This window comes from Bradyrhizobium sp. Arg237L, from assembly GCF_029990105.1.
GTDB lineage: Bacteria > Pseudomonadota > Alphaproteobacteria > Rhizobiales > Xanthobacteraceae > Bradyrhizobium.
The window spans coordinates 1-53,320 of record NZ_JAQMIL010000045.1 but is presented as its reverse complement, the minus strand read 5'-3'; the positions used below and the strand labels follow the sequence as shown (position 1 = coordinate 53,320).

At 63.2% G+C, this 53,320-nt stretch carries 58 protein-coding genes and 1 tRNA gene (1 of these 59 cut by a window edge); 29 read left to right on the top strand and 30 right to left on the bottom strand.

Features of this window, described 5'->3' with window-relative positions:
* On the bottom strand, positions 1-202 hold the 5' portion of the coding sequence (locus OZ411_RS25510) for a hypothetical protein (protein WP_282530167.1). The gene continues 17 nt to the left of window position 1, outside the view; the window shows 202 of its 219 coding nt (coding positions 1-202); its start codon is at positions 200-202; the stop codon falls past the left edge of the window.
* Between the two features lie 230 nt (positions 203-432).
* On the opposite strand from OZ411_RS25510, the gene OZ411_RS25505 reads away from it, so the two are divergent.
* The 3 genes from OZ411_RS25505 (at position 433) to OZ411_RS25495 (ending at position 1,511) form a co-directional block, all read left to right on the top strand.
* A tRNA-Pro gene (locus OZ411_RS25505) sits at positions 433-510 on the top strand.
* Positions 511-705: 195 nt separating this feature from the next.
* Positions 706-1,032 carry a helix-turn-helix transcriptional regulator gene (locus OZ411_RS25500; RefSeq protein ID WP_282530166.1) on the top strand — a complete coding sequence of 109 codons (327 nt, stop codon included), beginning with the start codon at positions 706-708 and terminating at the stop codon, positions 1,030-1,032.
* Complete coding sequence (locus tag OZ411_RS25495; RefSeq protein ID WP_282530165.1) at positions 1,029-1,511, top strand: permease prefix domain 2-containing transporter; 483 nt, start codon at positions 1,029-1,031, stop codon at positions 1,509-1,511. The genes OZ411_RS25500 and OZ411_RS25495 overlap by 4 nt, the downstream gene beginning before the upstream one ends.
* A 176-nt stretch (positions 1,512-1,687) precedes the next feature.
* On the opposite strand, the gene OZ411_RS25490 is transcribed toward OZ411_RS25495, so the two are convergent.
* Entirely contained in the window at positions 1,688-2,044 is a 357-nt protein-coding gene (locus OZ411_RS25490; protein WP_282530164.1) for a hypothetical protein, read from the bottom strand.
* Between the two features lie 912 nt (positions 2,045-2,956).
* Between OZ411_RS25490 and OZ411_RS25485 the strand changes: the two genes are divergently transcribed.
* Positions 2,957-3,400, top strand: coding sequence for a hypothetical protein (locus tag OZ411_RS25485; protein WP_282530163.1), 444 nt, complete (start codon positions 2,957-2,959; stop codon positions 3,398-3,400).
* 251 nt (positions 3,401-3,651) lie between these two features.
* The gene (locus OZ411_RS25480; protein WP_282530162.1) at positions 3,652-4,044 is read left to right on the top strand and encodes a YciI family protein; all 393 of its coding nucleotides are present in this window, start codon (positions 3,652-3,654) and stop codon (positions 4,042-4,044) included.
* A gap of 23 nt (positions 4,045-4,067) precedes the next feature.
* Here OZ411_RS25480 and OZ411_RS25475 read toward each other — a convergent pair whose 3' ends face one another.
* From OZ411_RS25475 to OZ411_RS25460, 4 genes are all read right to left on the bottom strand, one after another.
* Entirely contained in the window at positions 4,068-4,349 is a 282-nt protein-coding gene (locus tag OZ411_RS25475; RefSeq protein WP_282530161.1) for a hypothetical protein, read from the bottom strand.
* A gap of 230 nt (positions 4,350-4,579) precedes the next feature.
* Complete coding sequence (locus tag OZ411_RS25470; protein ID WP_282530160.1) at positions 4,580-4,879, bottom strand: hypothetical protein; 300 nt, start codon at positions 4,877-4,879, stop codon at positions 4,580-4,582.
* A gap of 1,305 nt (positions 4,880-6,184) precedes the next feature.
* On the bottom strand, positions 6,185-6,376 hold the full coding sequence (locus tag OZ411_RS25465) for a hypothetical protein (RefSeq protein ID WP_130582949.1): 192 nt from the start codon (positions 6,374-6,376) through the stop codon (positions 6,185-6,187).
* Between the two features lie 600 nt (positions 6,377-6,976).
* Positions 6,977-8,374, bottom strand: a complete 1,398-nt coding sequence (locus OZ411_RS25460) for a cytochrome P450 (protein WP_282530159.1) — start codon at positions 8,372-8,374, stop codon at positions 6,977-6,979.
* Between the two features lie 608 nt (positions 8,375-8,982).
* On the opposite strand from OZ411_RS25460, the gene OZ411_RS25455 reads away from it, so the two are divergent.
* Together OZ411_RS25455 and OZ411_RS25450 are read left to right on the top strand one after the other, a co-directional pair.
* Positions 8,983-9,156 carry a DUF3606 domain-containing protein gene (locus OZ411_RS25455; protein ID WP_130582945.1) on the top strand — a complete coding sequence of 58 codons (174 nt, stop codon included), beginning with the start codon at positions 8,983-8,985 and terminating at the stop codon, positions 9,154-9,156.
* A complete protein-coding gene (locus OZ411_RS25450) occupies positions 9,153-9,311 on the top strand; it encodes a DUF2934 domain-containing protein (protein WP_130582944.1) in 159 nt (52 codons plus the stop codon). The genes OZ411_RS25455 and OZ411_RS25450 overlap by 4 nt, the downstream gene beginning before the upstream one ends.
* 21 nt (positions 9,312-9,332) lie before the next feature.
* Here the strand turns inward: OZ411_RS25450 and OZ411_RS25445 are convergent, their stop codons facing one another.
* The 3 genes from OZ411_RS25445 to OZ411_RS25435 all read right to left on the bottom strand — a co-directional run bounded on the left by OZ411_RS25445 (position 9,333) and on the right by OZ411_RS25435 (position 11,486).
* Positions 9,333-9,461 (bottom strand): hypothetical protein, encoded by a 129-nt coding sequence (locus OZ411_RS25445; RefSeq protein WP_282530158.1) that lies wholly within the window; start codon positions 9,459-9,461, stop codon positions 9,333-9,335.
* 126 nt (positions 9,462-9,587) lie between these two features.
* The gene (locus tag OZ411_RS25440; protein WP_282530157.1) at positions 9,588-10,232 is read right to left on the bottom strand and encodes a glutamine cyclotransferase; all 645 of its coding nucleotides are present in this window, start codon (positions 10,230-10,232) and stop codon (positions 9,588-9,590) included.
* Between the two features lie 33 nt (positions 10,233-10,265).
* Positions 10,266-11,486, bottom strand: a complete 1,221-nt coding sequence (locus OZ411_RS25435; RefSeq protein WP_282530156.1) for a helix-turn-helix domain-containing protein — start codon at positions 11,484-11,486, stop codon at positions 10,266-10,268.
* Between the two features lie 95 nt (positions 11,487-11,581).
* Between OZ411_RS25435 and OZ411_RS25430 the strand changes: the two genes are divergently transcribed.
* The 3 genes from OZ411_RS25430 (at position 11,582) to OZ411_RS25420 (ending at position 13,100) form a co-directional block, all read left to right on the top strand.
* A complete protein-coding gene (locus tag OZ411_RS25430; RefSeq protein WP_282530155.1) occupies positions 11,582-11,707 on the top strand; it encodes a hypothetical protein in 126 nt (41 codons plus the stop codon).
* The gene (locus OZ411_RS25425; RefSeq protein WP_282530154.1) at positions 11,704-11,988 is read left to right on the top strand and encodes a hypothetical protein; all 285 of its coding nucleotides are present in this window, start codon (positions 11,704-11,706) and stop codon (positions 11,986-11,988) included. Before OZ411_RS25430 ends, OZ411_RS25425 begins: the two co-directional genes overlap by 4 nt.
* Before the next feature lie 143 nt (positions 11,989-12,131).
* Positions 12,132-13,100, top strand: a complete 969-nt coding sequence (locus OZ411_RS25420; protein WP_282530153.1) for an SDR family NAD(P)-dependent oxidoreductase — start codon at positions 12,132-12,134, stop codon at positions 13,098-13,100.
* A 96-nt stretch (positions 13,101-13,196) separates the two neighbouring features.
* On the opposite strand, the gene OZ411_RS25415 is transcribed toward OZ411_RS25420, so the two are convergent.
* Entirely contained in the window at positions 13,197-13,667 is a 471-nt protein-coding gene (locus tag OZ411_RS25415) for a GcrA family cell cycle regulator (RefSeq protein ID WP_282530152.1), read from the bottom strand.
* A gap of 76 nt (positions 13,668-13,743) precedes the next feature.
* Entirely contained in the window at positions 13,744-13,941 is a 198-nt protein-coding gene (locus OZ411_RS25410; protein WP_027580595.1) for a hypothetical protein, read from the bottom strand.
* A 277-nt stretch (positions 13,942-14,218) separates the two neighbouring features.
* On the opposite strand from OZ411_RS25410, the gene OZ411_RS25405 reads away from it, so the two are divergent.
* Positions 14,219-14,566 (top strand): GrlR family regulatory protein, encoded by a 348-nt coding sequence (locus OZ411_RS25405; protein WP_282530151.1) that lies wholly within the window; start codon positions 14,219-14,221, stop codon positions 14,564-14,566.
* Here the strand turns inward: OZ411_RS25405 and OZ411_RS25400 are convergent.
* On the bottom strand, positions 14,561-16,393 hold the full coding sequence (locus OZ411_RS25400; RefSeq protein ID WP_282530150.1) for an AMP-binding protein: 1,833 nt from the start codon (positions 16,391-16,393) through the stop codon (positions 14,561-14,563). The genes OZ411_RS25405 and OZ411_RS25400 overlap by 6 nt on opposite strands.
* Positions 16,394-16,595: 202 nt before the next feature.
* A complete protein-coding gene (locus OZ411_RS25395) occupies positions 16,596-17,537 on the bottom strand; it encodes an acetamidase/formamidase family protein (RefSeq protein ID WP_282530149.1) in 942 nt (313 codons plus the stop codon).
* Between the two features lie 226 nt (positions 17,538-17,763).
* Between OZ411_RS25395 and OZ411_RS25390 the strand changes: the two genes are divergently transcribed.
* Positions 17,764-18,567, top strand: a complete 804-nt coding sequence (locus OZ411_RS25390) for a YdcF family protein (RefSeq protein ID WP_282530148.1) — start codon at positions 17,764-17,766, stop codon at positions 18,565-18,567.
* 45 nt (positions 18,568-18,612) lie between these two features.
* Here OZ411_RS25390 and OZ411_RS25385 read toward each other — a convergent pair whose 3' ends face one another.
* Positions 18,613-18,828 carry a DUF2945 domain-containing protein gene (locus tag OZ411_RS25385; protein WP_282530147.1) on the bottom strand — a complete coding sequence of 72 codons (216 nt, stop codon included), beginning with the start codon at positions 18,826-18,828 and terminating at the stop codon, positions 18,613-18,615.
* Positions 18,829-18,931: 103 nt separating this feature from the next.
* On the opposite strand from OZ411_RS25385, the gene OZ411_RS25380 reads away from it, so the two are divergent.
* The 3 genes from OZ411_RS25380 (at position 18,932) to OZ411_RS25370 (ending at position 21,725) form a co-directional block, all read left to right on the top strand.
* Complete coding sequence (locus tag OZ411_RS25380; RefSeq protein ID WP_282530146.1) at positions 18,932-19,471, top strand: DUF488 domain-containing protein; 540 nt, start codon at positions 18,932-18,934, stop codon at positions 19,469-19,471.
* Positions 19,472-19,634: 163 nt separating this feature from the next.
* The gene (locus OZ411_RS25375; protein ID WP_282530145.1) at positions 19,635-20,420 is read left to right on the top strand and encodes a DUF169 domain-containing protein; all 786 of its coding nucleotides are present in this window, start codon (positions 19,635-19,637) and stop codon (positions 20,418-20,420) included.
* A 132-nt stretch (positions 20,421-20,552) separates the two neighbouring features.
* Positions 20,553-21,725 (top strand): saccharopine dehydrogenase NADP-binding domain-containing protein, encoded by a 1,173-nt coding sequence (locus OZ411_RS25370; protein WP_282530144.1) that lies wholly within the window; start codon positions 20,553-20,555, stop codon positions 21,723-21,725.
* Positions 21,726-21,853: 128 nt separating this feature from the next.
* Here OZ411_RS25370 and OZ411_RS25365 read toward each other — a convergent pair whose 3' ends face one another.
* Complete coding sequence (locus OZ411_RS25365; RefSeq protein WP_282530143.1) at positions 21,854-23,050, bottom strand: NAD(P)/FAD-dependent oxidoreductase; 1,197 nt, start codon at positions 23,048-23,050, stop codon at positions 21,854-21,856.
* Positions 23,051-23,173: 123 nt separating this feature from the next.
* On the opposite strand from OZ411_RS25365, the gene OZ411_RS25360 reads away from it, so the two are divergent.
* Entirely contained in the window at positions 23,174-23,665 is a 492-nt protein-coding gene (locus tag OZ411_RS25360; protein WP_282530185.1) for a MarR family transcriptional regulator, read from the top strand.
* Here OZ411_RS25360 and OZ411_RS25355 read toward each other — a convergent pair.
* The 3 genes from OZ411_RS25355 to OZ411_RS25345 form a co-directional block, all read right to left on the bottom strand.
* A complete protein-coding gene (locus OZ411_RS25355) occupies positions 23,634-24,908 on the bottom strand; it encodes an O-antigen ligase family protein (RefSeq protein WP_282530142.1) in 1,275 nt (424 codons plus the stop codon). The two genes, OZ411_RS25360 and OZ411_RS25355, sit on opposite strands and share 32 nt — an antisense overlap.
* A 119-nt stretch (positions 24,909-25,027) precedes the next feature.
* Complete coding sequence (locus OZ411_RS25350; RefSeq protein WP_282530141.1) at positions 25,028-26,566, bottom strand: undecaprenyl-phosphate glucose phosphotransferase; 1,539 nt, start codon at positions 26,564-26,566, stop codon at positions 25,028-25,030.
* 115 nt (positions 26,567-26,681) lie between these two features.
* Positions 26,682-27,812: a glycosyltransferase family 4 protein gene (locus OZ411_RS25345; RefSeq protein ID WP_282530140.1), complete on the bottom strand. Its 1,131-nt coding sequence runs from the start codon at positions 27,810-27,812 to the stop codon at positions 26,682-26,684.
* Positions 27,813-28,094: 282 nt separating this feature from the next.
* On the opposite strand from OZ411_RS25345, the gene OZ411_RS25340 reads away from it, so the two are divergent.
* Complete coding sequence (locus tag OZ411_RS25340) at positions 28,095-30,338, top strand: exopolysaccharide transport family protein (protein WP_282530139.1); 2,244 nt, start codon at positions 28,095-28,097, stop codon at positions 30,336-30,338.
* Positions 30,339-30,357: 19 nt separating this feature from the next.
* On the opposite strand, the gene OZ411_RS25335 is transcribed toward OZ411_RS25340, so the two are convergent.
* Entirely contained in the window at positions 30,358-31,350 is a 993-nt protein-coding gene (locus OZ411_RS25335) for a tripartite tricarboxylate transporter substrate-binding protein (protein WP_282530138.1), read from the bottom strand.
* A gap of 108 nt (positions 31,351-31,458) precedes the next feature.
* Between OZ411_RS25335 and OZ411_RS25330 the strand changes: the two genes are divergently transcribed.
* Positions 31,459-32,421: a LysR family transcriptional regulator gene (locus OZ411_RS25330; protein ID WP_282530137.1), complete on the top strand. Its 963-nt coding sequence runs from the start codon at positions 31,459-31,461 to the stop codon at positions 32,419-32,421.
* Between the two features lie 27 nt (positions 32,422-32,448).
* On the opposite strand, the gene OZ411_RS25325 is transcribed toward OZ411_RS25330, so the two are convergent.
* Positions 32,449-33,633, bottom strand: a complete 1,185-nt coding sequence (locus OZ411_RS25325; protein WP_282530184.1) for a GNAT family N-acetyltransferase — start codon at positions 33,631-33,633, stop codon at positions 32,449-32,451.
* Between the two features lie 124 nt (positions 33,634-33,757).
* Between OZ411_RS25325 and OZ411_RS25320 the strand changes: the two genes are divergently transcribed.
* Positions 33,758-34,777, top strand: coding sequence for a polysaccharide deacetylase family protein (locus OZ411_RS25320; RefSeq protein ID WP_282530136.1), 1,020 nt, complete (start codon positions 33,758-33,760; stop codon positions 34,775-34,777).
* Here OZ411_RS25320 and OZ411_RS25315 read toward each other — a convergent pair.
* On the bottom strand, positions 34,774-34,983 hold the full coding sequence (locus OZ411_RS25315) for a DUF2842 domain-containing protein (protein ID WP_028162849.1): 210 nt from the start codon (positions 34,981-34,983) through the stop codon (positions 34,774-34,776). The genes OZ411_RS25320 and OZ411_RS25315 overlap by 4 nt on opposite strands.
* Positions 34,984-35,077: 94 nt before the next feature.
* On the opposite strand from OZ411_RS25315, the gene OZ411_RS25310 reads away from it, so the two are divergent.
* From OZ411_RS25310 to OZ411_RS25300, 3 genes are all read left to right on the top strand, one after another.
* A complete protein-coding gene (locus OZ411_RS25310) occupies positions 35,078-36,172 on the top strand; it encodes a COX15/CtaA family protein (protein WP_282530135.1) in 1,095 nt (364 codons plus the stop codon).
* Positions 36,173-36,320: 148 nt separating this feature from the next.
* Entirely contained in the window at positions 36,321-37,136 is an 816-nt protein-coding gene (locus tag OZ411_RS25305) for an FTR1 family protein (RefSeq protein ID WP_282530134.1), read from the top strand.
* Positions 37,137-37,331: 195 nt separating this feature from the next.
* Entirely contained in the window at positions 37,332-39,200 is a 1,869-nt protein-coding gene (locus OZ411_RS25300; RefSeq protein ID WP_282530133.1) for a hypothetical protein, read from the top strand.
* Positions 39,201-39,230: 30 nt separating this feature from the next.
* Here OZ411_RS25300 and nadC read toward each other — a convergent pair whose 3' ends face one another.
* From nadC to OZ411_RS25260, 8 genes are all read right to left on the bottom strand, one after another.
* A complete protein-coding gene (gene nadC, locus OZ411_RS25295) occupies positions 39,231-40,079 on the bottom strand; it encodes a carboxylating nicotinate-nucleotide diphosphorylase (RefSeq protein WP_282530132.1) in 849 nt (282 codons plus the stop codon).
* Positions 40,076-41,626 carry an L-aspartate oxidase gene (locus OZ411_RS25290; protein WP_282530131.1) on the bottom strand — a complete coding sequence of 517 codons (1,551 nt, stop codon included), beginning with the start codon at positions 41,624-41,626 and terminating at the stop codon, positions 40,076-40,078. The genes nadC and OZ411_RS25290 overlap by 4 nt, the downstream gene beginning before the upstream one ends.
* Positions 41,623-42,609, bottom strand: a complete 987-nt coding sequence (gene nadA, locus OZ411_RS25285; protein ID WP_282530130.1) for a quinolinate synthase NadA — start codon at positions 42,607-42,609, stop codon at positions 41,623-41,625. The genes OZ411_RS25290 and nadA overlap by 4 nt, the downstream gene beginning before the upstream one ends.
* 54 nt (positions 42,610-42,663) lie before the next feature.
* Positions 42,664-43,614: a hypothetical protein gene (locus OZ411_RS25280; RefSeq protein WP_282530129.1), complete on the bottom strand. Its 951-nt coding sequence runs from the start codon at positions 43,612-43,614 to the stop codon at positions 42,664-42,666.
* Between the two features lie 18 nt (positions 43,615-43,632).
* Entirely contained in the window at positions 43,633-44,055 is a 423-nt protein-coding gene (locus OZ411_RS25275; protein ID WP_282530128.1) for a hypothetical protein, read from the bottom strand.
* A gap of 205 nt (positions 44,056-44,260) precedes the next feature.
* Positions 44,261-45,541 carry an O-acetylhomoserine aminocarboxypropyltransferase gene (locus OZ411_RS25270; RefSeq protein WP_282530127.1) on the bottom strand — a complete coding sequence of 427 codons (1,281 nt, stop codon included), beginning with the start codon at positions 45,539-45,541 and terminating at the stop codon, positions 44,261-44,263.
* Positions 45,542-45,693: 152 nt separating this feature from the next.
* Entirely contained in the window at positions 45,694-46,278 is a 585-nt protein-coding gene (locus OZ411_RS25265; protein ID WP_130582831.1) for a CoA-binding protein, read from the bottom strand.
* Positions 46,279-46,397: 119 nt separating this feature from the next.
* Positions 46,398-47,219 carry an enoyl-CoA hydratase gene (locus OZ411_RS25260; RefSeq protein WP_282530126.1) on the bottom strand — a complete coding sequence of 274 codons (822 nt, stop codon included), beginning with the start codon at positions 47,217-47,219 and terminating at the stop codon, positions 46,398-46,400.
* 86 nt (positions 47,220-47,305) lie between these two features.
* Here OZ411_RS25260 and OZ411_RS25255 point away from each other — a divergent pair, with 86 nt between their 5' ends.
* The 6 genes from OZ411_RS25255 to OZ411_RS25230 all read left to right on the top strand — a co-directional run bounded on the left by OZ411_RS25255 (position 47,306) and on the right by OZ411_RS25230 (position 50,974).
* On the top strand, positions 47,306-47,734 hold the full coding sequence (locus OZ411_RS25255; protein WP_282530125.1) for a PaaI family thioesterase: 429 nt from the start codon (positions 47,306-47,308) through the stop codon (positions 47,732-47,734).
* Positions 47,735-47,891: 157 nt separating this feature from the next.
* Positions 47,892-48,356 carry a 50S ribosomal protein L13 gene (gene rplM / locus OZ411_RS25250; protein ID WP_282530124.1) on the top strand — a complete coding sequence of 155 codons (465 nt, stop codon included), beginning with the start codon at positions 47,892-47,894 and terminating at the stop codon, positions 48,354-48,356.
* 1 nt (position 48,357) lies between these two features.
* The gene (rpsI, locus tag OZ411_RS25245) at positions 48,358-48,834 is read left to right on the top strand and encodes a 30S ribosomal protein S9 (protein WP_130582827.1); all 477 of its coding nucleotides are present in this window, start codon (positions 48,358-48,360) and stop codon (positions 48,832-48,834) included.
* A gap of 232 nt (positions 48,835-49,066) precedes the next feature.
* A complete protein-coding gene (locus OZ411_RS25240; RefSeq protein ID WP_282530123.1) occupies positions 49,067-50,284 on the top strand; it encodes a GGDEF domain-containing protein in 1,218 nt (405 codons plus the stop codon).
* 60 nt (positions 50,285-50,344) lie between these two features.
* A complete protein-coding gene (locus OZ411_RS25235) occupies positions 50,345-50,581 on the top strand; it encodes a hypothetical protein (protein WP_130582825.1) in 237 nt (78 codons plus the stop codon).
* 96 nt (positions 50,582-50,677) lie between these two features.
* Positions 50,678-50,974 (top strand): antibiotic biosynthesis monooxygenase family protein, encoded by a 297-nt coding sequence (locus OZ411_RS25230; RefSeq protein ID WP_028162832.1) that lies wholly within the window; start codon positions 50,678-50,680, stop codon positions 50,972-50,974.
* A gap of 7 nt (positions 50,975-50,981) precedes the next feature.
* Here OZ411_RS25230 and OZ411_RS25225 read toward each other — a convergent pair whose 3' ends face one another.
* A complete protein-coding gene (locus tag OZ411_RS25225) occupies positions 50,982-52,121 on the bottom strand; it encodes an AI-2E family transporter (protein ID WP_282530122.1) in 1,140 nt (379 codons plus the stop codon).
* Positions 52,122-52,356: 235 nt separating this feature from the next.
* On the opposite strand from OZ411_RS25225, the gene OZ411_RS25220 reads away from it, so the two are divergent.
* The gene (locus OZ411_RS25220; RefSeq protein WP_130584403.1) at positions 52,357-53,130 is read left to right on the top strand and encodes a gamma-glutamyl-gamma-aminobutyrate hydrolase family protein; all 774 of its coding nucleotides are present in this window, start codon (positions 52,357-52,359) and stop codon (positions 53,128-53,130) included.
* Positions 53,131-53,320: the final 190 nt, after the last annotated feature.

The window sequence follows — 53,320 nt, the reverse complement described above, 5'->3', positions numbered from 1 at the left end:
GATGGACCGGCTCGCGATGAATCTCGCAACCGGACTCGCTGACGACCACGATCGCAAGGTCCGGTTCAGCGGGAGCCTCTTTTCGGAAATGCGCGGCGAGCGTCTTGCTGTATTCGATAGCTTCGGCGTCCGATGAAAACTGCTTCCCGATCCGGTCGCGGATCGGAACACCGTCCTTCCGGTCGAAATAGAAGGTCTGCACGTTAGTTTGCCTCTGATTTTCTGGCGCAGGCGGGTTGGTGGAAAGGCATGCGCAGGCTATGGCGCCGGCGGGAACTTTGGCTTGATTTGCCTCAATCTGGGCCGACCGGCCCGAACCGAGCGCGTTTTGGCCGTGCCATTGCTGCGAGAACCGCGCGAGGGACCGGGCTTGGCGAGCACCATCCGATCGCGCCTTGCGCGAAGCTCTGATCGCAGCTAATGGAACGGCATCGGAGCGTGGCGCAGCCCGGTTAGCGCACTAGTCTGGGAGACTAGGGGTCGAAGGTTCAAATCCTTTCGCTCCGACCAATACTTAGCCGGATTTTAGGGCCTCCGGAAATCAGTCAGGGTAACGGATAGGGTAACGCTGTTCGGCGAGCGAGCCGCGCGTATATATTTTCCAGGTTTTAGAAGATTGACGGTTCCAATTTCTTCTATATATTGGAAGATACCGGTGGAGGCCGGTCAAAAACAAATCAGCACACATGGCGAAGAAGGCGAATCATGAACACCACCCTCAAGCAGACGGAGCAAGTCGTAATGCTCGCAATATTGCGTAAGCAGCCCGACGCGTATGGCGTCTCCATCTACGAGGAACTGGAAAGGCGTCTAAACAAAGCAGTTCCGATGGCGACGATCTACGCAACTCTGGAGACCCTCGAAAAGAAGGGATTCGTCAACAGCAAGCAAGGTCAGGCAACCGCAGAACGCGGCGGCCGCGCGAAGATGTTCTTCGAAATAACCGGTAAGGGGCAAATGGCCCTGAATGCATCACTCTCCGCGCTCGACCGGTTGCGCGCGGGGACCAAACTGGCAGGAGCCATGGCGTGACGGACAAGAACGGGGACGACGACAAGCAGGTCACTGCTGAAGGATACCGAGCGATCTTCGCTCGATCATACGAAGAAAAAGTGACAAAGGTGGCCCTTGGTAATCTCTTTCTTCAAAAGGAGATAGAATCAGCTCGGGACGAGTACACAAGGCTCATGGCAACTATAAAAGCGGCACAAGAACACTTGGAAAAAGCCTCAGAGCTAACTGCGCGACCTCCGCGCAAACGCTCGTCTCCGCCGACATCGGCAGCTTTCCTGCTCGCGTTCATCGCCCCCAAGAACTCGGCGCAAGCCCTGCTCGGCGATCTTGAAGAGATGTTCCAAGAAAATGTCGCGCGCTTCGGGGAGCGGCAGGCGCGCAAGATGTACTGGTTTGAGGTCGCGCGCTCGGTCGGGCCACTTGTGTGGCAGTGGGTGAAACGCATGGGTTTCGTTACACTGCTGGTTGACTATGTTCGTTCGAAGTTTGGTCTTTAAAATCAGCAGCTCCGTGATCGACGTCCAATTCCGGTTCGTCGCCACGAACAACGCGATGCAAATCGACAGGATCAGGTCGTCGTGAGCGCCGGCGCGCGCGTTGCAGGTAACGCGTCCGCTCTCGGAGACCTTAGGGGCAAAATCGCGCAGCTCTTCCTTTAGCGCTGGCGTCTCGGTTAGCTCGGCGCAATTTTCAGTTCGCCCGAATGCATGCGCGACTCGCGCTCCGAGACCAGAAAGCCCTTGGGTACGTGCCATGTGTCACCGTCGTGCTGCGTCACTTCGTTGCCCGCGGTGATGAGGATTTTCTGCGGGCGTAGGCCGGCGCGCTCGAATTGATCCGCCACCGGTCGACCGCAACCCGTGTAGTCGAGCGCGAAGGTTGCGCCGATCAACGGTTCACGACCAAACAAGTTAGCGACGTGCTGGATCTGGTTGGGATACGACATGCCGATCGACAGGCGTGGTGCATTTTCGATTTTGCCGCCGTCAAGTAGCCGCTGCATAGCGTCGACCAGGTCGCGCTTTTTCATGCCTGTTTCATCGCGTCCCGAACGAGCACCTTCGGGGCGTAACTGTTGGCCGTCAGAGCCGCATTGACGCGGATATTTTGCGCCGTCGCCTTGTCTAGAAGGTCGAGAAACACCCGTTCCGCCTTCCACTGCTGGAGAGGTCCGGCCCGGTATCACCGCCGTCCGTAACGAATGCGCCGGCGATGTCGAGAGAGTTTTTTGCTCACGCGAACGGAGACGTTTCGTAACGCTTCAAAAGCAATCGCGAATAACTTCGTCTCGCTAATCACTTACCAACATAGCGAAGCCAACTTGTTTGAAAATGGCTGTGCCGGAGATGCTGTGTAAATAGTTTATCATGACGGACAGACTTGTCGTGAACTTGTGGGGCGTCAGTATCAGCGCAGAAGGGCTGTGGGCAATCGCTGCTACCATCATCATTGTCGGTATCGTAGCAACGGTCGTTGTCTACAATCGTACTAGGTCCGCGGATTGACACCAGCACGGAAAAATACGCGCGGCCGAACGCCCCGCTAATTTGCGCTACGAACTGTGCGGAGATATTCGGCGTAGGTGTCCAATATCCATTTCTATGCCACCGCGATCGAAATGCTTCTGCTCGACGTTGGCGATCGGTTGCAGCAAGACCAGAGCTGCTCCCTCAGGCGTAGCCGTCGACCCATTTGCTGGGGACGATGACGGCTCCATTCATCATTGACTCTTTTATCAACGTTTTCCTTCCACGATGTTTGACCTGCTCGCAGTTGTAGCGTGTCCACGGGAATTTCCGGACGTCGCTCGCGCGCGCAGAATGTCGGTTGCGTGCACAAATTCAGCCCGCCGCAGACTCGCTCCTGTTCCAGAGGCGGAACCAAAAGTCATCAAGGCGATTGGAGTTGGGTTTGACCCAACAATCCAACGCTGGGAGGACAGATGGTTCGTCGACCGATAGGAGCAGGCTTCTTGGCCGCGATAGCATTAGTGTGGCCGGTGGATTTCGCGATGATGCCAACTCCGGCAAATGCGGCAGTTGCGACCGATATTAGCGCGCAGGCCCGACGTGGACCGCGGCCTGGTGCTCATCGTCCGCCGGGAGCACATCGTCCTCGCCCGCCTGGCGCTCATCGTCCCGTGCATCGGCCTCGTCCACCCGGCGTGCATCGCCCGCCGCACCGTCCACCTGGCGTGCATCGTCCTTGGGTCCGTCCGCCGCGCTATTCCTGGCGTCCCGGCGGCGCAATCGCGGCAGGTGCTGCGCTTGGCTTTATCGCAGCGGCCAGCGCCGCGGCGTGGGCTGGCGCGCCGCCCGCGCCTGGTCTTTGCTGGTATTACACCGACTGGACGCAAAGACAGGGGTTCTGGGACACTTGCCCGTAGTCTCGACCCGGAGATTGAAAATCAAAAAGGGCGCGGTGGTCGCGCCCTTTGGCTGATTCCGCGTGCAAATAGGTGCGCCGCCCATCGTCTCCGAGAGCCTTGATCCGGACCATCGCACCATCGCGATATTTGACCTGGAAGCGGTCATTCGCGCTGTCGGTAAAATTTGCAGGACGACGTCGATTTCCGAGAACCCCGTTCGTCGTTTCGATGCCAAGCCGATGAGGCCGGCTCAAATGAGGAGACAGACGATGCGTGTGATGGTGTTGGTGAAGGCGACCGACGACAGCGAGAAGGGCTTTTTCTCCACGCCCGAGACGACTGAGATGCTCGAGGCGATGGGCAGATTCAATGATGAACTGCGTAAGGCCGGCATCTTGCTCGCCGCCGATGGCCTCAAGCCCTCCTCGCAGGGCAAGCGTATTGCGTTCGATGGCCCCGGCCGTACGGTCATCGACGGGCCTTTCGCCGAGACCCGCGAGCTCGTCGCCGGCTTCTGGCTCTGGGAAGTCAAGGACATGGACGAGGCGGTCGCCTGGGTAAAGCGCTGCCCCAACCCCATGCCGGGACCGAGCGAGATCGAAATCCGGCCGCTATATGAGATGGCTGATTTGCGATCCGGACTCACACGAAACGACTGCTAAGCCGGCTCAAGTGACGCGCCTATTCAGTACCACCGCGGAATATATACCTCCTGATTCCCATAGCGTATCACCGGCGCTACGGGCGGGCCGTATGGGTCAACCCGGTCGTCCTCAGGGCGATAACGATATCGTGGAACAATATAATAATCCCAGTAAGGAGTTTCCCTGACGATGGGTACCCTGACGATCGCCCTTGCCCGTGGTTCACGAACGACTCTGGCGTCCTGCGCATAGGCTGCAACACCGAACGTCCCCAGGTTACACAGCACCAGCGCCGTTCCGAAAGCTACGGTCTTTATCCTCATGCCTCGGCCTCCTTGCCACAGCGGCAAATAACGAGCACCTGCTCATGATTGTTCCAGCCACGCGAGGCTTAAAGGCGACGGGTGGGACGCCCGATCGCTGGAGAGGCGGCAGCGAAGGAGCCGGGCGCAGAGTAACGCAACTACGAGCGCAATCCATCGAAATTGAAGAGGCCGCCGGCATATCTCCGGCGGCCTCCGCGCTTAACGTCGTTCGCTGCGCTGCATCTCGACTAGAGATCGATGCCGACAGCGATGTTACGGCCCTGTAGTTCGGCAATCTTCATTCCCTCGGCCTGCAACTGCGTGAACTCCGGGTCCTTTGCCACGGCCTCCTGCACTTTGCCGTAAGCTTCCCAACTGGAGTAGCGCGTCGTAACCAGCCATTCTCCTGCCCACACGCCAGTGTGGAAACGGGACAGCCGAAGAAATTCGGCACCGTGTTTTTCAAAAATCTTCTTCGCCCGCTTGGCAATCTGGACCATTTCGTCGGCCTTGTCGGTTTTGAAACGAGTAAATTGCACAATCGACATGGGCTACCTCCATCGTGATTTAAAATGTCCAAGAGGCATGTATCGAGCGACATTTGAGGAGCGAACCTCGATGCAATCTCGATGAAGGTTTGTCTTCATCGACTTCATCTTGGTTCAGGCTTCGCAAGCGACACTGGCTAAAATAGGTGCGCTGTTTATCAAGACTTGAATTGCTGCCGGTTTGATCGACACGCAGCCAAGAGAGGAGGGGGGCGAAGAGCGACTTCGCAGCCTCATCCGCGACTTTTCAGCCTGCACCTTGATGTGGCCGGCGGAAGTGTGTGCCCCGGCGGATCGTGGGGATCGCGCCGGGGCGTCGCTCCCTCTCAACCGACCATTGGGCTAGGGGGCTGAGATGATCAGCGAGAGATCGCACGTCAAACGAAGCACAACCGCTGCCGGGATGTGAGTGCAAATTGTGCCAAGCCACTGCAGAATTTTGAGAAGCTTGCACGCAGGTGCCTCGTTCTTCACTTGGCAAAAACAAAAAGCGACCGGTTCATTGTGGCGAGGTCTCTACGAGGGCGCCTGCAACGAACCTTACTGTGGCCGCTTCGCTTTTCTGATGTGTTCGATGGCCGTCAAGTACGCTGCCACCGCAACCATCAGCACACCAGCAGCGAACGCGACTCCTTCAAGAATCAACACGATCTTTTCCTTTCACTCATCTGGCTGGGACAGCCTCTGAGCGTTCCTCTGATCATGGATATAGGACGCTGGCGCCTCGGGCGCGGCCTTCTGTGGCTTAAATTCGCGTAAGGCGCCTGTCTGACGGCTCGATCGCGTAGGCAATCTCAAGAGCTTGCGGTGCGGCTTTCCCGGGGCCGTCGGTGGCAGGTTTTCATGCAGCGATCTTGTCTTCCTTATCGGCGCCGCGCATGACCGTCGTCAGCACGTCGTTCGGCCTCTGTAGCGCCTTGGCCTCATCGCAGGGTGTGTAAACTGCAACACACGATACAAGCGCGAATCGCTGTAGACTGAAGTGGCGTCCTCAAACGCGCCTCCCTAGCCTTGAGCCCGTCGCAAATGGCGGGCTTCCTTCAAGAGGGCGCTCGGGTCACTGGTGTTCGCGCTGGTGCACGCCTGCGTGCACCAGCGGGGTCTCCGCATTCCTACTGACTCGAATTTCATTCCCTTGTTACACGCTTCGGCATTTAATTGCCGCATCGTATTACCTGATCATATTTGCGAATGACCCGGCAGCCGCACCTGCCGGGTTTTTCGTTCCTGCCCCGAGGGGCGCTAGATTTTAGTTTTGACGCGTTTTCTTCACGCGAACCGGCATCCACTTCGCTCGAAAACGCTCTAATCCTTGAAGGCTCTGATGGACGGCTGGATCGTCAAACGGTAAGCGACCGAGCTGTCGCCGTTGAAAGTCTCCAGCGATGTACCGCAAGCGGGGCAGCGATATTCGCCTGGCTCGCCCTTCTCGGATGACAGCTCGATCCTGCGGAAGCCTGCCCCACATTTTGGGCAGGTCACGTCGTCTTTCTTCATCAGATCACCCTTCGGTATGTGCCAACGGTTTACCCTGCGCCGGGCGGCAGAGCCATGATCTGAGAGTTACGAGTGTAACAACGTGCGGAGGCGCCCGACAACCGCCGGTTCACGCTGGCGGGCCGCTCCAGTCCAAGCGACAAGTCGAAACTGGAGAATTGGTCAAGCTTTGCACAGCCAACCTTTCCTCGTTCAAGCGCCTTTCGATAAACCCGCGCTCAAGGTCCGAGAGATTGGTCCCAAGCAGCCGCCGATATCGGCTGATGTTGTTGTTATGGGCCCGCAGACGGGTGACTTTATCGTCGGTCATCGAGCCTCCAATGTGCAGAAGAAGTCAATTGTGAAGCTGTGGGAATGCCGTCGCCGCCTAACCATCGATATGAAGCTGTCGCAGGTTCAGGCTCGGCCTCAACGTTGGTCCACAAAATTGCGCCGCCGGGCTCGAAATACAGCGTCCCGGCGGCGTTTGTCTCAACTGGTGCCCTGAAATCCCAGTACCGGCATCTTAGCAGTACCATGCTACGCCAAATGTGAAATGGTTCACACAATGGGCAAAGAAAGCACCCTGGCGGGACGCCTGGGCGACCAGGGCTGGCGGGTTCAAATCCCACCGCTCCGACCATTCATCTTCCGGCGCTCCCTGATCTTGAGCCACACGCCCCCATGAGGGCGCAGCGTGATCGACGGAAATGGCGTCACCTTGCGATCTGGCAGCCATTCCATCGAGAAGCGTTGCGCCATCGTCGTCAGCACCAGGACGGCTTCCATCATGGCGAAACGCTGGCCGATGCAGACGCGCGGTCCGCCGCCGAACGGCATATAGGCGAAGCGGGGTAGCTTGCGCTCGAGGTCGCCCATCCAGCGTTCGGGGTGGAAAGTCTCCGGCTCCTCGAAGTGATGCTGGTCGCGATGCAGGACCCATGGGATGATGAAGATGGTTGTGCCCGCTCTGAAAGAGTAGCCGCCAAGGTCGAACGGTTGCACGGATTCCCGGCCGATGGCCCACGCGGGCGGGTAAAGCCGCATCGCTTCCATCACGACGCTTTCCGTGAATTTCAGGCGCTGAACATCCTCGGCTGTTACCGGGCGATCGCCAACCACTTCGGCGATCTCCGCGGCCATGCGCGCCTCAGTGTCCGAATGCTGGCCGAGCAGGAACCATGTCCAGGAAAGTGCCAGGGCCGTGGTCTCGTGCCCTGCGAGAAGGAGCGTGATCGCCTCGTCTCGAAGCAACGAGTCGCACACAGGCTTTCCTGCGTCGTCCCGCGCCGCCATCAGACGCGACAGAAAATCATTTCGATGTTCCAGGCCGCTCGCGCGTCGCTCGGCGATCATGGACGAGACAACTCTTTCAATCGTCCGGATCGCCCGCTGGTATCTGAGGTGGCCGGGCAGTGGAATCGCGTCCGGAATAAGGATCGGGCGCTTGTAGCGCGACGCGACCTCCACGATGAGATCGTTCACCGCATGGTCCATGTCGTGAATGTCTCGCTCCACCTCGGAATCGAAGAGCGTCTTGGCTGCGATCCGCAGCGTCAATCCCATCATCTCGGGATGGATGTCGATGACCTCGCCATCTTTCCAGCCATCAAGCAACTGGCGCGTAAGGGCCACCATCGCGTCGTCGTAAGCAAGCAGTTGCTGGCCGGCGAAGGCAGGCGCAGCCAGGCGACGCTGGCGGTGCCAAAGCTCGCCTTCACTGGTGAGCAGGCCTTTCCCGAACACCGCCGTCACATGGCGCCAGAAGAACTTGTGCTTGATGTAGTTTCGATGGTCCTCGACGAGGACCTTCTCGATCGCAGGCAAATTGTTGACAAAAAGTGCCGGCCATCCGGCAAGATTGAGCGAGACGAGGTCGCCGTACCGATCCGCGAGTTCAGCAAAGAAGCCAAGCGGGTCCTTGCCGAGGGCCAGCAGATTTCCAATAAGCGGGAAGCCGCGCGGGCCCGGCGGCCGACGCGGCGGAGAATGCCAGCCAACGCTTGCTGGTGCGTCCACAGGAAAAGTATCAATCCTGCCTACGGCGGCGCCTGATCAGCCAGTAGACACCGTAGCCAATGGCGAGGATCGGAAGGCCTGCGCCAGCAATCGGCCCGGGGGCTCCGCTATAGTGATCTGGCTTATTCTGACCGGGGGCGTCCTCGCAACTCCCCCCGCCATTGCAGGCTTGCACGGGCGGGATGACCGTCGTCAGAGCGAGGGCCAAAATCGCGGCGGCAATGCCGAACCCGATCTTCATTTGACTGCTCCTTGGTTCTGACTGTGCATTAAACTTGCGAATTAAATAGCACATTAAAACATTAAATGATTTAACTTAAATAAACTTCCCGTTATTTTTTGCCGCACCGGAACCCGGCTGGGAGATGCTTGCGGGCTCGGGCGCCGGTTAGAAAACCGCAGCTTCAGTCCGAGCCTGTGGGGTCGATACGTTCGCTCGTTGACCGCTCGTGCCGGCCAACCGCGTCCGTAGCAATCCTCCCGGATGCAATCGAGGCTCCGATCGAGCGGAGCGAGTGCGTCCGTTGATGCTGGCGAGCAAGGCCATCACGGCCTACCGGGAACATGCAATGTGCTCTGGCGTTCTATCCGCAGAAAGAGGAACCGCCATGGATAATCTGACCAAGAGGGATCAACGCGACCGTTCGAAGATCAACATGCACCAGGACTTCGAGGTCAAGTACTGGGCCAGAGAACTCGGGGTAACGAGAGAGCAGCTACAGAAGGCTGTCGACAAGGTTGGCAACAGCGCTGCCACGGTCCGGAAGGAGCTGGGGCAATGAAGATAGACGATCAGGCAATCCGGGCGCGCGCCTATCGATTGTGGGAAGCCGCGGGAAGCCCCGAAGATGAAGAAGAACGCTTCTGGCACGAAGCGGAACGCCAGCTCAAGGAAGAGCAGATCCAGCACGAGCTGAAGACGCCGGACACCCTATAGGCCGGAGCTATCAGGTGCGGCCTAGATGCCAAGCACCCAAACGGCGACGATGGTGCCGAGCAGGGCGAGACCGCTGATGGTCCACCCGGTGACGTAGCCCGCGCTGTCGGTCTCTGGCTGATCGACCATGGTATCGTGCCAATCGGTCATGGTGGCCTCCATCCATTGCCTCCCCGGACGTAGGTCGGCGCAGACAGCTCAAGGTTCAAAACGCGAAACGCGGCGCAGATGTTCCGCGCCGCGTCCTGACCGGTGTCTGCTTCGCTCGAAAACGCTCTACCGCGCGCTTCGCTTGGGCTTGCGCACCGCCCGGACCTTGCCGCTGGTGCCGCCGCCGCAGAAGAACTGATCGCGTCCGTCGGACTCGAGCCCCGACACGCTGACGCCGGGCGGCAGCGCAAGGCGCTCCAGGGCCTCGCCGGTCTTGGGATCAATTCTGGTCAGATCGCCTTCGTCGCCTTCCCAGGTGCCGTGCCAGAGCTCGCCGTCGATCCAGGTGACGCCGGTGACGAAGCGGTTGGACTGGATGGTGCGGAGGATCGCTCCGGTTTTGGGATCGATCTGGTGGATCTTGCGCTCCCGGTACTGCCCGACCCAGAGCGTGCCTTCGGCCCAGGCCAACCCTGAATCTGCGCCGCCGCCCGGCGAGGGGATCGTGGCGAGCACGCGGCCGCTCTTCGGATCGATCTTCTGGATGCGGTCCTCGGCGATCTGAAACAAATGCTGGCCGTCAAACGCCGTTCCGGCATGCGCAGGCACATCGATGGAGCGCACCGTGTCCCCGCTTGCCGGATCCATGGCGTTGATCCGGTCACCGGACGCAAACCAGACGAGCTTGCCGTCGTAGGTAAGCCCATGGACGCTGTCGACGCCCGGGAATGGGCCATATTCGCGGATGATTTCGGCTGCTGATGTGATCATGCTTCCTCCTCGCTGTTCGAAAGTGGAGGCACCCTAGCCATTCGGCAGCGGCGCGGTGAGTAACAAGGTCGTCGCGAAACCCGGCAAGGGCGGGGTCATCCAGCGGCGCGCGCGCCCGCGGCCAAACGACTGCACCTTGTCCTTGGCCGCGAGCGCGTCGAGCGCCCGCTGAATGGTGCGCTGGCTGGCCCCGAGCGCCAGCGCCAGCGCCGAGCTCGACCACGATTCCCCGTCCGCGAGAAAGGCGAGCACCTCCGCATGGTCCTCTTCGACCGGACGCGCCAGCACGACGATGTCGCGGGCGAGGTGCGGCACGAGCGCGAACCCTTGCTTGGTCGCGCTGACGTCGGCGAGCGTGCGAAGCATGCTGCGGAGCCGCCCGATCTCGACCCGTAGCCGGGCACGATGGGATTCATCGGCGTGCTTGCCGCGGAATGCCCGCGCGACCAGCGTCTCCCTGGTGACGTCGTTGGGCCAGGCTTGGGCCAGCGCGCGGGCGAGCGCGAACAGAACCGGACGTGTTGCGAGCGAGACGGTCGTGTCCCTCTCACGCACCACATAGCGGCACGCATCCACGACCAGCGACTTCGACGCCAGCAACGCCTCGACCTCATCGAGCAGGAGCGGGCGCTCTTCGCCGCGTGCAACGAGGCGCGCTGCGGGTGTGCCAAGCAGCAGGGCCGCGCTTTCGACCTCTGCCGTCAGCGCAGGGATCCGTGCCTGCCGCGCCGCGGCCTCGGCGCGCGCGAGTGCGGCGCGGGCCGGCTTGGTGCGGAGGCGGCGCATCGCGATGCCGGCAACGACCAATTCATGCGCGGCTCTCGAGGCCGGTGGGAAGGGCGCGGGATCAAGGTCTGCAAGCCTGCGCTCGGCCTCGTCGAGGCGTCCGATCAGGAGCAGGCGGCGGATCTCGAGATAGCGCGCATGCGCGGCGTTGACGAAATCGCTGTGCGCCTCGAGCGTCGCGCGCGCGGCGTCGAGCGCCTTGGCGGGAAAGCCGAGGTCGCGGGAGGCGAGCGCGATCTCGGCCTCCGCGACGACACATCTGGCGCGCGCGATCGCTTCCTTCGGGCCGAAGCCGCGCGCGGCGCTGCGCAGCAGAGCCTTGGCGCGGACGAAATCGCCGAGCTGCGCCATCGCAATCCCACGAAGCGCCAGCGCCGGCGCGTCCTCGCGCAGCGCAACGCGGTTCAAGGCGCCGAGGGGATCGCCCATCGCGAGCGCACGCGCGGCGGCCGTGATCAGCGAGTCCATGGGAATCCCGTCACACTTGTCACTCTCACCCCTTCAGCGCCCGGTCCTAGTCTACCTCACCGTGACAGACCAGTACGCAGCGAGGAGACCGGCTCATGGTCGACTGGACGATCCTTTCCCCAACATTCCTCACCGCCACGGTGGAGTGGGCGGAGGCCGTCGTGACGGTGCTGACGGTCGGCCCGGGCCACTCGACGAGCGATATCGAGAACAGGGAATGACGATGACGGCACATTGCCCAAAGCTCGACGTTGAGACGGCGAACGAGGTTTCGCCGTCGCAATGTTCGAGCGTCACAACGAAGAGGCCGGCAGCCGATTGGCTGTCGCTTGCGGCCGCACCGACCTTCGCGGTCATGGCGCTGCTCACCGGTGTGGTCGGCGGCGCGCCCGATATGCTTTGCTCGCAAGGCACGTCGCCGTTCGCGGGAATGGTCCCGATGTACGTGCTGATGAGCGCGTTCCATTTGGGGCCATGGCTGAGGCTGATCGCGAGGCGATGAAGCGGCTAGGTGAACGAGCTGCAACTGGATCGTGGCTTCGACATTCGCTACTCTTGTTGTCACCGGTACAAACGCCGGGCGTCGATTTCCCGCCTTGTGGAATGGGACGCATCAACCAACAAGAACAAGCGGGAGCGTCTCCAATGAAGGAATTTGCCGGGAAGATTGCCGTCATCACGGGTGGCGGCACGGGCATGGGCCGCGAACTCGCGCGCCAGCTCGTGGCGGAGGGGTGCAACGTCGCGATGTGCGACGTCTCGCTTGAGGCGATGGCGGAGACGAAGCGGCTGTGTGAAACGGAGAAGTTGCCGCAGGGATTGCGTGTCACCACTCATGTGGCCGACGTCTCGATCGAGGATCATCTCAAGCGCTTTCGCGAAGAGGTGATCGAGCAGCAGGCGACCGACAAGATCCACCTGCTGTTCAACAATGCCGGCATCGGCGGCGGAGGCAGCCTGTTCACCAATACGCGCGAGCAGTGGGAGCGCACCTTCAACATCTGCTGGGGCGGCGTCTATCTCGGTGTCCGCACCTTCCTGCCTCTGCTCGTGAAGGCGGACGAGGGGCACATCGTCAACACCTCCAGCGTAAACGGCTTCTGGGCAAGCGTCGGCATGGGCGTGGCGCACACCGCCTACAGCGCGGCGAAATTCGCGGTGAAGGGATTCACCGAGGCGCTGATCAACGACCTCCGGCTGAACGCGCCGCATATCAAGTGCTCGGTCGTGATGCCCGGCCATATCGGCACCTCGATCGTCTCCAACTCACGCAAGGTGCAGATCGGCACGGAATCCGACCAACTCACCGAGCAGGAGATCCTGCAGGCGCGCCAGCGCATGAAGGGCGCAGGCATCGATGTCGACGCGATGTCGGATGAGCAAATCCAGCAGGCCGCGCTCGATCGCGCGCGGACGTTCCACGATGACGCCCCGACCACGGCGGCCGCCGCGGCCAGGATCATCCTCGACGGCGTCAAGGCCGATCGCTGGCGCATCTTGGTCGGCGAGGACGCCCATGTCCTCGACGAGCGCGTGCGCCAGACCCCGGAACAGGCCTACACGCCGGAATTCCTCGAGCGCATCAAGGCGGACGTCGGCTGGCGGCTGGGTTAGAGCTTCGGTTCTGATTGAGTCAGAACCGAAGCCCTAGATTCTTGTTTTGACGCGTTTTCTTCACGCGAACCGGTGTCCACTTCGCTTGAAAACGCCTTAGTATCCCCGCGCGGCGCGCGGGCGCGAGCTGGGCTGATAGGCGAGCCGGGCGTGGCCTGCGCAATAGGGCAGGCCGTCGACCGGCCGGTTGCCGCAGAAGCGGAAATCGTTGGCGTCAGGCGTCTCGACCGGCCAGCGGCAGCGCTGCTCGTCGAGTTCGAGGAGCGAACAGCAATGGCCGTTCGCGATCGGCTCCTCCGGTGCCGCCTCGCCATACTCGGCCTGCAACATCCGGATCTGATGCCGCACGGTCCTTGCGCGCGGCGCGCGGGGAGAGGCCTTCCGGGCCGGCCGTTCGGCGTCGTCGCGCGGCTCCCGTGTCAGGTTGAGGCGGGAGAGCTTGCCGATCACGGCGTTGCGGCTGACGCCGATGTCGACGGCGATCTCGCGGCAGGTCAGTCCGGCATCGAAGCAGCGCTTCAACTGTTCGACGCGTTCGGGGGTCCAGATCGATAGGATGGCGGTCATGGCGATGGTCCCAGGTTGCCGGAAAGTTTCCGGGTTGGCTTGACCACCCTTCAGCCGGACCGTCTGACGCCTCGCTTCACGGCTTACCGTTGTCGCGGATCGACAACAACCCATCCTTGATGGCGAGGCGGATGCCTTCCTCGATCAAGGTCCGGGCGACGCCGGGGACGCTGGTGCCATGGGTACCCTGTCTCACCAGCTTCTCCATGTAAGCGATGGTCGAGAGCGCCAAAGTGACGGGAATGCGATCGGTCTCGGCTTTCTCCGTGGCCATGGCAAAACGCTAGCCTTTTACGCCTGTACAGAAAAGTATCTATTCAGACTCTATTTAGTTTTACACCGGCGAGTCAAATTGATTCGCTTTTCGTGAGCTATCCAATTGGGAAGTAACGAGAAAATTTCTGACAGCCCTGGGGATAACGCGCGCACCCCGTGTGCACCGCCCAGGGGCGGGCGGCGAGGGCGCGGCGAAACGCGCATGGATTCTTCGATTTATGGGATTGCTTCCTGTCGCCCGGGCCGATGATGATGCGTCGGGGAATTCGGGCGCGATGACAGTAACGAACGGGCTTTACACCATTCAGATCGAGATGACCGAGGGCGGGCAGGGCCGCGCCAACGGTGTCATCGTCTTGCACGACGGCAGGATCGCGGGCGGAGATTCGTATTTCTACTACTCAGGCTCCTACAGCGCCGATCACGGCAAATGGCGCGGCGAGCTGACCACCAGCGAACACACCAGATCTGTCGGCGTATTGCCGCTGTTCGGCGGGCGCGATGTGACCTGCGGTTTCACCGGCCTCTATTCCGCCGACATCGCGCAGGTGAGTGGGACGGCGCTGGTCGGAAAGACCAGCGTCATGTTCGTTGCCAGGCTGATGCTGCGCTCGAAATTATGAGGTGCGAGACACCTCGACCTTCACCGGGAATTTCTGCAGCAGCCGGCCGGCCGCCTCCGCCTTGTCGGGCGTAGCGTTGACGCGCAGATAAAGCCCGCGCGACGGATCGGTGATCGCTTCGACGTTCACCTCCTTGGCAAGGCCTTCCGCGGCAAGCAATTCGCGCGCGGCGTCTCCGGCGGCAATCTCGCGCAGCTTCGGCTTGAAGATCTTGCCGACTGGCGTCACCGGCATTTCCGGGATCACCGAGACCGCGCGCGGCCGCGCCGGCGGCTCGGGGATGTTCTCCTGGACGAAGGCGGCAAGCGCCTGCGGATCGACCTGGACGCCGGGCTGGGTCGACACGAACAGCATCGGCACCTCGCCGGCGTAAGCGTCGGGGCGCCCGACCGCCGCGGCAAGCGCGACGCCAGGAAATTGCAGCGCCGCGTCCTCGATCGAGCGCGGATCGATGTTGTGGCCGCCGCGGATGATGACGTCCTTGGCGCGGCCCATGATGTAGACGAACCCGTCGGCGTCGATCCGGCAGATGTCGCCGGTGCGCAGCCAGCCGTCGTGGAAGGCGTCTTCAGTCTGCTTCTTGTCGACGTAGCCCGCGAAGACCTGCGGCCCACGGGTCAAGAGTTCGCCGACCGGCGAAGGCCACGGGCTGGTGTGCAGCTTGCCACCCGCGAGGATCGCAAGCTCGACCAGCGGATTGCGGGTGCCGACGGCTTCGGGCCGCGGCTTGATGCCGTGGACGTCGTGGGTGATGGCGCCGGCAAGCTCGGTCATGCCGTAGAGCTGCTGAATGCAGGGACCGCCCCAGGTCGCAAGATAGCGGCGCTCGATCTCCAGCGGGCAGATCGATGCGCCGGTGGCGGTTACGCGCAGGGACGAGATGTCGGCGTCCCCGACCGGGACGCCGGCGATGGCGCCGAGCGCCGTCGGCACGTTACCGTTGATGTTGACGTGGTACTTCTCAACGATCTTCCAGAAATTCGTGATCAGCGCCGGATCGCGCGCGCCGGCGGGGCCGGGGATGAACATGGTCGCGCCGGCCGACAGGCAGTTGGCGACCGTGCAGAACAGGCCGCCGACATGGAACAGCGGCAGCGTGATTGTGCAGCGTTCGCCTTTTCGGAAGTCGAGTGACATGCGAGACGAGACCGTGGAGGCAACCATCGCGCGGTTGGTGAGCCGCGCCACCTTGGGATGGCCGGTGGTGCCGCCGGTCGGCAGCATCACGGCGACGCGGTCGGCTTCGGAGAAATCCTTCGACTGGCCGTAATCGTCGCGCCACGCCGGATCGGGCTTGAGCACCTCACCATCGAACGAGATGGTGCCGTCGAGCGGCACGATCACGATGCGCTTCAGCGAGGGCACGTCGCGCTGCAGGCCCTCGATCTTCTCGTAAAGCCCGCCCGGCATGCCCGGTGGCGGCGCCAGCAGCAGTTTCGCCTTGATGGCATTGAGCTGGGCGATGATGGCTTCGCGCGTGAACAGGAGATTGAGCGGCTCGGCGATGCCGCAGGCCGCCGCACCCCAGATTGCGGCAATCGCGGCCGGGCAACTCGGCAACAGGATCGCGACCGCATCCTCCCTGCCGATGCCTTCGCGGCGGAAGAAGTTTTCCGCCGCCTTGACCGAGCCCATGAGCTGCTCGTTCGAGAGGATGACCGGATTGGGATCGAGCGGCGAGCGCAGATAGATGACGCCTTCCGCATTGGGATCGCCGAGCGGACCGCGGGCGATCAGATCGAGGATGCGTGGGCAGGCGGCAAGCTCCTGCCGCATTTCCTGTTCGCGGGCGGCTTCTTCCGCCGGCGATAATCTCTCTTTCAGCATGTGTCTCCCTGTCGTTCTTGTTTTCGTTGTTTGATTGTATCGGGTCGATTGTATCGAGCGCAGTTTGCGAAGCACAAGTGCGGCAATCGGTCATTCCCGGGCGAAGCCTAGCATCGAACCCGGAAATCCGGCGGTCACGAAACAGAGCACGCCGGCGATTCCGGGTTCGCATTTTCGTGCGCCCCGGAATGACGGCGGCAGGTCAGCCGTGCACGATCGCCTTCGCGATCATGCAGTGGATACCTTTCGAGCCATTCACGGTCTGCGTCACCCGCAGATCGGCGGCGAGGCTGCACAGCGTGTACGCATCCTCGCGCGACAGATTCCGCTTTTCCCCAAGCAGCGCGATCATGTCACGCAGCGCGCGCACCACGCATTGGTCGAGGTCCGGGTCCATCGCCATCGTCATGTAGTGATCGGCGGTCTCGGCGCGGGGATAGTTGAGGCTCAGGTCCTTGCGCAGCGTCAATCTGAAGCGCCCTTGCAGCGCGGTCTCGATCGCGGTGACGCACACCTCGCCATCGCCTTGCACGCCATGGCCGTCGCCGCAGGAGAACAGCGCGCCTGCTACGAACACCGGCAAATAGAGCTTGGCGCCGGGCCCGAGCTCTTTGTTGTCGAGGTTGCCGCCCATCGCGCGCGGGATCAGCGAGGTGATGCGACCCCAGGCCGGCGGCGGCGCCACGCCCATCACGCCGAAGAACGGTTTCAGCGGCAGCTCCAATCCCCAGGGCAGGCGGCCGACCATGCGCTCACGATCGAGCGGGATGTTGAGGATGCGCGGTTGATGGAAATCGTCGGGCAGGGTGCCGGAGAGCGGGCGGATCAGGTTGTAGCCCCAATCCTGCCGCAGGCTGACATCGAGGATATCGACCTCCAGCACATCGCCGGGCTCGGCACGCTCGACCGCGATCGGGCCGGTGAGGATGTGACCCGGCAGCATCCGCTCGGACCTCGCGTGGATTTCGGCAAGCTCCGGCGGGATGTGAAATTTGGCCCGGTCGGGCACCACGTCGGGGCTGCCGCTGACGGTGTCGATGGTGACCTCGTCGCCGCTTTTGATCGCGAGCACCGGCTTAAGTTTTGCTTCGAAAAAGCCCCAGTGGCAGGTCTCGGGGCTCGCGGGGAGATTATGGTGTGTCATGGGATTTCTCTGGCGAGCGTGTAATGTGCGACGTGCATCGCATTTAGAATGGGCTTTTGCAGTCAGATCAATCGTTGCCCAATCACATTCCGGCGGAAATCATTGTGTGAGCCGATGCCGCGGCCATGAAGCGGATCGGTGCCAGCCCGATCCGCACAAGATGGAATGCCGGACCGATTGCTGCTATGGCGCTCCCCCAGGTTGAACGGATCGGAGGCCGCCGCGGGTGTTTTTTGTGCTGTCGAAGACGCTCGGCGTCATGCTGCTGCCGGGCAATTTCCTGATCGGCATCGGCGTGCTCGGGGCCATCTTGCTCGCGACGCGGTTTGCCGCACTTGGCCGCAAGCTTCTGGTCGCGGTCATGGTGCTGCTTGTCGTGGCCGGGTTCTCGCCGCTTGGAAACCTATTGCTCTACCCGCTGGAGGCGCGCTTTCCGCCCTGGAATCCGGCCGAAGGCACGCCCGATGGCATCATTGTGCTCGGCGGTTCGGTCGATTCCGATCTTTCGGCCTCGCATGATACGCCGATCGTGCGTAACGCAGCCGACCGCATCATCGCCGCGGCCGAGCTTGCGCGAAAATATCCGAATGCGCGCGTGGTGTTTACTGGCGGCAGCGCCAACCTGGTTTCCAATGATGCCAAGGAAGCCGATTACGTGGCGGAGCTATTCGAAAACCTCGGCATCGCGAAATCGCGGCTGACTATGGAACGGCAGTCGCGCAACACGTGGGAGAACGCCGAATTCTCCAAGGCGTTGGTGGCGCCGAAAGCGGGCGAGCGTTGGCTCCTGGTGACTTCGTCGTTCCACATGCCGCGATCCGTTGGGCTGTTCCGTAAAGTGGGATTTCCGGTTGAGCCTTATCCCGTCGACTGGCGGGTCGGGACGGGCAACGACGTCTTCTGGTTCACGAACACCGCACTCGATGGATTGTCGCGGACCGATCTTGCGGTGCGCGAGTGGATGGGCCTGATCGCCTATCGTGCCGCAGGCCGAACCGACGCGTTGCTGCCGGGGCCATCGACCAACTAGGACATATACTCGCAAGTCCGGGAGGGATGATCAGGGTTAAGCCGCTCAGTCAGACAGCTTTGTAAGGGCCTCCCCCTTATGAGCGGCAATGTGGTCTGTTTTGCTGCTCTTGATTTCGTACTGCGGTGATTCCGGGCTCGCGTGATGCGTATGGCCTTTGTAGTTGAAATCCTTGACGTGAACTCGGATGATCGTGCCGCTGACATGCCCAGCTTCCGAGTTCCACCGGACTCGATCGCCGACTTTGAATCGTTCAGCCATCTGCAGCCTCCTTGTCTAGCGAGCAGTACAGGCCACTAGCAAACGCATTCTAACGGTCTATCTTGATCGCGTGAAGCAACGCCGTCCGATCTCCATTTGCACGATGCCGGTCGAAATCAATCCCATCTACACGGTCGGTCACGCGACGCGCAGCATCGTCGAATTCGTCGAGCTCTTGAACGTCGGTTCGATCGGGATGGTCGTGGACATCCGTAGCTTCCCGCGGTCACGAACCAACCCCCAGTTCAATATCGACAAGCTGCCTGAGGCGCTTTCGGCTTGGCAGATCGGTTATATCTGGATCGAGGAACTTGGCGGCCGACGAGCAAAATCGAAAACGGTGCCACCCGAAGTAAATGCCTTCTGGATCAACCAGAGCTTCCACAACTATGCGGACTACGCGCTCTCTGACGAGTTTCGCAGGGGGTTATCGCAACTGGAGCAATTGAGCTTAGGGCGGAGGTGCGCGATCATGTGTTCGGAAGCCGTCTGGTGGCGTTGCCATCGACGGTTCGTCGCCGATTACCTTCTCCACCATGGACGAGATGTCTTCCACTTGATGGGACCGGCGCGCGCTGAAATTGCCAGGATGACTGCCGCGGCGCGCGAGGACGGCGTATCACTCGTCTATCCGCCGTCGTGATGTCGTGCGAGTCGGCGATGTCCGCCCGCATCGCTGCCGCGCACGCAACCTCGCATCGATGCGGCGGTGGCCGCGCCTCAATGGGTCCACGCCTTAGAATGCGGGTCGCAACCAGCTGTCGATCGGGCTAAGATCGGGCAAAACAAGCCCGGGAACTTACGCCATGCAACAGCAGACACCGTCGGAACAATTCGATCTGGCCACGATGGTGGCCGATCTCAACAGCCTGCTCAGGCTGAAGACGACCGTGATCGGCCTGAAGCTGTTCGAGCGGGTCGAGGACATGATGGCGATCCCGAAGATCCGGCGCCCGACCGCGATCCACACCACCGACCAGATCGTGAGCATGGCCTCGCGGCTTGGCTGGACGGTTGGCGTCACTGCCGATGATCTCGTCGGCGCGCAATGCCGCGCCGTGATCGGGCTCGCGCCACAGGACGAGAAATGGCTTGCGGGAGAATCCTATGTCGGGGTCTGGCATGGCACCGCGGAAGATGCGCGCAAGCGCCAGGAGGCGCTGGATGTGGTGCCCTATGGCCAGTACAAGGCCTTCGTGGCAAGCCCGCTCTCCAGCGGCCGCCTCAATCCGCCTGACATCTGCCTCGTCTATGCGACGCCGGGGCAGATGATCATCCTGATCAATGGGCTGCAATATACCGGTTACAAGAAGTTTGAATGGGGCGTGGTCGGCGAGACCGCCTGCGCGGATTCCTGGGGGCGGGCGCTGAAGATGCGCGAACCGTCGCTGTCGCTGCCTTGCTTTGCGGAGCGGCGCTATGGCGGCGTGCCGGATGAGGAGATGCTGATGGCGCTGCCGCCGGCCGATCTTGCCAAGGCGATCGCCGGCATGAAACAGCTCGCCAAGAACGGCCTGCGCTATCCCATTGCGCCCTACGGCATCCAGGCCGACGTGCGTGCCGGCATGGGCGTGTCGTATGCGAAGAAGTAGGAACTCCTGCCGTCATTGCGAGGAGCGACAGCGACGAAGCAATCCACGCCTCCACAAGCCGTGAAATGGATTGCTTCGCTTCGCTCGCAATGACAAGAAGGGGCAATCGTTCGTTTCAGGGAAAGTCATCCTATGTCGTCGAAGTTCGACATCGTTATCTATGGCGCAACCGGCTTCACCGGCCAGCTCGTTGCCGAATATCTCGCTCAGCATTACAAGGGCGACAGCCTGACATGGGCGATGGCCGGGCGCAGCAAGGACAAGCTTGCTGCGGTGCGCGACGCCATTGGCGCGCCTGCGGACACGCCGCTGATCGTTGCCGATTCAAGTGAGATCGCGTCGCTGCGAGCCATGGTTGGCCAGGCGAAATCCGTGATCAGCACGGTCGGCCCGTATCAGCTCTATGGCAACGACGTCGTCGCCGCTTGCGTGGAAGCGGGTGTCGATTACTTCGATCTCTGCGGCGAGCCGGTCTGGATGCGGCAGATCATCGACAAGCACGAGGCTGCTGCGAAGGCAAGCGGTGCGCGCATCGTGTTTTCCTGCGGCTTCGACTCGGTGCCGTTCGAGCTCGGCGCATTCTTCGTGCAGGAGGAGGCCAGGCGCGTGTTCGGCGCGCCGGCGTCCCGCGTCAAGGGCCGCGTGCGCGACATGCGCGGTACGCTCTCCGGCGGCACCGCGGCAAGTGCCAAGGCGACCTTCGATGCAGTCGCCAAGGATCTCAGCCTGATCACCATCCTGAACGATCCCTTTGCGCTGACGCCCGGATTTAAAGGCCCCAAGCAACCGCGAGGCAACAGGCCGGCCTACGAGGAAGACCTGCAGTCCTGGGCGGCGCCGTTCATGATGGCGCTCATCAACACACGCAACGTCCACCGTTCCAACATGCTGATGGGTTTTCCCTACGGCAAGGAATTCATCTACGACGAGATGGTGCTGACCGGTCCCGGTGAGAAAGGCGAAGCCAACGCCAAGCTGGTGATGGCCGCGAACGCCGAGAAGACCGGTCCGAATGCGCCGAAGCCGGGCGAGGGGCCTTCGAAGGAAGAACGCGAGAACGGGCGCTATGATCTGCTGTACGTCGCGATTGCGCCCGACGGCCGCCAGGTGCGCGCGTCGGTGAAAGGCGATCGCGATCCCGGCTATGGGTCAACGGCGAAGATGATCTCGGAATGCGCGATCTGCCTGCTGCGCGATGCGCCGGATGTTCCCGCCGGCATCTGGACGCCGGGCGCTGCGATGAAGGACAAGCTCATCAAGCGGCTGGTCGATCACGCCGGCCTGACGTTCCAGGTCGAGACGTAGGCTTCGGATTGTAGGGTGGGCAAAGCCAACGGGTCGCGCGAACGCGCGCCCGATGATAGGCTCCGCGTGCCCACCATCCGCGGTCGGTGCAAGAAAGGTGGGCACGCTGCGCTTTGCCCACCCTACGGCTACGCCGCCCGTGGATCATAGACGTACATAAAATCCATGCATCGCGAGGTCACCGGTAGCAGCAGACTCAGCGCTTGATCACGAACCCACGCTCCCGCGGCGCTGAATTCGCGCTTGCTGTTGCCGTTGCGGCGGGCGATCGCGACGATCTTTTCCGCGCGCGGGCGGCGCTCTTGCTCGAAATTCTGGAAGGTCAGGCCGAGTTCCTGTCCGTCGAGCATGAGCTTGCCGAGGCGCATCGCATCTTCCAGCGCCAGCGAAGCGCCTTGGCCGGCATGCGGGCTGGTGGCATGGGCGGCGTCGCCGATGAGGAGCGAGCGCTTGCGCGACCAGGTCGGCAGGCTCGCGACATCGAGCGTGTCGGTCACCACGATGTTCTCGGCGGCCTCGATGATGCGCGGGATCGGATCGTGCCACCCCCGATGGAAGTCGCGCAAATGCTGCTTCAGCGCCGCCTGATCCATGGCACGGAATGTCGTGGCGTCGACACTATGCGAAGGCTGCGTGCTCCACCACATCACGCCGTCGGTGGGGTCGGAGCTGCAGAAGCCGTAACCGAAGAAGCCGCTTTGGCCGAACGTGGTCTCGACGCGTCCGCCGATCGATCTGCCTTCGAGCACAGCGCGGGGCACGAAGCCGCCGAAACCGATCAGCCCGGTGTCGAACGGTTCTGGTCCGTCAGGCACCACATGGCGCCGCACCTTCGAGTGCACGCCGTCGGCACCGATCAAGAAATCGCCTTCGGCGGTCGTGCCGTCGGCGAAATAAGCGACGATCGGCTGGTCGGGCCGGTCGATGATCCTGACCAGGCGCTTCTCGAAATAGAGCTCGGCGTTCGAGCACCAGGCCTTGTTGAAGAGGATCTCCTGCAGCGTGGCGCGGCGCATGTTCACCGCCGGTTGGCCAAAGCGCTTCTCCATGTCGCGGTTGATCGAGCCGAGCTTCCTGCCGCCTTGCGAATAGAAATCGAAGGATTCGGCGATCGAGCCCTGGCGGATCAGTTCGTCGGCGAGGCCGAGCTCGGCCATCACGTGCATGCCGTTCGGCGCGATCTGCAGGCCGCCGCCGATGCCGCTCGAATGCGGCCAGCCCTCGTAGATTTCGACGTCGTAGCCGGCACGCTTGAGGAAGATCGCAGCGACAGGGCCGGCGATGCCGCCGCCAATGATCAGGGCCTTGCGGGGACGGCGCGGCATGGCTTGCTCCGTTCGGTCGCGTGGGTTACGAAAGGTGAGCAATTAATTATCTTAGTTTATAAGATGTATGTTTACTAAGAGATAGGAGGGGCCTTGTCAAGGTTGAAGTCGCGCGTGGCGTTGATGCAGGAGCTGGAAGAGGCCGTGCGGCGCTCGTCCGCACAGGGCGTGCTGTACGGGCAAGCCGTTGCCAACGTGGCGGGAATTTCCGGTTCCGACCTCGAATGCCTCGACTTCCTCAATCTCGAAGGCCGCGTGACGGCGGGCCGGCTTGCGGAGGTCACCGGGCTCACCACCGGCGCCATCACCGGCGTGGTCGACCGCCTGGAGAAGGCCGGCTTCGTGCGTCGCGAGCGTGATGAGACCGACCGCCGCAAGGTCTACATCGTAACTGTGCCCGAGAACGCTGCCAGGATTGGGCGCTACTACGTACCGATGCAGGAGGCGATGCAGCGGCTCTGGAGCACCTATTCGGAAGCCGAGCTGCAATTGCTGCTGCGCTTCGCCAATGAAGGCTACAAGGCCGTGCTGGAAGCGACGGAGAAGCTCAAGGGGCTGCTCGATGCGCCCGAGGAGAAGCCGGCTAAGAAGCGCGGGCGGCCGCCTCGGCGGTGAGCGCCGGTACAGAGGCGCTGCGGTAGCGCGCTGCGGCGACATACATGCCCCACATCGCCCCCAGCATCATCCAGAAGTGGCGCCAGTGATCGGTGTCGATGATGAAACTCTCGCCGACGGTGCCGAGGAAGGCTGCGAAGATCGCCAGATAAGTCCGCTGCCAAGGCACGGGCAGGAAGATGTAGCGGAAGCCCGTGACCACGGTGACGAAGACCAGCGCCGGATAGGTCAGGCCGGAGATCCAGCCACCTGACATGAACGCATTCAGATAGGAATTGTGGGTGTCCTCTGGGAAGTAGTTGCGGAATTGCAGCGGACCGATGCCGAAGGGAAGATCGAGCGCCATCTGGGCGCCGAGGATGTGGCGCCCGAACCGGCCGAAGCGGCCTTCGTCGTAGCTCTGGTCGAAGCTCGCGCGCTGCTTGAACATCTGCGCGATCGAGTCGAACGACAACAGGATCGCGACCAGCGCGACTGCGAGGATGACGGCGACGAGCGCCATCACGATGATGCGCGAGCGCTCGGTCTGCGAGCGGCTGGTCAAAACCATCAGCGCCAGCATGAATGCCGCGGTGATCACGAGGCCGCCCCAGGCCGCGCGCGAGAACGCGAGCAGGATCGCGAGCGACATGATGCTGAAGGCGATGGTGTTGCGGAATGCCTTGCCGGGAGGATCGGAGACGACGCTTTGCAACGAGAACAGCGCCGGCAGGATCAGGAAGGCGCCGAGGACGTTCGGATCCTTGAAGGTGCCGCGGGCGCGCTCATACAGGGTCAGGAGGTCGTAGCCGCCGGGCACGAGGTGGAAATAGCCGCCGATCGCCGCAAGCGATGCGATCATCCCGCCGACGACGAGGCCGCGCCGGAGCATGTCCAGCCGCGCCTCGGTATCTTCGGAAGTAACCATGGCGAAGAACACCACGGTGACCGCCATGTACCAGGACGTCGCGATCCAGGTTGCGACCTCCGGCCTGTCGAGAAACGGGATGGCGCCGATGCTGTAGCCGACATTAAGCAAGATCAGCATCAGAAGCAGCGGCATGAAGGCGAGCCGCATCCGCAGGCCGGTCGCGAAGAAGATGATGGCCGCTGTCAGCGTCACCAATTCGTAGGGGCTCGGCTCGATGAAGACGATCGCGCCGGAGGCGCCCGCCAGCCACACCATCGCGCGCTGCAGCGCCAGCACGCCGGGCGGAACCGCGGCTTGCGGAAGGGACGTCCCGGCTGTTGCAGCGTAGGCCATCACGAATTCACGCACCTAAACTTTACAACGGCGTCATTGCGAGGAGCGAAGCGACGAAGCAATCCATTTATCCCCGGGTTGCGACATGGATTGCTTCGCTTCGCTCGCAATGACGGCTCTCAATACGCGTTCTCGTTCTTGGTCAGCAGCGAGAACGGCGTCTTCAGGAGGATGTAGAGGTCGAACAGCACCGACCAGTTCTCGATGTAATAGAGATCGAATTCGACGCGCTTCTGGATCTTCTCGTCGGTGTCGACCTCGCCGCGCCAGCCGTTGATCTGCGCCCAGCCGGTGATGCCGGGCTTGACGCGGTGGCGCGCGAAATAGCCGTCGACCGCTTCGTCGAACAGGCGGTTCTGCAACTTGCCCTGCACCGCATGCGGGCGCGGGCCGACGAGGGAGAGATTGCCCTTCAGCACGACGTTGAAGAGCTGCGGCAATTCGTCGAGGCTGCTCTTGCGGATGAAGCGGCCGACGCGGGTGACGCGAGGATCGTCCTTGGTGACGACCTTCGATGCGGTGGGATCGGCCTGATGATGGTAGAGCGAGCGGAACTTGTAGACGTCGATCCGCTCATTGTTGAAGCCGAAGCGCTTTTGGCGGAACAGCACCGGGCCCGGACTGTCGAGCTTCACCGCAAGCGCCACCAGCCCCATCACCGGCAGCGCGGCGAGCAGGATCAGGCCGCCGACGATGCGGTCGAACAGCCATTTCATCACCAGGTCCCAGTCGGTGATCGGGGCCTCGAACACGTCGAGCGTCGGCACCTTGCCGAGATAGGAATAGGAGCGGGGACGGAAACGCAGTTTGTTGGTGTGCGTCGACAGGCGGATATCGACCGGCAGCACCCAGAGCTTCTTCAACATTTGCAGGATGCGGGTCTCGGCCGAGATCGGCAGCGCGAACAGCACGAGGTCGACGCGGGTGCGGCGCGCAAACTCGACGATGTCGTCGACCTTGCCGAGCTTCGGGCTGCCGGCGCAGCTATCCATCGCGCGATCATCGTTGCGGTCGTCGAACACGCCGAGCACGCGGATGTCGGTGTCGGACTGTGCGTTGAGCGCTTCGACGAGCTGCTCGCCGTTCTCATCGGCGCCGACGATCACGGTGCGGCGGTCGAGCCGGCCGTCGCGCGCCCAGCGCCGCACCAGGCCGCGCAGGATCAGCCGCTCGACGATCAGGGCCGCAAGACCCACGAAGAAGAACGCCGTCAGCCAGACCCGCGAGATCTCGCCGCCGAGCTTGACCAGGAACGACACGCCGATGAACAGCAGGAACACGATCGCCCAGGACGAGATCATGCGCGTCATCTGCCGCAACTGTCCGCGGAACATCTGGATTTCGTAGATGTCGGCGGCCTGGAAGCAGACCACCGCCGATATCGTCATGGCGAGGATCGCCGCGACATATTCCCAGCGGAAGCCGGAGAGCGGCATCACGTACCAGAGATAAAGCGCGACGCCGACCAGGCTCAGCAGAATGAAATCGACGAGGCGAACGATGCCGGTGATGACGACCGGCGAATAGGCGCCGCGGACCTTTTCATTGGTAACGACGAGCGCGGAGGGCGATAGCCTGCGGCGTCGTTCGACCGGCGGACGGCCGCCACCGGCGGTCGCGGCCGCGTCCAGCATCGAGCGTGCGTCAATCGGTTCCACGTCGTCACGTCCGTTCTTGCGGCCGCAGATAGGGATGCAAAGGCCGCTGCGGAATTGCCCCGCGTCAGGGATTAGGGGAGAAATCGGAACAAACGGTTACGTGGGTAACTTGTGGTTAACGATTGGCAAATGCATCGCGATAGCCGGCGAGTACGCCCTCGACCATCGCCTTCTGCGAAAAATGCGCGGAGATTCGCTCGCGCAGCGTCTCTGCGCGCGCCAATGTCGCCGCGGGATCGTCGAGCGCGCGGCTGATCGCTTCCGCCATGGCGGCAGCGTTGCTCGGCGCAAACAGCGCATCCGTGTGCGGGCCGAAGATCTCGGGGATGCCGCCGACATTGGCTGCCACCATCGGGATCCCCGCGGCCGCAGCCTCGATCACGACATAGGGCATCGAGTCGCCGCGGGAGGGAACGACCAGCAGCTTGCCTTTCGAGAACCCGTAACGCGCTTTGACATGGCCGATGAAGCGCGCGGCATCGCCAAGTGCAAGCTGTTTGACCTGCGCCTTCAGCTTCTCCGATTCCTCGCCGTCGCCGGCAAGCGTCAGCGTCAGCGGCTTGCCTTCGGCGCGCAGTTTCGCCACCGCGTCGATCAGGAGGTCGGCCCCCTTGATGTGCCTGAACTCGCCGACATAGACGATGTCGGTGGCATCCTCGGCGCGTGCCACCGGATCGAATTCTTCCGCGGTCACGCCATTGAACACGCAGCGCACCACGCCGCTGGTCGGCGTGCCGACCGTGCGTTGATACGTGTCGCGTGCGAAGGCGCTTTCGAACAGGAACAGGTCGGTGCTGTTCATCAGCGCGCGCTCAAGCCGGCTGTAGAAATTGCCCTTCAGCGTGTCGAGCGGGTAGTGCAGCGAGCCGCCGTGCGGCGTGTAGACGCGAATCGTGTGCTTGGAGTGCGGCCGCAGGCGGACGTAAGCGCCGGCCTTGGCGCCGTGGCCGTGCAGCACGTCCGGCTTCAATTTCCAGATCAGGCCGGCGATCTGCGCCCAGACCATCGTATCGGCAAACCGCGGCTCGCGGCGAATGGCCACACGGCGGACGCCGAGCTTTAGGCGCGGTTCGATTTCCGCTAGCGCGGTGGCGGCGCGCTCGCCGCCGGTGATGCTGTCCGTGACGATGCCGACGTGATGGCCGCGCTCGATCTGTCCGTTGGCAACGTCGAGGATATGACGAAAGATCCCGCCGACAGGGGCTCGCACGACATGCAGGATGCGGAGCGGCTGATCGGAATCCATGGTCACAACCCACGCCCGCTGGTGAATATGCAATCGCCGGCTGAAGCGCCGCGCGCAAGCATCGAAAGCAGGCAAAAGGCAGCGGCGCGCAGGCGGCGCATTCTGGGAATCCCGGCAAAATATCGCGGCCGATTAAGGACGCCCATGGTTAACAAAGCATGACGCGCGGGCGTGTGCGCCCGTGCTGTTCGTCAGGCGGGCCGATTAACCCGGCGGCAACCTTAATGGAGTGTAATCGCGCCGGCTGAGACAGATTGAGTGGCGTCCCCGCGGGAGTGAACAATGCGTTTTGCGTTCTGGCGTGCAGGCAAGGAGAGGGCCGTGGTCCAGCGCGCGCTTGCAAAGCCCGCGCCGGCTACGACCGACCCTGCGACCGTTGGTGCGTCGCCCGTAGGCGATCTCGACCTGCCTGCGCTCGGCCGGGCGCTGATGCGCAAGCGGAGCTGGATCATCGTGCCGACGGTGCTGGCGTTTACGCTGTCGCTTGCCGCGGTCAATATGGTGACGCCGCGCTACAAGTCGGAAGCGCGCATCCTGATCGACGGCCGCGAGAACGTGTTCCTGCGGCCGAGCGGCGAGCGCAACGAAGAGCGCAACGTCGTCGATCCGGAGGCCGTCACCAGCCAGGTGCAACTCCTGCTGTCGCGCGACCTCGCGCGCGAGATCATCAAGAAGAACAAGCTTGCCGAGCGGCCGGAATTCGATCCGGTGCTGCAGGGCTTCTCGCCGCTGAAATCGCTGCTGGCGCTGTTCGGTATCGGCCGCGACCCGTTCTCGCTGACGCCGGAAGAGCGCGTGCTGGAAGCCTATTATGAGCGCCTGCAGGCCTACGCGGTCGACAAGTCGCGCGTTGTCGTCGTCGAATTCCAGTCGCGCGATCCCGAGCTCGCCGCGCGCGTCGCCAACTCGATCGCCGAAGGTTATCTCGTGCTGCAGCAGAATGCGCGGCAGGAGCAGGCGAGAACGGCGAGCCAGTGGCTTGCTGGCGAGATCGAGAATCTGCGTAAGAAAGTCGCGGACGCCGAATCCCGCGTCGAGGATTTCCGTTCCAAGTCGAGCCTGTTCGTCGGCACCAACAACACCTCGCTGTCCAACCAGCAGATGGGCGAGCTCAACACGCAGCTCAATAATGCCCGTGCACTGAAGGCGGATGCCGAGACCAAGGCGCGGCTGATCCGCGAGATGCTGCAGAGCGGCAAGCCGATCGAAGCTTCCGAAGTGTTCAATTCCGAACTGATCCGCCGCCTCAGCGAGCAGCGGGTCACGTTGCGCGCGCAGCTCGCTGAGCAATCGTCGACGCTGCTCGACAATCACCCCCGCATCAAGGAATTGAAGGCGCAGCTTGCCGATCTCGATCGGCAGTTGCGCGAGGAGGCGGCCAAGATCTCCCGCACGCTCGACAATGACGCCCGTGTTGCCGGCGGCCGCGTCGAGGCGCTGAGCGCGAGCCTCGATCAATTGAAGAAACAGGCGTCATCCTATAACGGCCAGGATGTCCAGCTCCGCGCGCTGGAGCGCGAAGCCAAGGCGCAGCGTGACCTGCTTGAGTCCTATCTGGCGAAATACCGCGAAGCCAATACGCGCGAGAACATCGACGCAGGACCGTCCGATGGCCGCATCATCTCGCGCGCGTCGGTCTCGAATACGCCGGCCTATCCGAAGAAGCTGCCGATCGTGCTGATCGCGACGCTGGCGACGCTGTTGCTTTCTTCGGGCCTGGTCGTGACTGGCGAGCTCTTGCGCATGACCGCGCCGCGCGCCGCCGCGGCACCGGTCGTGCCGCCGATGACGGCGCGGGCGCCGGTTCGCGCTGCCGCCGTCGAGAGCGACGACGAGCAGGAACCGGAGCTGGAGCCGGCAGCCGAGCCCGAGCCCGAGGTCGAGGCCGCATCCATCGCTCCGCAGCCTGAAGCCGCCGCAGCCATCGGGGAAATCGAGCAGCTCGCCGAGAAGCTGCGCCGGGCTGGCGCCGATGCACGCAAGGTCACCGTGCTGGGGACGGCCACTAGCGAGAGCATCGCGCTGACCACGCTGACGCTGGCGCGGCTGATGGCGCGCGAAGCCAAGGTCGCCGTCGTCGACCTCGCAGCGGCGTCTCCGACGATAGCGGCGGTCTCGACCGATCCCGGCGCGCCGGGGCTTGCCGAATTGATGCAGGGGCAGGCGACGTTTTCGGAGATCATCACGCGCGACCGGCTGTCGCGGGTCAATCTGGTCAGCGCTGGCCGCCCCGGCTTCGATCGCGCGCGACTGCAGTCGCCGCGGCTGACGCTCGCGATCGACGCGCTGCTCAGCGCCTACGACCACGTGCTGCTCGATGCCGGCACGGCTTCCGACCTGCCGGCCGATCTGTTGACGGCGCATGCCCGCGCCGTCGTGGTGCCGGATGCCGCGATGGCCGACGATGCCCGCCGCCTGATGTGCGAGCAGCTCGCCGCGGTCGGCTTCTCGGAAGTGACGATGCTGACGAAGCCGTGCGAGCCATCGGACGCCGTCGAGCCGGGCCCGCGCGTGGTCGCGGCGTAGACCAGAGGAGCCGAGACCTTCAATCGGTCGGCGTGAACTCGGTTAACTGCACGATCGCTTTCCATCGCCCGGATTCGGATGCGAGCAGCCGGTTAAAGTCGGCCATCGGGATTGCGTCAATCTCGACGAACTGTCTTGCCATGCCGGCTTTGACCTCGTCGGTGCGCAAGGCCGCCTGGATCGAGCCATTGAGCCTTTCGACGATGTCGGCCGGGGTCTTTGCCGGGACAAAAAATCCAAACCATGTGAGGTCTTCAAGCGAGGGATAACCGGCTTCGGCCATCGTGGGCACATCGGGAAGAAATGTGCTGCGGCGTGGACCGGTGGTCGCGAGCGCACGAAGCTCTCCGGACTGGACCAGGCCAACGGAACTGCCGAGCGGCATGATGGCCGAGGCGATCTCGCCTTTCACGAGATCCTGTAGCGCGGCCCTGCCTTGATAGGGCACGTGGAGATACTCGAACCGCGCAGTGCGGCCCAGCATCGCCCCGATGAAGTGCAGCGTCGATCCAGCGCCCGCCGTGCCGTAGGTCGCCTGCGTCGGATTGGCGCGGCACCATGTGATGAATTCAGCCAGCGTCTTTACCTCGCGTGGTACCTTCGGACCCACCGTCAGCAATGTCGGAAATGAAGCGACGGTCGATACCGGAGTAAAATCCCGCGGCACGTATCTGAGCGTCTTGTAGACGTGAGGAAACAGCGTCAAGAAGCCAAGTGGCGCCAGCAAAAGGACAGATCCATCGGGGGTGGCCGCCTTCACGGCCTCCACCGCGACCCGTCCGCTCGCACCTGGCCGGGTCTCGACCACGATCGACGCCGCATAATCCTTCATCTGATCGGCGACGAGCCTTGCCACGGCATCGGGGAGCCCGGGCGTGAAGCCTGTCAGTATATGCGCGCTCTTCAGGCGCGGCTCGGCGATGCTCTGCGGCACGAGACCGGCGGCGGAGAAAGCGACGCCGGCCCCTGACATTGCCAGCACATCGCGGCGCGTCATCACCATCCAAGCCATCGGGTCCTCCGCGTCTGAGACGACAGGATCGAGAGGATGCTTGAGGCGGGTATATCCGTCCAATGCTAGTATGTGAGGGTTTCATAACTGTTTTGATAAGGATCGGACATGCAATCCATTGAGCGAGCCCGGCGCCGCATCAAGCTGCGCGATCTCCATATCCTGCTCGTTGTGGCTCAGCGGGGCAGCATGGCAAAGGCCGCGGCCGAACTGGCGATTTCGCAACCGGCCGTGTCGAGAGCGATCGCCGACATGGAGCATGCACTCGGGCTTCGGCTTCTCGACCGCGGCCGCAACGGCATCGAGCCCACGCCGTATGGGCGCGCCCTCGTCAAGCGCGGAATGACGATCTTCGACGAACTGATGCAAGGGCTGGAAGAGCTCGAATTTCTTGCCGATCCGACCATCGGGCAGCTCCGCATCGGTAGCTCGGAAAGCGTCGCGGCCGGCCTGCTTCCGGCCGTGATCGATCGATTCACGCGGCGCCATCCAGGTATCCGCCTGAATGTCGCGCAGATGGTGCTTGGCACCGCGCGTTACAGCGAACTGCGCGAGCGGAGCATCGATCTATTGCTGGGCTGGATCCCGACGCCGTTCGCCGAGGAAGATCTGGCGGTGGAGCCTGTGCTAAGTGACCCGCGTGTTGTGGTTGTGGGGGAGCGAAGCAAATGGGCGCGATGTTCCAGGGTCAGCCTGGCCGACCTTGCCGATGAAGCCTGGATATTGCCGCCGCCGGACACTTTTCCAGGCTCCGCCACGGCTGATCTGTTTCGCGAAAGCGGATTGAGCACGCCTCGCACGCCCGTCACGACGCTGTCGCTTCACCTCTGCTGCAGGCTCGCTGCGACCGGGAACTTCGTCACCTTGCTTCCAAGCTCGATTGTGCAGTTCAGCGGCCGCGATCTGTCGCTGAAGAGACTTCCGGTCAAGCTGCCGCGAACGTCGGCTGTGTCGGCGGCCATTGTGACGCTGAAGAATCGCACGTTGAGCCCGGCCGCCGAGATATTTGTCGCATGCGTTCGCGATGTCGCGAAGTCGATCGCAGGCAGATCGGCGGCTCACACGTCATGAGCTGCATGGCGGTGGAAATACGCGCACCTAGCGGAACATGCCGCGCAGGTTTTGCGCGAGATCGAACAGCGCGGGATTGCGCTTGACCAGCCGCTTGGCGCTGACGATGCCGGACATCGCGCTTGCCGCTAGCCTGCCGCGCCAGGAGAGCGGTATGAAGCTGTCGAAGATCGGCTCGTCGCTCTTGCAGAACAGCCGCTTGTACTCGTCCGAGCCGATGCCGAGGTCGAGGGCGCGGTAGTTCAGCGCGGCGTAGTGATCGATGATGTTGCGCATCAGGATCAGGCCGGGGCTGAACTTGGCGCTGGCGGACATTGTGTAGGTGTTGAACATCATCGAGAAGCGATGGCCGTCGGCGACGCCGGCGAAGATCGCGATCACTTCGTCGTCGCACTCGAGCGCGTGGATGTCGATGACGCGGCCGCCGCCCGGAACCTCGGTCAGGCAGGCGGAGCGGATGAAATCCTCCACGCCCGGCTCGGCAAAGACGTTGGGCAGCTTCTGTTCGGCCATGCGCTGCGGCTTGACGCGGAAGAACCAGTTCAGGACCCGCGTGACATCGGCGTCGGTGGCGGCGACCTGATAGCGATAGCCGGCAAGCTGCTGCAGCTTGCGTTCCTTGCCCTTCAAACGCCGCCGGAACGAATTGCTGATGAGGGTGGTGCGCTCGGCGCCGGGTTCGATGGCGAGCAGGGGACAGTCATTCACCGAGGATTGGTGCGGCAGCAGAGCCAGCGGGTTCGGCAGATCGCGCCAGTTGAGCGGCTGCTGGTGCAAGGCGAGCACGTCGGCCTCGCCGCGCGCCGCGATGGCCGAGACCATGGTCCTGAGATCGGCAGCCGTTGCGCCCGCGGCGAGGTCGCGGTCCCACAGCGCCATGTTGAAGGTGGCGTGCTTGCCGCCCATGAATGTGGCGCAGCGCACGCCAAGAGCGGTCTCGAGCGTCAGCGGCAGCACGAACAGCGGCCGGCGCTCGCCATCATGACCGATCACGATGAAGGGCGTGAGGCCCTCGCGCGCGCCGACCTGCCGCTGCCAGGCGGCGAGAAAATCAAAGCGCTGGTAGGGCGTGCAGAACTGCTTTTCGAAGCTGCGCCATGTCGGTTCGGCGGCTTCGAGATCGCGGATGATGTCGACACCGGTGACGCGGCTTGTTTTCGACCACGCTTCCAACTCCGCCGTTCGTGCTTCGATCGCGGCAGCCATGGTCATTGCTGAGTCCGGTATTAATCGATTATTTACAATTCGGCTTGGGCGACCTTCGCAGGGAAATGTCAACAAAGAGTAATAACAATCGTTAGACGGCGCCTGGGAACCGCCGGATCGGGGGCGGGACGTGGTGTCGGATATCACCTTCTTGAAGCGGGCGCAGATGGAGCTCGCTTACTTCTCTGGCTATGCGCGGTTGCGGCAGCGGCAGACCGGCGGGGCCGGCGTCATCCTGCGCTTCGAGCGCGCGCGGGCGCGCCGCCGCGAGCGGTTTCGGCCGCTGGCCTCGCGCGAGATCACGCCAGAGTTCCTGGACCGCACGATCCGGGCGCTGAAGCGCTGGAACTACGATATCGTCTCGATCGACGAAGCCTGCCGCCGCGCCGTCACCTTGCCGCTGCCGCGCCGCTTTGCCTGCCTGACGTTCGACGGCGGTTACAAGGATCTGGCGACGGATGCCTATCCGGTGCTGTCGAAGCATGGCGTGCCCTTCGCCATCTACCTGCCGAGTGCGTTTCCGGATGGGCTAGGGGAGGCGTGGTGGCTGGCGCTGGAGAAGATCATCGCGCGCGAGAGCCGCATCAGCCTCGTGATCGAGCGCAAGGAATTGCATTTTTCGATTCGTGGTGTGGCGGAAAAATACGAGCTCTACGACTTCCTCTCGAAATGGATGCGGACATTGGCGCCACCGGATGTCTCCGTCGCGATCAACGATCTCTGCAAGCGCTACGGCGTCGATCTGGCAGCACTGTCGCGCAGCGCCTCGATGGACTGGAACGATCTCACGATGCTCGCCGCCGATCCCAACGTCACGATCGGCAGTGCGACCGTGAACTATCCGGCGCTGTCGAACCTGCGCGACGCCGATGCCGAGCGCGAGATGGCGATGGGCAAGGCGGTGCTCGAGGCCGGCATCCGCCGCGAGGTCAGGCATCTTGCCTATCCATTCGGAGACCGCGAGAGCTTTCGTCCTGTGCATGTGCTAATGGCGAGCAAGACCGGCTTCGACAGCGCAGTGTCAAGCATCGGAGGGATCGTGAAAGCGCAGGGGCGCACCAACCTGCACGCGCTGCCGCGGGTGTCCTGGGACGGGCGTCTACGCTCGCTGCGCATGATGCGCGTGCTGCTGTCGGGGCTAATGTTCTAGGCGCGGTCGGGCCGCGACATCCAGGCCACGATCGGCATCGCCGGCAGCACCCAGCCGAGCCCGGCCACGACATAGAAAATCGCCTGCAGCAAGCCCGAATTGGCGAGCCAAGGCGTCTGCGCGACCGTCATGCCGAGCAGCGACCACACCACCACCAGCATCAGCAGGAAGATGGTTCCAAGCAGCTTGCGGGTGCGTATATTCATGGCCGATTGATCGATAACTCGTGAGGCAAAGCGCGCCTTGCGCCTGCGAGGAGGCGGACTATAAGGGGCGCGCCAATCCGATCAAGCAGGACCGATGACCGCACGTTCCGTCTCCGAGCCCTCCCAAAATGCCGCCGTTCGCTGGTGGCTGCTTTCGGTCGCAGCCCTCATCGCGCTCATGGTGCTGGTCGGCGGGGCCACCCGGCTCACCGAATCCGGGCTTTCGATCGTCGAATGGAAGCCGGTCACCGGCACGCTGCCGCCGCTCACCGAGGCGCAATGGACGGAAGCCTTCGAGGGCTACAAGAAGATCCCGCAATATCGCGAGCTCAATGCCGGGATGACGCTGGCCGAGTTCGAGACGATCTATTGGTGGGAATGGAGCCACCGCCTGCTCGGGCGCGTGATCGGGATCGCCTATTTGCTGCCGTTCCTCTATTTCCTGTGGCGCGGCGCCGTCGCCGACGGCGAGCTGAAGCGGCGGCTCTGGCTGATCTTCGGGCTTGGTGCGCTGCAGGGGGCGGTGGGCTGGTGGATGGTCGCTTCGGGCCTCTCCGAGAAGGTCGAGGTCTCGCAATATCGCCTCGCCGTCCATCTGATACTGGCGCTCCTGATCTATTCGGCGATCGTCTGGACGGTGCGGCGGCTTGGCGACCGGCCGCCAAATCCGGCGCCGTTGCGGCTGAAGATCACGGCCTTGCTGCTGCTGGCGGTGACCTTCCTGCAGCTCTATTTCGGCGCGCTGGTCGCGGGCCTGCGCGCGGGGAAGGTCTATAACACCTGGCCTGAGATCGATGACGCTTTCGTTCCATCCGCGGGGCGTCTGTTCTTCGAGCAGCCCTGGTGGCGCAATCTGTTCGACAATACGCTGACCGTGCAGTTCGAGCACCGCATGACCGCCTATGCGCTGTTGGCGCTGGCGATCCTGCATGCGATCGACACCATCCGTTCGCGCGCGAGCGGCGAGACGATTGCCGGCGCCTGGTGGCTGGTGGCGGCGATCACGCTGCAGGCGACGCTCGGGATCCTGACGCTCTTGAACCAGGTGCCGATCGATCTCGCGCTCATGCACCAGGCGGTGGCGATCGTGGTGCTCACGCTGGCGGTCCTGCAGGTCGAGCGGCTGCTGCCGCGACGCCGCGAAGTGGGGCAGGCAAAGCTTGCCATGCCGGTCGGGCAACCTGGTTGAGTTGAACTATTCTAATCTATCGTCGCCGCAAGAAATGCCCGTTTTGCGCGGGTTTTTTGCATGGTCCGGGCGTTGACGAAATCGTGCAGGCCGACAGCGCTTTACTTGAAAATCCCTGGCGATAGAACGAGCGAAAATGGGTTCGCTGATGTCGTCTGCATTCATTCAGGCCGCGGTCATCCTGCTGCGCGAAGGGCTCGAGGCGATGCTGGTGATCGCCGCGCTCGCCGGCTACCTGTCCAAGGTCGGCGCCGGCCATCGCATCCAGGCGCTCTATGGCGGCGCGCTGGCTGCGGTCGGCGCCAGCATCATCGCGGCCTGGCTGTTCGCGGTGCTGAATTCGGGCGAGCACAGCGACATCCTCGAGGGCGTCATCATCCTGTTTGCCGCGGGCCTCATGCTCTATGTCAGCGGCTGGCTGATGGTGAAGCAGGACCCGCAGGGCTGGAAGGAATATCTCGCGCACAAGGCCGATACTGCGCTGGCACAGGACACGGTGTGGGCGGTCGGCGCGCTCGCCTTCCTCGCGGTGTTCCGCGAGGGCGCCGAGACCGTGCTGTTCATCAACGCGCTGGCGACCACCGAGGGCGGCTGGAGCGCAGGCCTGTTTGCCGGACTCGGCGCCGCCACCATTGCGCTTGCGGTGCTGTTCTATTTCATTAACCTGATCGCGCAGAAGATTCCGCTGCGGCCGTTGTTCATCCTGACCTCGGCTTTCCTGTTCGTGATGGCGATCAAGTTCATCGGCGAGGCCGTGCAGGAATTCCAGGAGCAGGCGCTGCTGCCGTTCACGGAAGTGAAGAGCCTGTCCTGGCTCGCCGATCTCGGCCTGAACCCGACGCTGGAAGCGCTGTCGCTGCAGCTTCTGGTGATCCTGTTCGCGCTCGCGACCTATTCGGTGTTCCAGCGCAACAGTCGCCTAACGCGCCAGAGCAAGGCATCGACCAGGGCAGCGGCTAAATAATCTCACGCTCTATCGATCCAGCCCGAAGATCGCGCGCCGCCGGTTCCGCCGCGCTGCGAATGGCTGTGAAAGGGGCCCGCTTGGACCTCGCGCGGTATCCAGCCACCATGTGACAGTTTTTTTCACGTTTGCATTGCGGATTTGGCCTCGCCGATGTGTCTGTAGAAGAGGGGGCATTTGGGGCGGGGCATACAGATGACTGAGAACGATGAGGATCGGCGCGCGCTTGAGCCTCAGGGGGTGGTTGCACGTGAGATCCTTATCTCCGACGCCTATATGGCCGATGACGGCGATCTGGTCGCCACCGTCGTCGATTTCGTGAATTGGGCGATTGGCCCGGCCCATCTGGTCTCCGGCGAGGTCGTCGCGGAGGCATTCTGGAGCTATCACGCGGATTACTATCTGGCCCAGGTCAACAACGGCGGCCATGGCCAGTTTGCCCACAACAGTGGGATGAGCGAGCAGACGCTCGACAATTGTCGCCGCGGGCTCGTCGCGATGGGCGCAAAGGATTACGTCGCGATCTTCGACGAGTTCATGGCCATCATGAAGGGCGATCCGCGTCGGGCAAAAGGCATACAGGACGGCAGCGGTTTTGGGGAAATCGATCCCGCGATCAAGCTGCTCGACAAGCGCTTCGGTTCACTCCGCAATATGACCAATCTCAACGCAGCCTGGCTACGCACGCTGCCGGCCCTGCGACCGCTGCCACACGATCGGCTCACGGCCGAGCGCGAAGCGGTCATTGCGCGCAATTCCCTGCTCGCCGCCCGCCAGGACTATCTGCGGCGGGCCAAAGCGCGTTTCAGCGCCTCCGACCCGATCCAGGTGGCGGCGCGTGCGACCTGCGCTCAGGAGCGCATCGCCTTCGAAGGCGTGAATGCGGGCCTGCCGGTGGGCAATGGTCAGATCGCCTGGACCCTGAGCACATCAGCCGGTTCCCGCATGCTTGTGATGGGACATGGCATCGCCGTGCTGCGGGCCAACGGATCTCTGCGCGGCCAGTATTTCTTCGAAACGCGCGATACCTATCCTGCACCCGTCGGAGACGGCGAAATGCGCCGGGCGCTGATGGATGCGACGTCGCGTGATATTCGCGAGCGGATGAGATCGGCCGCGGGCGAGAGGACATCGGCATCGCCGGCCCAGTCCCGTGAGACGATATTGGCGAACTTTCTGTCGCCTGCGTTCAATGCCTTCTGGGGCAGCTTCACGGCCGGATCGAAGCGGATCAACACGGCAATCACCTGTCCCTATGTCGGGCACAATCCCTCTCTGGTGAGCTACGTTCCGCGTGCCTCGTCTCCGCTGCTGGCGGCTACCGAGGAGCATTCCCTGATCCGGCTCATTATCGCCAATGCGCTGTGGGATTCGTTCCTGGCTGCCGATGCCTTCAACGATTCGATGCTCGAGGAGCCGGATCGCGCCGCGGCCCTGTTGATCAATCTTGGAGCCGCGGCAACGGTTGCGGCGACCAGCCTGCGCGTGCTCGATACGGATCGCATCGCGGCGCTCGCGGTGCTTGCGCCCGGCGATTTCGTGCGGGAGCAGTACAACGTCCGATTCCAGTTGCTCGAGATCGCGCGCTGGTGGTTCAGTTTCGTGCCCAAGGCGGCAGCCGCATTCGCAGAAACGAGCTTTGCGCAGCGGTCGTGGATGTTCAACAACGTCTGCTTCAACCACGCGCAGGCGCTCGCCGAAGCGCTCCGTCCGGCAGTGACGGCCGATTTGACCGACGCGCTCGTCTATTTCGATCGGGAATATCCGTCGATAGCCATGCCATCCATGGAAGCGACCTATGATCTGGCGCTCAAGACATGCACCTCATATTTCGCGAGGTCCGAGCGCCACGCCAAGGCATGGGCAAACGTCGTCGCTGAGACACGCAATATGATCATGAGCGCCACGCCTTATGATGAAGCGACCGTCTTCGTGGTGACACCTGACATTGTGCAGGTTCGCACCTCCGAAAAGCTGGTCGGTCTGATCGGGGTCGTTGAGAACGAGGTCAGGGCGCGGCAGGTTTTCTACTATCGCAAGGAAGGCGCGCGGGCAGCTCTTTGAGAGAGTGCCCGAACGCAGCGTCATTGCGATCTAAAGATAATCCAGCCCGATATCGAGCGCAGCCGAGGAGTGCGTGACCCAGCCGACGGAAATGAGGTCGACGCCGGTCGCCGCGATCGCGGGCGCGGTCGCGGCCGTGATGCGGCCCGATGCTTCCGTGATCACCCTGCCGCGGGCCATCGCCACGGCCTGCCTGAGATCGTCGACCGTCATGTTGTCGAGCAGGACCGCGTCGATCCCGAGCGCCAGCGCTTCTTCGAGCTGCGCCAGCGTGTCGACTTCGACCTCGATCTTGACGAGATGGCCGACATGCGCCTTGGCGCGTTCGATCGCGGTGCGGATGTTGCCGGCAAGTGCGATGTGGTTGTCCTTGATCAGGACGGCATCGTCGAGGCCGAAACGGTGATTGCTGCCGCCGCCGGCACGCACGGCGTATTTTTCCAGTGCACGCAGCCCGGGCGTGGTCTTGCGGGTGCAGACGATCCGCGCGCGGGTGCCTTTCACGGCAGTGACCAACGACGCCGTTGCCGTTGCGACGCCACTGAGGTGGCAGAGGAAATTGAGTGCGGTCCGCTCGCCCGTCAGCAGCGCGCGCGCTGGGCCGTTGATGGTTGCAATCGTGTCGCCGGGGACGACGACGCTACCATCGGGCCGTTCGACCTCGATCCGGATCGCTGGCGAAATCGTCTGAAAGGCGCAGCGCGCCACGTCGAGGCCGGCGATGACGCCCGGCTGGCGCGCACGCAACGCGAGCGAAGCGCGCTGGTCGGCGGGCACGATCGCGTCCGCTGTGATGTCGCCGGCGCGGCCGAGATCCTCAAGCAGCGCGGTCCGCACCAGGGGTTCGTACATCAGGGGCAGAAGAGGATTTGACGTCACGACTGAACGCTCCTGACCGGCAGTTCGGATTCGATGATCTCGCTGGCGACGCTGAGCGCTTCCGCGAGGGTGAAGGTGGAGGGCACGCCCTTCGGCAAGGTGTCCGGAAAGTCGGTGCGGTAGTGGCCGCCGCGGCTTTCCTCGCGTGTTGACGCAGCGACAGCGATCATCAATGCGATCAGCGCCGGATCGGCGGTGGCGCCGCTCCCATTGGCCATCGGATAGAGATTGCGAATGGCGCGCTCGATCGAGGGTCGATCGCGCAGCACGCCGAGGGCCTGCGATACGAACGGCCGCACCATCGATGGATCGGATGCAGGCGGGAGCGCCGTCGGCGTGGGCGGGGCCGCGGCACTGCCAGCCACGCCATTGACGCTCTCGGCGACCCATTGCGCGCACACGATGGCTTCCATCAGCGAATTGCTGGCGAGTCGGTTGGCGCCGTGCAGGCCAGTGCGGCTGACCTCGCCGCAGGCCCACAAGCCCGTCACCGTGCTGCGGCCTTCGCTGTCAACGGCGACGCCGCCCATGTGATAGTGCGCCGCCGGACGCACCGGGATCGGATCGTCGGCCGGATCGATGCCAGCCATCTTGCAGAACGCGCTGATGACGGGATAGCGCTGTGCGAAATTCCTGCCCGGATGCTGCCGTGCATCGAGGAAGACGCGATGTCCTTCGGCGCGGCGGCGCCAGACTGCGCGCGCCACGATGTCGCGCGGCGCGAGCTCGGCGCCCGGTTCGCTCGCCATGAAACGCTGCCCGGTCTCGTCGATCAAGGTCGCGCCATCGCCGCGGATCGCTTCGGTCAGGAGCGGCATCGGTCGCGACGGTCCGTCGAAGGCGGTCGGGTGAAACTGGATAAATTCGAGATCGGAGAGGACGGCGCCGGCGCGAGCCGCGAGCGCCAGCCCCTGGCCGAAACAGCCCATCGGATTGGTGCTGTCCTGGAACAGGCCGCCGATGCCGCCGGTCGCAAGTACGACGCGGCTGGTCGGAATGACAAGCGAGCCACGATCGCTCGCAGCGAGCACGCCCTTGATCGCGTTGTCCTCGACGATGAGTTGGCGCGCCTCAAAACCTTCGATCAGCGTAATCGATGGGCAGCGGCGCACGGCGGTGATCAGTGCGCGCATGATCTCGCGCCCGGTGCCGTCGCCGGTGGCATGAACGATCCGCTTGCGGCTGTGCGCGGCTTCGAGCCCGAGCTGCCAGCCCCCATCTGGCCTGCGGTCAAAGCCGACGCCGAGCCGCGCGAGACGTTCGACGGCAGCCGGCGCTGCATCCACGATGCGGCTGGCGGCTTCTTCGTCGCAAAGGCCGGCGCCGGCGGCGATGGTGTCCTGCAGATGCAGGGCAGGGGTGTCGTCGTCGCCGACCGACGCAGCGAGCCCGCCTTGCGCCCACATGCTGGAGGCCTCCGCCCCGAGCGGCGATTTCGACAGCAGCACGACCGGTGCGGGCGCAAGCTGCAGGGCCGTCATCAATCCGGCGGCGCCGCCGCCAATGATCACCGGTTGCCCGGCCAAGGCCGAAACATCCATACTCATAGCGCCAGCATCCTTTCGACGGAACGCCGCGCGCGCTCGGCGATCTCAGGATCGATCGTGACCTCGTGCTCGTTGGTCTCGAGCGCATGTCGGATGTTCTTCAGTGTGATCCGCTTCATGTGCGGGCAGAGATTGCAGGGGCGGATGAACTCGACGTCGGGATGGAGCACCGCGACGTTGTCGCTCATCGAGCATTCCGTCAGCAGCACCACGCGTGCCGGATGCTCCTTGCCGACGAAGCCGGACATGGCTGCGGTGGAGCCCGAGAAATCAGCCTCTGCCACCACCTCGGGCGGGCATTCCGGATGCGCCAGAATGGTGACGCCGGGATGATTCTCGCGAAGCTGGCGCACATCCTCGGCATTGAAGAGCTCGTGCACTTCGCAATGGCCTTTCCAGGCCGTGATCTTGACCTTCGTCTGCGCGGCGATGTTCTGCGCCAGATATTCGTCCGGCAGCATGATGACGTGCTCGACGCCGAGCGATTGCACCACAGCGAGTGCATTGCCGGAGGTGCAGCAGATGTCGGACTCCGCCTTCACCGCGGCCGATGTATTGACATAGGTGACGATAGGAGCACCTGGATGGCGCTCGCGCATCAGCCGCACATCGGCGGCTGTGATGGACTCCGCGAGCGAACAGCCGGCCGCGAGGTCGGGGATCAGCACCGTCTTCTCGGGATTGAGCAGCTTTGCCGTCTCGGCCATGAAGTGCACGCCGGCGAGCACGATGATGTCGGCATCGACCTTGGTCGCCTCGCGTGCGAGCGCGAGGCTGTCGCCGACGATATCGGCCACGCCATGGAAGATTTCCGGCGTCTGATAATTGTGCGCCAGCACCACGGCGTTGCGCTTGCGCTTGAGGTCGAGGATGGCGTCGACGTCATCGGCGAAGGTCGCCCATTCGAACGGCGGGATCACCCGTTTGACGCGGTCATAGAGCGGCGCGGTGCGCGCGAGCGCACCGGATGAGGTGGCAGCCATTTATGCTCTCCTTGAGTATATTTCGCATTATACTTATCCTGAGCATAATGGAAGTCAAGAGCGCGAGAGCGGGAGCTTGGTGCCGGCGACGGCCCGTTCGGCCACAACACCGTGACGGAAGCGGAACAGCTTGGCGGGGCGGCCGACCGTCTCGGCGGCCATTGCGCCTGTTTCTTCAACGAGTTCCTGCTGCTCGATCAGGCGCCGAAAATTCTGTTTGTGCACAGTGCGGCCTGCAAGGGCCTCAACACTGCGTTGCAGTTGCAGCAGGGTGAATTCGGCCGGCATCAGCTCGAAGACGACCGGCCGGTATTTGATCTTGGCACGCAGCCGCGCGATGCCGGTGGCCAGAATGCGGCGATGATCCGATATCATGGCGCGGCCGGGCACTGCGGCTTCTCCGGCGCGCTTGTCCCGAACCGCTTCGGGGATCAGGGAGGCCTCGTAGAGCAGCTCGTAACGCTGCAGCACCAGTTCCTCATTCCATGCGCGGTCATCGAGGCCGAAGGTGATGGCGGCGCGCTGCGAGCGGGCCTTCTGCACGGAGGTGCTCTCCGCCGATTTTGCCCAGGCGCGCAGCTTGGGCGCCACGATCTTTGCGATCAGGGGCGGGGTTCCGGCGCGATGATCTTCCCACGGGAAATACTCATACCAGCCGGACCAATGAGCCTGGGAATCCTCCCTGACCTGGTCCTCGCGGGTGAGACCCAGATAGCTGATCGAGATGCGATGCGGCGCCCTGGCGTCGCCGGTGCGCCCGTGGTCGGCGAAGGTATAGAGTTGCTCGACATAGCCGAGCGGGTGTCCGGTCTGCGCCTCGACCCAGGCTCGCAGACCGGTCTGCAGCGAGCGGTGCCCGAACTGGAACGGACCGCTCGGCAGCGCGGTCGCGTTCGCGATCGTCATGATCTTGGGCTCGCCCTCGGTCACCGCGACCAGGACGGCGACGAGGTCAGCGGTGGTCGCGTCGATCGATGTTTCGGCTTTTCGCGGTGCCTTTGCCACGCGGATGTCCTGTCGCGGCTAGCAATAGCCGTAAACGCCGCAGGCGTACGGCAGGCGATTCCAGTAGGGACCGCCGTAGTAGGGCCCCCCATAATACGGACCGTCATAGCTGTAGGAGAAGTGATTGCCGTAATAGCCGGGCAGGCTCGACGAGCCCGGCAGGATCGGCTCGCCATTGACGAACGGCACGTAAGGCACCACGGCGGCCGGCGTGAACAGCACGTCCGGATCCTGTTCCGCTACGGCGATCTGGCGACCGCGGCGGACATAGGGGGCTGACGTCACTGACGTCCGGTACTTGTAGTGCGGGCGCGGCAGGCCGGGCGGCAGTTGGCGGGCGGCGCGGTAGGCCGCGCGCTTGGTTGCAACCGGGCCATCGGCGGCAACGGCGGCATCAATCGCAAACAGGGCGATCGAAGAGAACAATATCGGGCGCAGCATCGTCGTCTCCGAATCGAGAGGGCGACAGAATGCCACCTTATAGCGGAATGACCGTTAATGAGAGGCCCGCGACATCAGATGAAATGGCTTGGCCGTCATGGCCGCGCTTGTCCCGGCCATCCACGAGACTTGCATGGTCGCAAAAGACGTGGATGCCCGGGACAAGCCCGGGCATGACGACCGCGTCATTTTGCGTCGCGCGCGATCAAGCCCGCAGCGCCTGGTCGAGGTCGGCGATCAGATCGTCCTTGTCCTCGATGCCGATCGAGAGCCGGACCACGTCGGGGGCGGCGCCGGACTTGATCTTCGCGGCATCGTCGAGCTGGCTGTGGGTGGTGGAGGCCGGGTGGATCACCAGCGAGCGGGTATCGCCGACATTGGCGAGGTGCGAGAACAATCTCAGGTTCGACACCAGGTTGACGCCGGCGTCATAGCCGCCCTTGAGGCTGAAGGTGAACACGGCGCCCGCGCCTTTCGGCGCATATTTGCGCGCAAGATTGTTGTTCTTGTCGCTGGGTAGCCCCGCGTAATTCACCGACGCCACCGCGGGATGGCCGGCCAGGAATTCCGCGACCGCTTTCGCGTTGTCGCAATGCTTCTGCATGCGCAGCGGCAGCGTCTCGATGCCGGTCAGGATCATGAAGGCGTTGAACGGCGACAGCGCCGGGCCGAGATCGCGCAAGCCGAGCACGCGGCAGGCGATCGCGAAGGCGAAATTGCCGAACGTCTCCTGGATCTTGATGCCGTGATATTCCGGCCGCGGCTCGCTCAGCATCGGATATTTGTTGTCTTTCGACCAGTCGAAGGTGCCGGCATCGACGATGACGCCGCCGAGCGAGTTGCCGTGGCCGCCCAGGAACTTGGTCAGCGAGTGCACGACGATGTCGGCGCCGTGGTCGATCGGCTTGATCAGATATGGCGTTGCCAGCGTGTTGTCGACGATCAGCGGCACGCCGGCCTTGCGCGCCACCGCAGCGATCGCCTCGATATCGGTGACGCTGCCGGAGGGATTGGCGATCGATTCGATGAAGATCGCCTTGGTGTGCGGCGTCACCGCGCGCTCGAAGCTTTCGATCTCGTCCGGATCGGCCCAGGCGACGTTCCAGCCAAAGCTCTTGAAGGCGTGGGTGAACTGGTTGATCGAGCCGCCATAGAGTTTTCGCGCGGCGATGATCTCGTCGCCGGGCTTCATCAACTGCTGCAGCACCACGACCTGTGCGGCGTGTCCCGAGGCGACCGCAAGCGCCGCGGTGCCGCCTTCGAGTGCGGCGACGCGCTCCTCCAGCACCGCATTGGTCGGGTTGCCGATGCGGGTATAGATGTTGCCGAACGACTGCAGGCCGAACAATGAGGCCGCGTGGTCGGCGTCGTTGAACACGAATGACGTCGTCTGATAGATCGGCGTCGCCCGCGCGCCGGTGGTGGGATCGGGCTGCGCACCGGCATGCACGGCGAGGGTCGAAAATCCCGGAAGGCGATCGGTCATTCTGAGTGTCCTGTGTTTGGATCGGAAATAAAATGCGCGGCATGCTGAGGGCACCCGCGTCGGTCGTCAAGGCGAGTTCGTCGTCGCCTCTGGTGTTGGAAAGTCCGTGCTTCGTTATGCCGCGATATCGAAACGAACGTTTCGCGATTGCATTACGAAAGTTCGGTCTTGTTTTTCGCGGCGCGATCGGAAGCCGCCGTTTCGCCGCCGCCGACGCTCATCCGATTGAGTGACAGCCGCATGCCCTGCGTCGGCATCGGCGCGCGCTTCGAGCTCAGCGTCCGCGAATTGACGCCCATCCAGGAAATCTCCGACGACAGCCGGCCGTATTCGATTTTCGGGCAGCGGTTCATGACGACCTTGATGCCAACAGCTTCGGCCTTTGCCGCGGCTGCATCATCACGCGCGCCGAGCTGCATCCAGATCACCTTCGGCAATGGCGACAGCCTGAGCGCCTCCTCGACAACCGGCATGATGTGGCTCGAGTTGCGAAAGATGTCGACCATGTCGATCGGACGTCCGATGTCGGCGAGCGACGCGACGAAGGGCTTGCCGAGCAGGCCCTTGCCGACATGGCCGGGATTAACCGGGATCATGTCGTAGCCGCGCTCCGCCAGGTATTTGAACGCGAAATAGCTCGGCCGCACATTGATCGGCGAAGCGCCGACCATCGCGATCGACTTGACGCTGTTGAGGATGCTGCGGATGTAATTGTCGGGGTAGGTGTCGTGGTTCATCGCTAGTCTTCATCTAGTTCATATGTCGAGTACGTCATTGCGAGGAGCGAAGCGACGAAGCAATCCACGCTTCAGCAGCGGAGAGATGGATTGCTTCGCTTCGCTCGCAATGACGGGAACTATCTATCCTGCCATTTCGGCTCGCGCTTCTCGATGAAGGCGCCGATGCCTTCCTCGGCGTCGCGCGCCATCATGTTTTCGGTCATCACCTCGGCAGCGTAGTGATAGGCCTCGGCCAAGGTCATCTCGGCCTGGCGGTAGAACGCTTCCTTGCCGAGTTTCACAGTATAGGCGGATTTCAGCGCCACTTTTTGCGCCAGCGCAATCGCGGCCTCGCGTTCGGTGCCGGCAGGCACCACGCGGTTGATGAGGCCGATGGCCTGCGCGGTCGTGGCCGAAATCGGCTCGCCCGTGAGCAGCATCTCCATGGCCTGCTTGCGCGGGACATTGCGCGACAGCGCCACCATCGGCGTCGAGCAGAACAGGCCGATATCGACGCCGGGTGTCGCGAAGGCCGCATTCTCAGAGGCGACCGCGAGATCGCAGCTCGCAACCAACTGGCAGCCGGCGGCGGTCGCAATGCCCTGGACGGAGGCGACCACGGGCTTCGGCAGGTGCACGACCGCCTGCATCATCGCGCTGCAGGCATTCATGATCTCAGCGAAATAGGCTCGGCCGCGATCGGCGTCGCTACGGCGCGCGGTGAGTTCCTTCATGTCGTGGCCGGCCGAGAAGGCCGGACCGTTGGCGGCGATGACCACGCCGCGCACGGCTCGGTCGTCATGAATCTCCTTGAGCGCGCCATGCAGCTCGGCGATCAGGCCTTCGGAGAGGCTGTTGCGCGCGGCGGGGCGGTTGAGCGTCAGCACGGCGATGCTGCCGACCTGCTCGCGCAGGAGGATCGGCGATTGCGGCGCGACGGCACGGGCGGCTTGGGGCATCTCCAAATTTCCACTAAGGCTTTTTGTCAATAAGGCTTGGCCGCAACTTAATGTAACACGCGGACTGAATCGAGGGCGGGGACGGCATGGCACTGGCGAAAATGAGCGTGGCTGAACTGGAGAAGTTCCTCCGCGAGGAGTTTCCCCAGGCCTTCACTGGGGACGACGTCATCATCGAGAGCGCTGATGGCGAGACCTGCCTTTTGCGCCAACGCTACAGCGAGCGGATGCTGCGGCCGGGCGGCACGGTCTCGGGCCCGACGCTGATGGCGCTGGCTGACTTCGCGATGTATGTGGTGGTACTGTCGGCGATCGGCCCGGTTGGCCTGGCGGTCACCACTAATCTCAACATCAATTTCCTCCGCAAGGGACAGCCGGGGCGGGACGTGCTGGCGGCGGGTAGGCTGCTGAAGCTCGGCAAGCGGCTGGCGGTCGGGGAGGTCAACCTGCTTTCGGGCGATTCTCCGGATCCGATAGCGCATGTGACGGCGACCTATTCCATTCCAAATAAATAGAGTTTCTGAAGGTATTATTGCACCTTATTTTTAAGGTATTGTTTTAACTGGGATAAATCGCTCCGGTCGGCGTTGACGAATTTCATTCGCTTCTCTAGAAAGCCGTCAGTCCGGCGCAGCGTCTTGCGCCGAAAACTCCTTTCCACGGACAGCTCACATGAAAACCTTTTCGGCCAAGCCCGCCGAGGTGCAGAAGAAGTGGGTCGTGATCGACGCCAAGGGTGTGGTGGTCGGCCGGCTCGCTACCATGGTCGCGATGCGCCTGCGCGGCAAGCACCTGCCCACCTACACGCCGCATGTCGATTGCGGCGACAACGTCATCATCGTCAACGCCGCCCATGTCGTGCTGACCGGTCGCAAGCGTGACCAGAAGGTCTACTACAAGCACACCGGCTTCATCGGCGGCATCAAGGAGCGCAGCGCGAAGCAGATCCTCGAGGGTCGCTTCCCCGAGCGCGTGGTCGAGAAGGCCATCGAGCGCATGATCCCGCGCGGCCCGCTCGGCCGCATGCAGATGGGCAATCTGCGCGTCTATCCCGGCGCCGAGCATCCGCACGAAGCGCAGAACCCCGAGAAGATCGATTTCGCCTCGCAGAACCGCAAGAACATGAGGGCAGCATAAGATGTCCGATACCATGCAGTCTCTCGATCAGCTTGCGCAGCTCAAGCCGGCGGCTCCCGAGGCGCCGAAATATGTGAAGAAGATCGACAAGTACGGCCGCGCTTATGCCACCGGCAAGCGCAAGGACGCGGTTGCCCGCGTCTGGGTCAAGCCGGGCTCCGGCAAGATCTCCGTCAACACCCGCGACGTCGAAGTCTATTTCGCCCGTGCGGTGCTGCGGATGATGATCCAGCAGCCGCTGGTCGCCGCCGCCCGCGCCGGCCAGTATGACGTGATCTGCACGGTCACCGGCGGCGGCCTGTCCGGCCAGGCCGGTGCGGTACGCCACGGCCTCTCCAAGGCGCTGACCAATTTCGAGCCGGAATTGCGCGGTGTCCTGAAGAAGGGCGGCTTCCTCACCCGCGACTCGCGTACGGTCGAGCGCAAGAAGTACGGCCGCGCCAAGGCGCGCAAGTCGTTCCAGTTCTCGAAGCGCTAACCGCTTCACTGCAATTTGCACCAATTGCGAAGGGCGCCGCGAGGCGCCCTTTTTGCTGCGCCTTTGCACATCAATTGTCGCAGTTTTTCCCGAAAACTTTTGTGTGCACGCAAACGGATTGCCAACACGCCACGCATAGCCTGAGCAGCATTAACGGCGCGCTATCCTTTTCGGATCGCGCCCTTGAGAACGTGGCATCACACGCTTTCATCACACGCACCAGGCGGGGCTCATGTCGTTCGATATTTCGACGCTTTATCTGTTTGCCACAATGGTGGCTGGAATGCTCGGCGCCATGTTGTTGTTCTTCGGCAATCAGGAGAAGATTCCAGCGTTGAAGTGGTGGGGCAGCGCGTATCTTCTCGGTGCTGCCGCGGTGGCGGCATCGACCATCGCGGGCTCGATGCTTGGCGAAATCGCCTCGCTGGCGCTGAATGCGATGGGCTTCATTGCCTGCGGCATGGTGTGGAACGCTGCACGCGTGTTTCATGGCCGCAAGCCGAATATCCCCGGTCTCGTGCTCGGCGCGATCGCCTGGGTCGGCGCCGCGCTGGCCTTGCCGCCTGAGCTGCCCACGCTGAAGCTGACCATCGGCGCTGCCATCATCGCGATCTACGCGTGCCTCACGGCAGCCGAATTGTGGCGCGAGCGGCGGCGCGCGACCCAAAGGCGCTGGCCCGCACTCGCGGTGCCCGTGCTGCACGGCTGCGTGTTGCTGCTGCCGATCCTGGTCGGCAATTTCCTGCGTCCGCACGATGCGGCCTTCGGCAGCAGCACCTGGGTGACGGTGTTCTCGGTCGAGCTCATCCTCTATGCGATCGGCACCGTCTTCGTGATCTTCATGCTGGTATCGGACCGCGAGGTGACCGCGCACAAGACGGCGGCCTCGATGGATCCCCTGACCGGCATGTTCAACCGCCGCGGCTTTGCCGAGGCCTGCACGCGGGTGATCGAGCGCGAGGCCAATGCCGGCCGTCCGGTGACGGTGATGATCTTCGATATCGACCATTTCAAATCGATCAACGACCGCTTCGGCCATCCCGCCGGCGACGAGATCCTGAAATTGTTCTCGGCCGTCGTCGTCAACAACCTCCGCATCAGCGATCTCTCCGGCCGCATTGGCGGCGAGGAATTCGCGGCGCTGCTGCCGTGCTCGCTGGAGGAGGGCGTGATCGCCGCCGAGCGCGTGCGCGAGTGCTTCCAGGCCTCCGGCATCGTCTGCGACGAAGGCTCTGTCGACACCACCGTGAGCATCGGTGTTGCCGGCGGGCCGGCGGGCACCGAGCTCGAGGTGCTGCTGGCGGCCGCCGACACCGCGCTCTACCAGGCCAAGCGCGGCGGCCGCAACCGCGTCGAGGCCGCGGAAGAGTTGCCGCTGTCGCTGGAGAACTGGCGGCGCAAGACTGCCGGTCTCGCACCGCAGGCGCGCGAGACGCCGATCGCGGCGTGAGAGCGATTTGAGCGATGTCGGTAGGATTTCATTTACCATTCGATTCCTATCATTCCGGCCATGGAATCGACCCGCCTTCACAACGCTCAATCCGCCTTGCTGTCGCTGGAAGCTGCCGCCGCCACCGCCCGCGGCGGGTTCGCCTGCCTGTTCTCGAGCTCGGCTGAATACGAGACCGCGCTGATCGCCGAGCGCCGCGCCCAAGGCCGCTACGGCCGCCCGCGCAGCCCCTGGCCAATGCTGATGTTCCTGGGCATCGCGCTGATGATCCTCGGCACGGTGCTGGTGTTCAATTAGGTAACGGGACATCCCGTATCGGTGAGGGCGCCGCGAGGCGCCTTTTTCTTTCCCATAGACTGGGCTAGAGACGGGCCCTTTCCAGGGAGAAGCCCAATGGTCACCGAAATTGCACTCATCGACGTCAAGCCCGGCAGCGAGAAGGATTTCGAAGCCGCAGTGGAGAAGGCGCGGCCGCTGTTTCTGCGCGCCAAGGGCGGCAAAGGGTTCGAATTGCACAAGTCGATCGAGAAGCCGTCGCGCTACCGGCTGGTTGCGAAGTGGGAGACGCTCGAAAACCACACCGTCGATTTCCGCGGCTCGGAAGACTTCGCCGCCTGGCGCGCCCTGGTCGGGCCGTTCTTTGCCGCGCCGCCGGAGGTCGAGCACACCGAGATCGTCGTGACGGCCTGAGGCCACCTCACGCCGCCACCGGCGGCTCCTCGGCCTTGAAGTGGTCGATCATCACCTTGGCGATCGCCATCAGGGGGAGCGCAAGCGCGAGCCCCCAGACGCCGAACACCACCCCGAGCAGGATCTGGAACGCAAACAGCGTGGCAGGCGGAATATCCAGCGCCTGCCGCTGGATGATCGGGGTCAGCACGTAGCTCTCCATCGCGTGCACGCCGAGGAACAGCACGAAGGCGGAGAGCGCTGCGATCCAGCCCGAGGCAAGGCTCGCGAGCACCACGATCAATCCGCCCAGGATCGCGCCCACCGTCGGAATGAAGGCGAGCAGGCCGGCCTGGATGCCCAGGATGAACGAACTCTGGATGCCGATGATCGAGAGCCCGATCCAGGTGACGAAGAACACCGCGCCCATGGTGATGATCTGGGCGATCAGCCAGCGCTCCAGCGTGTCGCCGATGCGGTCGACGATGATGGTGGCTTGCTCGCGGTGCCTGGCCGGCATCACGAACAACAGCCCGGCGCGGTAGATGCTGGGCTGGGTGGCAAACGCAAGCCCGAGAAACATCACGATGAAGAAGTTGCCGACCGCGCTGACAGTGCCGAGCAGCACCTTGAGGGTCTGGCTGATGATCGCGCCGCCGCTGGATGCGAGCGCTCCGGCGCTCGGAAGACTATGGGTCGCCGCGGCGCCTGGGGTCGTCGGCGTCGACGAGTCGGTCGGTGCGGCGGCCTGGTTGCTGAAATCGAGGTAGCTGGTGTCGATACCGTGGCTCTCGAGGAAGGACTTCACGTTCACCAGTTGCGACTTGATGGTGTCGCTGAGCGCGGAAGCCTGCTGGGCGATGGTGGCCCCGCCCAGGAAGACGACGCCCGATAATAGCGCCGCCAGTGCGAGGCAGACGATGGTCAGCCGAAGCGCATGGGGCAGCTTGACGCCATGGCCGAGCAGGTTGGTGAGAGCGTTGAGCGCGACGCCGAGCAAGACCCCGGCGAAGATCAGGAACAGCGTCGCCGCATAATGCCAGGCGAGCGCCAAGAGCGCCGCGAACAGTACGATGCCGATGCCGCCGACGCTGATCGCCCACGCCAAATCGTTGCGGGCCTGCAGGTGGTCGCCGCCGGGTAGCCTCACATTGATTCCTTCGCGCATCGATTGTTCTCACCTTGTCGCCAAAATCCTGCCGGGATCAAGCCGCCGCACGCGCGCCGGTTTGCCGCCGCCCGCCGGCAGGCCTTCCCGCGGGATGGCGGCAGGCCGCCGCGCCTGCGTCCCGCGCCGATGTGCTCCGCCAGCATAATCTGTTGATCCATGGTCCGGTCGGGGGCATTATCCCTCTGGAACCATGACAAACATAGAAAATCATTCCTACGCGAGACACTGAGCAATGAGACGGCCCGTGGTCGGCGTGATCGGAAACGCCCATCGCATCGAAGATCGTTTCACGGTTCAGATGGTTGGGGAGCGCAACCTGCGCGCGATCACCGATGTCGCCGGCGCTGTTCCGCTGATGTTCGCCGGTTCGCCGGAGATTACCGACGTCGGCGCCTTGCTCGACGTGGTCGACGGCGTGGTCCTGACCGGGGCGCGGGCCAATGTCCACCCGACCCGCTTCAAGTGCGAGCCGCATATCAGTCACGAGCCTTATGACATCCATCGTGACGAGGTTGCGCTGGCGTTGTCGGAAGCCTGCGTCGCGCGCGGCATTCCGCTGTTCGGCATCTGTCGCGGCCTGCAGGAGATGAACGTCGCCTTTGGCGGCTCGCTGCATCCCGAGATTCGCGAACTGCCGGGACGCATGAACCATCGCATGCCGCGGCTGGACAACGGCGAGATCCATCCGGACCCGCTGGTCGTGTTCGCCGACCGGCATGACGTGACGCTCACGCCGGGCGGCGTGTTCGTGAAGCTCCTGGGCTGCGAGACAATCCGCGTCAATTCGCTGCACGGGCAGGGCATCCTGGAGCCCGGCGAACGCGTCGTGATCGAAGGCGTCGCCGAGGACGGCACCATCGAGGCGATCCGCATCGCCGACGCGCCAGGCTTTGCACTCGGGGTGCAGTGGCATGCGGAGTACGACCCGCAGCGCAACCCGATCAACAAAAAGCTGTTCGAAGCCTTCGGCGCAGCGCTGCGCGAACGGCGGCGGGCGGCGGCGTAGGGGCGCGCTGTTGCGACGATGGCGCTGTCGTCCCGGCCTTCGCCAAGACGAGGGGAAGGTTCTGATTCAAATGTCAAATAGCTCTCCGCTGTCATTGTCCGGCTTGACCGGACGATCCAGGTTGTAGATTCCATGGGGCGGTGAGCGCGCCCTTTCCGGTAGGTTTGGGTTTCCACACTCGAACCATCGG

What these genes read in the sequence shown, in the direction of transcription:
- OZ411_RS25500 (WP_282530166.1), top strand. Translation starts at nt 706, where the DNA reads ATGAACACCACCCTCAAGCAGACGGAGCAAGTCGTAATGCTCGCAATA.
- OZ411_RS25490 (WP_282530164.1), bottom strand. Translation starts at nt 2,044, where the DNA reads ATGAAAAAGCGCGACCTGGTCGACGCTATGCAGCGGCTACTTGACGGC.
- OZ411_RS25485 (WP_282530163.1), top strand. Translation starts at nt 2,957, where the DNA reads ATGGTTCGTCGACCGATAGGAGCAGGCTTCTTGGCCGCGATAGCATTA.
- OZ411_RS25480 (WP_282530162.1), top strand. Translation starts at nt 3,652, where the DNA reads ATGCGTGTGATGGTGTTGGTGAAGGCGACCGACGACAGCGAGAAGGGC.
- OZ411_RS25475 (WP_282530161.1), bottom strand. Translation starts at nt 4,349, where the DNA reads ATGAGGATAAAGACCGTAGCTTTCGGAACGGCGCTGGTGCTGTGTAAC.
- OZ411_RS25470 (WP_282530160.1), bottom strand. Translation starts at nt 4,879, where the DNA reads ATGTCGATTGTGCAATTTACTCGTTTCAAAACCGACAAGGCCGACGAA.
- OZ411_RS25465 (WP_130582949.1), bottom strand. Translation starts at nt 6,376, where the DNA reads ATGAAGAAAGACGACGTGACCTGCCCAAAATGTGGGGCAGGCTTCCGC.
- OZ411_RS25455 (WP_130582945.1), top strand. Translation starts at nt 8,983, where the DNA reads ATGGATAATCTGACCAAGAGGGATCAACGCGACCGTTCGAAGATCAAC.
- OZ411_RS25450 (WP_130582944.1), top strand. Translation starts at nt 9,153, where the DNA reads ATGAAGATAGACGATCAGGCAATCCGGGCGCGCGCCTATCGATTGTGG.
- OZ411_RS25445 (WP_282530158.1), bottom strand. Translation starts at nt 9,461, where the DNA reads ATGACCGATTGGCACGATACCATGGTCGATCAGCCAGAGACCGACAGC.
- OZ411_RS25440 (WP_282530157.1), bottom strand. Translation starts at nt 10,232, where the DNA reads ATGATCACATCAGCAGCCGAAATCATCCGCGAATATGGCCCATTCCCG.
- OZ411_RS25435 (WP_282530156.1), bottom strand. Translation starts at nt 11,486, where the DNA reads ATGGACTCGCTGATCACGGCCGCCGCGCGTGCGCTCGCGATGGGCGAT.
- OZ411_RS25430 (WP_282530155.1), top strand. Translation starts at nt 11,582, where the DNA reads ATGGTCGACTGGACGATCCTTTCCCCAACATTCCTCACCGCCACGGTG.
- OZ411_RS25425 (WP_282530154.1), top strand. Translation starts at nt 11,704, where the DNA reads ATGACGATGACGGCACATTGCCCAAAGCTCGACGTTGAGACGGCGAAC.
- OZ411_RS25420 (WP_282530153.1), top strand. Translation starts at nt 12,132, where the DNA reads ATGAAGGAATTTGCCGGGAAGATTGCCGTCATCACGGGTGGCGGCACG.
- OZ411_RS25415 (WP_282530152.1), bottom strand. Translation starts at nt 13,667, where the DNA reads ATGACCGCCATCCTATCGATCTGGACCCCCGAACGCGTCGAACAGTTG.
- OZ411_RS25410 (WP_027580595.1), bottom strand. Translation starts at nt 13,941, where the DNA reads ATGGCCACGGAGAAAGCCGAGACCGATCGCATTCCCGTCACTTTGGCG.
- OZ411_RS25405 (WP_282530151.1), top strand. Translation starts at nt 14,219, where the DNA reads ATGACAGTAACGAACGGGCTTTACACCATTCAGATCGAGATGACCGAG.
- OZ411_RS25400 (WP_282530150.1), bottom strand. Translation starts at nt 16,393, where the DNA reads ATGCTGAAAGAGAGATTATCGCCGGCGGAAGAAGCCGCCCGCGAACAG.
- OZ411_RS25395 (WP_282530149.1), bottom strand. Translation starts at nt 17,537, where the DNA reads ATGACACACCATAATCTCCCCGCGAGCCCCGAGACCTGCCACTGGGGC.
- OZ411_RS25385 (WP_282530147.1), bottom strand. Translation starts at nt 18,828, where the DNA reads ATGGCTGAACGATTCAAAGTCGGCGATCGAGTCCGGTGGAACTCGGAA.
- OZ411_RS25380 (WP_282530146.1), top strand. Translation starts at nt 18,932, where the DNA reads ATGCCGGTCGAAATCAATCCCATCTACACGGTCGGTCACGCGACGCGC.
- OZ411_RS25375 (WP_282530145.1), top strand. Translation starts at nt 19,635, where the DNA reads ATGCAACAGCAGACACCGTCGGAACAATTCGATCTGGCCACGATGGTG.
- OZ411_RS25370 (WP_282530144.1), top strand. Translation starts at nt 20,553, where the DNA reads ATGTCGTCGAAGTTCGACATCGTTATCTATGGCGCAACCGGCTTCACC.
- OZ411_RS25365 (WP_282530143.1), bottom strand. Translation starts at nt 23,050, where the DNA reads ATGCCGCGCCGTCCCCGCAAGGCCCTGATCATTGGCGGCGGCATCGCC.
- OZ411_RS25360 (WP_282530185.1), top strand. Translation starts at nt 23,174, where the DNA reads ATGCAGGAGCTGGAAGAGGCCGTGCGGCGCTCGTCCGCACAGGGCGTG.
- OZ411_RS25355 (WP_282530142.1), bottom strand. Translation starts at nt 24,908, where the DNA reads ATGGCCTACGCTGCAACAGCCGGGACGTCCCTTCCGCAAGCCGCGGTT.
- OZ411_RS25345 (WP_282530140.1), bottom strand. Translation starts at nt 27,812, where the DNA reads ATGGATTCCGATCAGCCGCTCCGCATCCTGCATGTCGTGCGAGCCCCT.
- OZ411_RS25340 (WP_282530139.1), top strand. Translation starts at nt 28,095, where the DNA reads ATGCGTTTTGCGTTCTGGCGTGCAGGCAAGGAGAGGGCCGTGGTCCAG.
- OZ411_RS25335 (WP_282530138.1), bottom strand. Translation starts at nt 31,350, where the DNA reads ATGGCTTGGATGGTGATGACGCGCCGCGATGTGCTGGCAATGTCAGGG.
- OZ411_RS25330 (WP_282530137.1), top strand. Translation starts at nt 31,459, where the DNA reads ATGCAATCCATTGAGCGAGCCCGGCGCCGCATCAAGCTGCGCGATCTC.
- OZ411_RS25325 (WP_282530184.1), bottom strand. Translation starts at nt 33,633, where the DNA reads ATGACCATGGCTGCCGCGATCGAAGCACGAACGGCGGAGTTGGAAGCG.
- OZ411_RS25315 (WP_028162849.1), bottom strand. Translation starts at nt 34,983, where the DNA reads ATGAATATACGCACCCGCAAGCTGCTTGGAACCATCTTCCTGCTGATG.
- OZ411_RS25310 (WP_282530135.1), top strand. Translation starts at nt 35,078, where the DNA reads ATGACCGCACGTTCCGTCTCCGAGCCCTCCCAAAATGCCGCCGTTCGC.
- OZ411_RS25305 (WP_282530134.1), top strand. Translation starts at nt 36,321, where the DNA reads ATGTCGTCTGCATTCATTCAGGCCGCGGTCATCCTGCTGCGCGAAGGG.
- OZ411_RS25300 (WP_282530133.1), top strand. Translation starts at nt 37,332, where the DNA reads ATGACTGAGAACGATGAGGATCGGCGCGCGCTTGAGCCTCAGGGGGTG.
- OZ411_RS25290 (WP_282530131.1), bottom strand. Translation starts at nt 41,626, where the DNA reads ATGAGTATGGATGTTTCGGCCTTGGCCGGGCAACCGGTGATCATTGGC.
- nadA (WP_282530130.1), bottom strand. Translation starts at nt 42,609, where the DNA reads ATGGCTGCCACCTCATCCGGTGCGCTCGCGCGCACCGCGCCGCTCTAT.
- OZ411_RS25275 (WP_282530128.1), bottom strand. Translation starts at nt 44,055, where the DNA reads ATGCTGCGCCCGATATTGTTCTCTTCGATCGCCCTGTTTGCGATTGAT.
- OZ411_RS25270 (WP_282530127.1), bottom strand. Translation starts at nt 45,541, where the DNA reads ATGACCGATCGCCTTCCGGGATTTTCGACCCTCGCCGTGCATGCCGGT.
- OZ411_RS25265 (WP_130582831.1), bottom strand. Translation starts at nt 46,278, where the DNA reads ATGAACCACGACACCTACCCCGACAATTACATCCGCAGCATCCTCAAC.
- OZ411_RS25260 (WP_282530126.1), bottom strand. Translation starts at nt 47,219, where the DNA reads ATGCCCCAAGCCGCCCGTGCCGTCGCGCCGCAATCGCCGATCCTCCTG.
- OZ411_RS25255 (WP_282530125.1), top strand. Translation starts at nt 47,306, where the DNA reads ATGGCACTGGCGAAAATGAGCGTGGCTGAACTGGAGAAGTTCCTCCGC.
- rplM (WP_282530124.1), top strand. Translation starts at nt 47,892, where the DNA reads ATGAAAACCTTTTCGGCCAAGCCCGCCGAGGTGCAGAAGAAGTGGGTC.
- rpsI (WP_130582827.1), top strand. Translation starts at nt 48,358, where the DNA reads ATGTCCGATACCATGCAGTCTCTCGATCAGCTTGCGCAGCTCAAGCCG.
- OZ411_RS25240 (WP_282530123.1), top strand. Translation starts at nt 49,067, where the DNA reads ATGTCGTTCGATATTTCGACGCTTTATCTGTTTGCCACAATGGTGGCT.
- OZ411_RS25235 (WP_130582825.1), top strand. Translation starts at nt 50,345, where the DNA reads ATGGAATCGACCCGCCTTCACAACGCTCAATCCGCCTTGCTGTCGCTG.
- OZ411_RS25230 (WP_028162832.1), top strand. Translation starts at nt 50,678, where the DNA reads ATGGTCACCGAAATTGCACTCATCGACGTCAAGCCCGGCAGCGAGAAG.
- OZ411_RS25225 (WP_282530122.1), bottom strand. Translation starts at nt 52,121, where the DNA reads ATGCGCGAAGGAATCAATGTGAGGCTACCCGGCGGCGACCACCTGCAG.
- OZ411_RS25220 (WP_130584403.1), top strand. Translation starts at nt 52,357, where the DNA reads ATGAGACGGCCCGTGGTCGGCGTGATCGGAAACGCCCATCGCATCGAA.